Here is a 57,671-nt window from a genome sequence, read left to right on the forward strand (position 1 = left end):
TTGGTATTAAAGCAGCAAGAGAAGCTATGGAAGATGCTAAATTTGATGAAACTTTAAACAAAGAAGAATTTGGTGTAGTTTCAGCAGCTGGTATAGGTGGTTTACCAAATATAGAAAAAAATTCTGTTACTTGTGCACAACGTGGACCACGCAAAATAACTCCTTTTTTCATACCATCAGCTTTGGTTAATATGCTTGGTGGGATTATTTCAATCGAGCATGGATTGCAAGGACCAAATATCTCATGCGTAACTGCTTGTGCAGCAGGAACCCATGCTATAGGCGAAGCTTATAAAAGCATAGCTTTAGGCAATGCAGATAAAATGCTTGTAGTAGGCGCTGAAGCAGCTATTTGTGCTGTGGGTATAGGTGGCTTTGCTGCTATGAAAGCTCTTTCTACTAGAAATGATGATCCAGCTAAGGCTTCAAGACCATTTGACAAAGAAAGAGATGGTTTTGTAATGGGTGAGGGTGCTGGTGCTTTAGTGTTTGAAGAGTATGAGGCTGCTAAAAAGCGTGGAGCTAAAATTTATGCTGAGTTAGTAGGTTTTGGCGAAAGTGCGGACGCACATCATATCACTTCGCCTACTTTAGAAGGGCCATTGCGTGCTATGAAAAAAGCTTTAAAAATGGCAGGAAATCCAAAAGTAGATTATATTAATGCGCACGGAACTTCTACTCCGGTAAATGATAAAAATGAAACAGCAGCTATTAAAGAACTTTTTAAAGATCAAATTCCTTTAGTTAGTTCTACAAAAGGTCAAACAGGACATTGCTTAGGTGCTGCTGGTGCTATTGAAGCTGTTATTTCTTTAATGGCACTTGATCAAGGTATATTACCGCCAACTATCAATCAAATCGTAGCAGATGAAAACTGTGATCTTGACTATATACCAAATACTGCAAGAAAAAGCGAAGTTAATGTTGTAATGAGCAATTCTTTTGGTTTTGGTGGAACAAATGGTTGTGTGATTTTCAAAAAAGTAGATTAATATGGCTTCTTATTTAGATTTTGAAAAAAATATTCAGCAAATTGATGAGGATTTAGCAAATGCTAAAATCAAAGGCGATGATGAAGCAGTAAAAATTTTAGAAAAAAATCTTGAAAAAGAAACTCAAAAAGTTTATAAAAATTTAAGCGATTACCAACGCTTACAGCTTGCAAGACATCCTGATCGTCCTTATGCACTTGATTATATTCAAGCTATATTAAGTGATGCTTATGAAATTCATGGCGATCGTGCTTTTAGAGATGATCCTGCTATTGTGTGTTATGCGGGCTATATAGGTGGTAAAAAAGTTATTGTTATAGGTGAGCAAAAAGGTAGAGGTACTAAAGACAAGCTTCATAGAAATTTTGGTATGCCTCATCCTGAAGGTTATAGAAAAGCTCTAAGAGTGGCAAAAATGGCTGAAAAATTTGACATACCGGTGTTATTTTTGGTAGATACCCCGGGTGCTTACCCAGGAGTGGGTGCTGAAGAGCGTGGTCAAAGTGAAGCTATAGCTAGAAATTTATATGAGTTAAGCGCTCTTAAAACAATCACTATAGCAGTGGTTATAGGCGAAGGTGGAAGTGGTGGTGCTTTGGCTATAGGAGTAGCTGATAAACTTGCTATGATGAAAAATTCAGTTTTTTCTGTGATTTCACCTGAGGGTTGTGCTGCTATTTTATGGAATGATCCATCAAAAAGTGAAGCTGCTACTAAGGCGATGAAAGTAACTGCTGATGATTTAAAAACTCAAGGTTTGATTGATGATGTTATCGAAGAGCCAATGAGTGGAGCTCATAGAGATAAAGAAAATGCGATTAAAAATTTAAGTGATTATGTCTTAAAAGCTATAGAAGAATTAGAACAATACGATAAACGCGAATTAGCTGCATTAAGAATGCAAAAAATCTTTAAATTTGGAGCTTTTGCTGAATGATTTGCATTTTTATGCAAATTTCAACTTTTTTTAAAAAAACTATTGTATAATTACAACTTCAATTCAGTGGTTGGATAGCTCAGTCGGTAGAGCAGCAGACTGAAAATCTGCGTGTCGGCAGTTCGATTCTGCCTCTAACCACCATTTTATTCTTTATTATAAAATTCATCTAACTCTTGAAGTTCATTTTCGTTAAATCCTGCTTGTATTCTAGCTGTTTTATTATATACTTTTCCTAAAAGACTAAATTCTTTATATTTAGCACAAAGATCAATATAATTATCATTTTCGTTTTTTGCATAATTCCACCAAAAATCCCCTTTATTTACATGTTTAATCTCATCATTTAGTATAATAGTAAAAATTTCGTCAAATAAGCTTTTTATAGGATGATTAGTTGTGTTTAATTTTTCTAAAACAAAAGGATTAGCATCGAGTCCTTTTGCTTCAAGTCCTCTATGAACTATGCCCATTCTGTGAGCAAGATTATCTTTGGTTAAAAACAAGGCTTTTTCAAGATTATCATGAGCATGGAAATCTCCATATTTAAAACCAAGTTCATTTAAAGTTTTTTCTAAAAGTAAAAAATGCTTAATTTCCTCATCTGCTACTTCAAGCCAATCTTGATAAAATTTCAATGGCAAGTTTTTAAATCTATAACTAGCATCTAAAGCCAAATTTATAGCACTATATTCTATATGCGCAACTGAATGTAAGATTTTAGCTAAAGATAAAGTGCTATTTGCCTCTTTTGGACGTCTTATTTTCATAGGATGAAGGATTTTAACTTGTGAGTTTTCACAAATGATCGCTTTATGGGAATGATTAAAATAATACAAATTAGTTTTAAAATTTTCATAAAATTCATTAAATAATTCAATCTTTTTAAAAATATCTTTATGATATAAAATTTTTTCTAATTCCCCAAAGAAATTTCTTTTCATTTTTAAACCTTGTTAAATATTATATAAGATAAAAAAGTATAATATAAAAATTTTGAAAATTTAAAAAGGTTTGCTAAAAATATGTTTAATGTCATACATGCTCTTTTTTTTAGAGAGTTAAAGACAAGATTTGGTATTAATAAATATTTGGGCTATTTTTGGGTGATCGGTGAGCCTATGATGGTGGTTTTGGTAATCACTTCTATTATAGCAGCTATAAGAGAATTTCATCATCAAATCATGCCCGAGGGTGTTTCTATTTTTTTATTTTTAGCAGTAGGGATTATACCTTTTTTTATGTTTAGAAGTATTATTACTCAGCTTTTGAATGGTATAGGTGCAAATTTGGCGCTATATGCCTACAAACCAGTAAGACCTATACATGTTTTTATTGCAAGAGCACTGCTTGAGTTTTGCATTTATTTTACTATTTTTATTTGTGTGATGTTTTTAGCTGGATGGTTTTTGCATATGCAAGTTATACCTAAGCATTTTTTAGAAGTGATGTTTTCGATTTTTTTGCTTGTGGTGTTTGGCTTTGCTATGGGAATGTGTTTTGCTATAGTAGGACATTTTGCAGAACCTTTAAAAATGGCATTAGGTTATTTAAATGCTATTTTATATTGGACTTCTCTAGTAGTGCTTCCTGTGTGGATAGCCCCAAAACCTATTTTAGACATTTTATATTATAATCCACTTTTGCATATCATGGAGCTTTTAAAATATAATTTTTTTCAAAATTATCCGTTGCTTGATGATTATAATTACTACTATCCTATTGCATGTTTGAGTGTGATTTTGTTTTTGGGTTTATTTTTTTATTATTTTACTAGAGAAAAGTTGATAGCGGCACGATGATAAAATTAGTTAATTTAACCAAATCTTTTCCTTTGCGTAATGGTGGAAGGCATTATGTTTTTAAAAACTTAAGCTTTGAATTCCCTGAAAATTGCAGTATAGGCTTAATGGGACGCAATGGTGCTGGAAAATCAACCTTAATGAAACTTTTAAGCGGTTCCTTGCTTCCTGATAGAGGTAAGATTATAACCAATAAAAAACTCTCTTGGCCTCTAGGCTTAGCAGGTGCATTTCAACATAGACTTTCAGCAAGGGACAATGCGCGCTTTGTGGCTAGAGTATATGGTTATAAAGGAAAGGCTTTAGAAGAAAAGATTAAATTTGTGGAAGATTTTGCTGAGCTGGGTAAATTTTTTGATGAGCCTATGAATACTTACTCAGCAGGTATGAGTGCTAGGATATCTTTTGGTTTAAGCATGGCATTTGATTTTGATTATTATTTAATTGATGAAGCAGGTGCTGTGGGGGATCCTAAATTTAAAGAGAAGAGCTCTAAAGTCTATAAAGAAAAACTAAGCCAGTCAAAAGTTATCATGGTTTCGCATAATGTAGCTGAAATTAAACAATGGTGTGATAAAATTATATTCATGCAAGATGGACAAGCTACTATATATGATGATGTAGATGAGGGTATAGCGGTGTATCAAGGAAAAATAAATGCAAAATGATTTATTGAAAAAGTTTAAAAAATTAGAAATATTTAATTCTTTTAAAATAGTGTTGATTTTAACAGCATTTGTTGTATTTTATTATGTTTTTATAGCAGCAAGTCGCTATGTGAGTGAAAGTGTTTTAAGCGTGAAATCAACTACATCAGACAGCAGTGCGGCAGTGAGCGGATTAGCTGCATTGTTAACAAATAATTCTTTTTCTACAGAAGATATAACTTTTTTAAAATCTTACATCCATTCTTTAGATATGCTAAATATCTTAGAAGAAAAAATTCAAATTCGTGAGTTATATCAAAAACAAAAACTTGATTTTTTTTACAGTATTTCCCCATCAGCTGACCAAGAAGAGTTTTTAAAGTATTATCAAAACCGTGTTAAGATTATTCAAGAAAACTCAGCTAATGGGCTTTTGCGTGTAGAAGTTGAAGGTTTTGACCCACAAAGTGCACATTTAATAGCTTCAACTATAGTTAAAGAAAGTGAAAAATTTATCAATGAAATTTCACACAAAGCTGCAAGAGATCAAATGCAATTTGCTGAAGAAGAGCTTTTACAGTTTAAAAAAAGATATCAAAATGCTAAAGATGAGCTTTTAGCTTTTCAAAATAAATACGGAGTATTTGATCCACTTAAGCAAGCAGAAGGCACTCTAAAACTCATAGCCGAACTTGAATCAAAAATAGCAGCCAAAGAAGCTGAGCTTTTGATGATGCAAAGTTACATAAATGATAATGCACCGCAAATTGTCACTATAAAAAGTGAAATCACAGCTTTAAAAAAACAACTTCAAAAAGAAAAATCTAAGGTTTCATCGCCAAAATCCTCTCAAAAGCTTAACGATCTTGCAGCTAAATTTCAAGATCTAACCATAGAAGCAGGTTTTGCAGAAAGTGCTTATACAGCTGCATTAAAAGCATATGAGAGTGCTAGGATAGAGGCTTTAAGAAAGATAAAACAAGTGGTTATAGTACAAAGTCCAAGTTTGCCTCAAAGTGCTAAATATCCAGAAGCTTTGTATAATATATTCACAGCTTTTATGATTTTATCTTTGATTTATGGAATTGTTAAATTTATTAAAATGATTATAGAGGAGCATAGATACTAATGAAAAAGATATTTTTATTTTTACTTTTACCTTTGTTTTTATTTTCAGCGGTAGATGTTTCTCAAATTGCAAAAACACAAGCAGATAGTATAAGGCAAATTCAAGATAAAGAATTGTTACAAAATGATTTAAATAAAACAACAATTATAAATGCTAAAGTATTTGGTGCGCATTTGTTTAATGGTAATTTTACTAAATTTACCCAACATGTTTACAATCCTGATTATAAATTAGCAGTAGGCGATAGGATTAATGTAAAAATTTGGGGTGCAGTAGAATTTATACAAACTTTAACAGTAGATTCTCAAGGAAATATTTTTATACCAAAAGTAGGTGCGATTAATCTTTTGGGCGTAAAAAATAGTGCTTTGGTTCAAGTCATTACAAAAGCTATTAATAAAATTTATAAAAGCAATGTCTATGTATATGCGGATATGGATATTTATCAAAATGTATCGGTATTTGTTACGGGAAATGTAAATCAACCTGGTCTTTATCAAGGACTAAGTTCAGATTCTATTATACAGTATTTAGATAAAGCAAGCGGTATTAATCTAGAATATGGTAGTTTTAGAGATATTCAAATTTTAAGAGATAATAAAGTTATTAAAAAGGTAGATTTATATGACTTTTTACTTAAAGGTCAGCTTGATCTTTTTCCTTTTAGAATGGGTGATGTGATCTTAGTGGGTAGTGTACAAAAGTATGTTTTTGTAGAAGGAGATGTGCAAAAGCCTTTTAGATTTGAGTTAAGTAATGATATTTTAAATTTAGAAGATATAGCAAGGGTTGCAGGAGCTAAGCCTATAGTAACTAATGCAGTGGTAAAAAGCTATAGAGATGATCATAAATTACATGTGGATGCTTACAGCAAAAAGCAGTTTTTAGGTGTGAAATTATATAATGGTGATGAGATAGAATTTAGACCTGATTATACTGCACAAAATATTAGCATTAGCATAGAAGGTGAGCATAGTGGTTTGCACTCGGTGGTGATAAAAAAAGGCACAACCTTAGCTGAACTTGCTAAAATGATTACAGTTAATGACCAATCAAACATTAATGCCTTGCAAGTTTTTAGAAAAAGCGTAGCAGCTACTCAAAAACAACTTATTGAAGCTCAGCTTAAAGAGCTTGAAACGCTAGCTCTAACAAGCTCTTCGGTCAATGCTGAGCAAGCTAGCATTAGAGCTACTCAAGCTAAGACGATTTTAGAATTTATTGCGCGTGCAAAACAAGCTCAGCCAAAAGGACAAATCGTTATAGACAATGTTAAAGCGTATAATTCTATAGTATTAGAAGAAGGTGATGTGGTAAATGTACCTAGTAAAAATAATCTTGTTTTGGTTCAAGGTGAAGTTTCTATACCAGGTGCATTTGTGTATATGGATAAAGAAAAATTAAGATATTATATCAACCTAGCAGGTGGCTTTAGCGATAGGGCTGATATATCAAGAGTTTTAGTAATCAATGCTAATGGTAAGGCAACTAAATACAGCGGTAGAAGTTCAGCAGATATCAAAGCGGGAGATTCTATTTTAGTTTTACCAAAAGTAGATAGTCAAAATCTCCAAATTTTTAGCATGCTAACACAAATTTTATACCAAATAGCTATTGCAACTAATGTAGTGCTAAATATATAGGAATTTAGATGAGCCAAATAGAAGCGATTAAAATAGCCAAAGAAGTTTTTGAGATAGAATCAAAAACGATTTTAGATTTATGTGATAACTTAGATGAAGGTTTTAATAAAGTCATTGATCTGATTTTATCTATCAAAGGCAGATGTGTAGTAAGTGGCATGGGTAAGTCAGGCCATATAGGAGCTAAGATAGCTGCAACCTTGGCTAGTACAGGCACTCCAAGCTTTTTTATGCATCCGGGTGAAGCTTTGCATGGAGATCTTGGTATGCTCACAAGCGAGGATGTGCTTTTGGCTATTTCAAATTCAGGAGAAACTGAAGAGGTTTTAAAACTCATACCAGTGATTAAAAAAAGAAAAATTCCTTTAATTGTCATGGCGGGAAATCAATACTCTACTTTAGCTAAACAAGCAGATATTTTTATAAACATAGCAGTAAAAAAAGAAGCTTGCCCGCTTCAATTAGCTCCAACTTCTTCTACCACGGCTACTTTAGCTATGGGTGATGCTATAGCAGTAGCTTTAATGAGGGCAAGGAATTTTAGACCTGATGATTTTGCTTTGTTTCATCCAGGGGGAAGTTTGGGTAGAAAGCTTCTAACTAGAGTAGGTGATTTGATGGTGTCAAATAATCTACCTATAGTAAGCCCTGAGAGTGAATTTAATGAGTTAGTTGATGTGATGACTAGTGGTAAATTAGGACTTTGTATAGTACTTGAAAATGAAAAGCTAGTTGGGATCATCACAGATGGTGATTTAAGAAGAGCTTTAAGGGCAAATGATAAGCCAAGATTTGATTTTAAAGCTAAAGAAATCATGAGCGATAGTCCAAAAACCATAGAAGCAAGCGCTATGGCAAGTGAAGCAGAAGAGCTTATGCTAAAACATAAAATCAAAGAGATAGTTGTCACTCAAGATGAAAAAATAGTAGGCATTATCCAACTTTATGCGATAGGGAAAATTTAATATTTTTTTATGATATAATTATAAATAAATTTAAAATATAAGGTTGTGATTAGATGAAAAAAATTCTAGTTGTATTTGGAACTAGGCCAGAAGCTATAAAAATGGCTCCATTAGTTAAAATAATGGAAAGTAGAAATGATGTAGATTTTAAAATTTGTGTGACCGCACAGCATAGGCAAATGTTGGATCAAATTCTAGATGTTTTTGACATTAAGCCAGATTATGATTTAAACATCATGAGTGAAAATCAAGATTTATATGATATTACTTTTAAAATTCTTTGTGGTATGAAAAATATATTGAATGATTATAGACCAGATGTTGTTTTGGTGCATGGAGATACAACTACCGCAAGTGCTACAGCATTGGCAGCTTTTTATCAAAAAATAAAAGTAGCACATGTTGAAGCAGGGCTAAGGACTTATAATCTTTATAATCCTTGGCCAGAGGAGGCAAATAGACAAATTGTCGGTGTTTTATCAGATATTCATTTTACTCCAACAAGTAAGAGTGCTGAAAATCTTATAAAAGAAGGAAAGGATGAAAAGAATATTCTTGTGACTGGTAATACTGTTGTTGATGCATTATTTTATATGGTAGAAAAAATAAAAAATAATATAGTATTTAAGACAAAAATTTTATCTTTTATCGAAAATGATTATAAAATAAGTGATAATAGAAAATTTATTCTGGTTACAGGACATCGTAGAGAAAATTTTGGTGAAGGTTTTTTGCAAATTTGTGAAGCATTAAAAACTATAGCAATTAATAATCCAAATATTGACATAATCTATCCTGTTCATTTAAATCCTAATGTTCAAAAACCCGTAAAATCAATTCTTTCAGATATAGCTAATATTTATCTTATAAATCCTCTTAGGTATGAGGAGTTTGTATATCTTATGTCAAATTGTTATTTTATTATTACAGATTCTGGTGGTATACAGGAAGAAGCACCTAGCCTTGGAAAACCTGTATTAGTAATGCGTGAAACAACAGAAAGACCAGAAGCAGTAGAAGCTGAAACAGTGAAGTTAGTGGGTACTTGTAAAAGTAGTATTGTCAAAGCAGCTCAAGAGTTGATTGATGATGAAGATGAATATAATAAAATGAGTAAAGCAAGTAATCCTTATGGAGATGGTAAAGCATGTGAGAAAATTATAGAGGTATTAATAAAAAAAGGAGATTGTTGTGCTTAATCATTTTAATAAAGTGTGTGTAATGGGTCTTGGATATATAGGGCTTCCTACAGCGGCTGTTTTTGCTAGTAGAAAAGTTAAAGTTTTGGGTGTAGACATAAATCAGCAAGCAGTAGATACTATAAATCAAGGTAAAATTCATATTGTAGAACCTGAATTAGATATTTTGGTACATGCTGTTGTAAAAGATGGTTATCTTAAAGCAGCAACACTGCCAGATGAAGCAGATGCTTTTATCATTGCAGTACCAACTCCTTTTAAAGGGGAAGATCATGAGCCCAATTTGGATTACATTAAGGCAGCATCAAAATCAGTAGCAAAAGTTTTAAAAAAAGGGAATTTAGTGATTTTAGAGTCAACATCCCCAGTTGGAGCAACAGAACAAATGGCCAAATGGCTTGCAGATGAAAGACCTGATTTGACTTTTCCTCATCAGATCGGTGAAGAATCTGATATTAAAATAGCTCATTGCCCAGAAAGGGTTTTGCCTGGGCAGGTTATAAGAGAACTTGTTGAGAACGATAGAATTATTGGTGGTATGACGCAAAAATGCACAGAATATGCAACAAATTTGTATAAAATTTTTGTTCAAGGTGAATGCATTAAAACAAATGCTAGGACAGCGGAAATGGCAAAACTTACAGAAAATTCGTTTAGAGATGTAAATATAGCTTTTGCTAATGAATTATCTATTTTGTGTGATAAATTAGATATAAATGTATGGGAGCTTATAAAACTTGCTAACCGTCATCCTAGAGTAAATATCTTACAACCCGGTTGTGGAGTTGGTGGTCATTGTATCGCAGTAGACCCGTGGTTCATAGTGCATCAAAATCCAAATGAAGCTAAAATGATAAAAACAGCTAGAGAGGTCAACGATAATAAACCAAATTTTGTTATACAAAAAATTAAAGAAAGAGTAAAAGGTATATCACAACCTAAAATTGCTTGTTTAGGTTTAGCGTTTAAACCAGATATTGATGATTTAAGAGAATCTCCAGCTTTAGATATAGTTATTAAGCTTGCAAATGAACGCAATAATCAAATATTGGCTGTAGAGCCAAATATAAAACAACTTCCATTAAAACTACAAGATAAAGCAAATATAGAATTGGTTTCTTTGACACAAGCTTTAGATGAAGCAGATGTTGTTGTGATATTAGTTAAGCATAAGGAGTTTATTGGTATACAATCTGATAAACTTATAGATTTTGTTAATATTTAAGGTTTATCCATGAAAGAAATAGATTCTGATGTTGTTTTATTAAAATGTGATCAAGTAAATTACAAAATTTATCTTCCAGGTAAGGATGTAGATTATATACAGAAAAAAATTTACAACGAATTGATTCCTTATGAATATGAAATGTTGCAGGGTATATTAGAGAGAGCAAAAAAGGATACCATTATAGTTGATATAGGGTCTAATATAGGCAATCATTCTTTATATCTTGCAGCACATGGTTTTGATATATATGCTTTTGAGGCTAATCAAGAACTTTGTGATATCTTTAAGATGAGTATAGAATTAAATGGATTCAAAAAAATAAAACTGCATGAATTTGGATTATCAGATAAAAAAGAAACAGCAATTTTAGATAATCTAAATCCAGAAAATTTAGGAGGTCAATCTTTAAAAATTAAAGATTCTGGTAATATTGTTTTATATCCTCTTGATGATATAAAATTTGAAAAAGATATTTCTGTATTAAAAATAGATGTAGAGGGAATGGAAGTTAAAGTTTTAAATGGTGCAATCAATACTATAAAAAAACATAGACCATTTTTATATATAGAAGCTATTAGTAATGTTGAATTTAGAAAAATTAATGTTATACTAGAAAAATTAGATTATGTTTATTGGAATACTTTTAATGCAACCCCAACACACTTGTATTATCCAAAAGAGCAGCTAAAGGATAAAGATATATTATCCAATATATCTTATCATAAAACCTTAGAATCATATAGGATTACTCAGTCTTTAAATTACAGTAAAAGAATATCTTCAGAAATTTCTAAAATTGCTGAAATTGTTTCCAAAAATAGCACTGATCTATATGCAAAAATAAATGCTCTAGAATCTCAAAAAGAGAAATGGAATGAAATAGAATTGGAGCAAATTAAAGAAATTAGTCAACTCCAATCACAAAAAGATAAGCTTGAACAAGATTTGCAATTTCATAAAGAGAAACTAGATACAACATTGGTAAATTATGCAGGTATGATGGCAAGATTTAAAAAACAAGAAATCTTGCAGAAAAAACTTTTAGTAGATAATAAAATTTACCAAAGAAAAGCAAACGAAGCTTTGAGTAACTTTAAAGACATGAGTGCAAGGAGTGAAAAATATCGTCAAGAAATAATTTTTAAAGATAATGAAATAAAAAGACTAGAAAATACTTTATCTTATAGAATAGGTAATCGTATTGTAAATGCTAAAAACATAAAAAATGTTATCTTACTACCTTATCATTTATATATGGAGTATAAAAGTTTTAAATCAAGGCGAAAGAATAAAAATACATTAAAACAAACTAATAAAATAAGAAAAACAATAGCAAATAGCCCAAATGCTATAAAACAACAATTTATCAATAAATTTGATGATATAAAAAATATGAAAATTGCTTGCATAATGGATGAATTCACATACACTTCTTTTAAATATGAGTGTGATTTGTTACAGTTAAGTCCAGATAATTGGAGAAACGAAGTTATCGCTTTTAAACCTGATTTATTATTTATAGAATCAGCTTGGCAAGGAAAAGATTCTTTGTGGAAGTTAAAAATCTCAGGATTTTCCACAGAGCTCCAAGAACTTATAAAATATTGTAGAGAAAATGGTATCGCTACTGTATTTTGGAGCAAAGAAGATCCGGTTCATTTTAATACTTTTCTATCTATAGCTCGCTCTGTTGATTTTGTTTTTACAACTGATATTGATTGTATTCCAAAGTACAAATTTTATGTCGGACATGAAGATGTATATTGTTTACCTTTTGCAGCTCAAACAAAAATACATAATCCCATAGAAGAATTTGATCGTAAAGATGAATTTAATTTTGCAGGGTCGTATTATTTACGATATCCTCAAAGACAATTAGATTTTGAAAATCTTATAAGTGCAATAAAGTTATATAAAAATATTAGTATTTATGATAGAAATTTCAATAATTTTCATCCTCATTACTCTTTTCCAGATTGCTATAAAGATATGATTATAGGAAATTTACCTTTTAATGAGATTATAAAAGCATACAAAGGTTATAAATTTGGGATAACAATGAACACTGTCAAGCAATCTCAAACAATGTTTGCCAGAAGAGCTTTTGAGCTTATAGCATGCAATACTTTTGTTGTGAGTAATTTCTCTAGAGCTTTAAGAAATTTTTTTGGTGATTTAGTGATATCATCAGATGATACGAATGAGTTAAAAAATAAATTAAAGCTAGCATGTGAAGATGAGATGTATTATAAGAAAATAAAATTAAATGCTTTGAGAAAAGTGATGAAAGAGCATACATATACAGATAGATTAAATTTTATAGCTTCTGTTGTTTACAAAGAACAATTTGAATCCAAGCATAAATTTTATATATTAATACATGTAAATTCACAAGAGGAATATATAAAGGCATTGGATATTTTTTATTCTCAAAAAGAAAACCAAGGACTTCAATTATTAATTTATAATGATAAAAAATTGAAATTTCAACCCAATGATCAATGTATATATTTTTCAGAATTAGAAGAATTATTTAAATATATAAAAAATGATAAACAAGCTTATTTTGGAATGATGGATATTAAAGATTATTATAATGAAAATTATTTACTAGATTTAACTTTAACCTTGAAATATTCTAACTTTAATGCTTTTGGAAAATATAGTTTTTATAGTTTCAATGATGGAGAGGTATACTTAGAAAATAAGGATCGCGAATATAAAAAAGTAAAACAACTTTTTATTACTTCATCTTTTGTAAAAGTAGAATATATAAATAAAGGGTTATTGTCAGCTTTTCTTAATAAAGAATTTTCATATCAAATCGAAAATATGTTTGCTACCGATTGTTTTAATTATTGTAAAAATGGTATTTCACTTACCAAAAATCAACAAGAATATGTGTCTAGTATGGATAAAGTATATTCTGGAATAAGTATTAAAGATCTTAACATATCATCAAATTTTAAAGGTGTATTGAAGGAAGCTTATGAAACTCCTGATTTGATTAAAATGGATGCTAAATTTATATATGATAATATAGAAAAACCGATAAGTTCTAAAGTCAAATTTTCATTTGATGATAAAAGTAAATTTATAATTGAATCAAAATTATCCAGTGAAGCACATAAATATTTTTATTTTAAAAATTCTTTTACAAGAGAAACTTTTAATATGGTAAAAAATTCTCAATTTTTACTCCAAGGTATTTTCTCAAACGAAGATTTTAAAACAGTCTTTGAATTTCAAGATAAAAATTATCAAAAAATTTCTCATAGTATTAACAAAGCTGGAGATATTCAAACTTTAGCCATACCTAAAGAATGTAAATTTATCCGATTTGGTTTGCGCATTCAAGGTGTTGGTAAATTTCAAATAGACAATCTGGTTTTAGATTTTCTAACCCCCCAGCCTTTTGCACTTCTTTCTAGAAGTAAAAAATTGGTATTAACTAAACAGTATCCTTCTTATGATGATTTATATAAATACGGCTTTTTGCACTCAAGAATAAAGGCATATAAAGAAAAGGGTGTTTTGGTTGATGTATTTAGACTTAGCAATACACAAAGGTATGAATGTAGAGAATTTGAAGATATTGATGTAATGACAGCCTCTAATGATGTTTTAGAAGAAACTTTGGCAAGTGGACAATATGACCATATTTTGATTCATTTTTTAGATAAAAATATGTGGAATGTTCTAGAGAAATTTGTAGATAAAATCAAAATTACTGTTTGGATTCATGGTGCTGAAATTCAAATTTGGCAAAGAAGAGAATTTGAATTCGAAAGATATAGCGAAATGGAAATTCAAAGACAAAAAAAACTTTCTGATCAAAGAGTGAAATTTTGGACAAAAATTTTCAATGCAAATTATAAAAATATGCATTTTATTTTTGTAAGTGAGTATTTTAAAAATGAAAGTTTAAGTGATTTGAGAGTAGTGTTAAAGCCCAATCAATACACTATTATACATAATCCTATAGATACTTCAATGTTTGATTATTTGCCTAAATCTCCAAATGATAGAAAAAAAATTCTTTCTATCCGCCCTTTTACCTCGAGAAAATATGCAAATGATTTAAGTATCGAGGCTATTTTTGAGCTTAGCAAAAGAGATTTTTTTAAAGATTTGGAATTTTTTATAGCTGGTGATGGGGTCTTGTTTGATGAGTTAACTAGCAAATTAAATTCTTTTAAAAATATTATCATATATAGAGGTTTTTTAACCCAAAAAGAAATATCAAATTTACATAAACAATATGGTATATTTTTAAATCCTACAAGAATGGATGCTCAAGGTGTCTCTAGAGATGAGGCTATGTCGAGTGGTTTAGTTCCGATCACCAATAACATCGCAGCAGTTCCAGAATTTGTAGATAATGAATGTGGAATTTTAGTAGAGCCTGAAAATGCAAAAGCATTAGCTGATGTAATCGAGTTTTTATATAAAAACCCAGATGAATTTATGAAATTATCTACAAATGCTGCAAAAAGAGTTAGAAAACAATGTGATAAAGATATGATTGTATCTAAAGAATTGGATATAATATTATGAAAAAAATTTGTATTTTTGGATCTTGTGTTAGTAGGGATATATTTGAGTATGATAAGCAAAAAAACTTTGAATTAATTGGTTATTATGCTAGAAGTTCTTTTGCTTCTTTATCTTCTAATGCTATGATAGAGCAAGATGTTCTTGATAATATACAATCGTCTTTTCAAAGACGCATGGTATTGCAAGATATGAATAAATCTTTTATTGATAATATAAAAAGAAGTGATTTCGATTTTCTACTGATTGATTTTATCGACGATCGATTTCATTTCTATAAAATATCAAAAAATAATGTAGTTACAGTTTCAAATGAATATAAAAAAGCAAAAGGAAAGTTGTATAGTTCTAATATGATTTATTCCCAAAGTCAAGAACATATTGATTTGTGGAGGAAAGGTATTGAAAAAATATATGATGATTTATATATTATTCAAGATAAAATTATTTTAAATAAAGTATATTGGTCGGATGTTTTTTATAATGGAGATAAATTTTTAATTAATCAAGAAGAATTGATTAGTAATAATAATTTTTTAAAAGAACGATATGATGATTTTGTTAAATTCTTTCCTAAAATTAAATGCATAGAATATCCTAAAGATATGTTAGTTTTAGATCATGAACATAAATGGGGGGGGGCTCCTATGCATTATCATAGTGATGTTTATAAATATGCACTTAAAAAAATAGATTGGTTAAAAAGGGAAATTAATGACAAACTATAAGGGTGTTTTTAAACAGATTGATTTAAAAAAAATTGATCATTATGATATAAAAAAAGATAAAGAAAGTTTTATTATAAATTTAAACAACATTTTTCATATAGAATTTGTCGAATTTGAAATTCTCAATATGTTTGATATAAAGATATATTTTAGTGTAGATAAAGCAACTTGGATAGAATTTAAAAAAGAAGAATGTTTATTAATAAATGCCAATAAATATTCTTTAACATGTAGTGATAGGGAAAAATATCAATATATAAAAATTAATACTAAATTAAACAATATAAAAAATAAAAAAATTAATATATTTGTAAGAAAATTTCCTGGTTTAATGGTGGCGGCAAGAAGCGATGGTTTTGGTGCTAGATTAATGCCAATACTTAATGCAATGTATTTAGCTGAGTATACAGGCTTTAAATTTGGTTTTGTGTGGAAAAGAAATGATAGGGATACTATTTTATCTGATGGTAATCAACACCAAGAAGTTGCTAAAACCCATCTCTTAGGTGAAAGCGATATCTTCTCTAGTGATTTTATTAAGCAATATTCATATACAGATAAGCTGGGTGTATGCATTAGAACTAAAACAAGTGTTGCTATTGAAGATTGGATGAATGAATTAAGTTGTGTTTGGGGTGAATATGTTAATTATGATACAGCTAGAAGAATTTTTGGAACTAAACCAATAAGACATTATCCAAAGCTTTGGAAAAAAATAAAATTTTCAGATTATATTCAAAAGGCTATTGATAAGGCGAATAATATAGTAAAAATTAATTTTCCAAATAAATTTATTGCTATTCATATACGAAGTGGAGATATTGTTTATGATGAAAGAATAAAAAAGCTTGGTGTTGGTTTTGGTAAAGCAATGCCATTAGAAATTGCAATAGAGCTAATAGAAGAAAATTTAAATAAAAATGAAAAAATAGTTTTATTCGGTGATGATTTCACGAGTTTGAGAGAATTAAAAAATCAATATAATATCAATATAATCGAAGATTATATTGATGAACAATTTACAAATATTCAAAGAATGTTATTTGAAATAGTTTTTATGTCTAATGCAAAGGATATTTTTTCTGGACATAGTAGTTTTTCTAGAGTTGCAAGTTATATTGGTTTAGGTAGGGAACCATCGTTTTATTTCCATATTTTTAATACAAATCAACAACTCAAAATACTGCAAAAACATACTTTATCTTGTTTTAGTAATTTACAAAAAGCGCATTCGTTATACCATTCTGCTATGTTGCATATTACAACAAAAACAAATTTTTCTAGCGCTATTACTTTTTTAGAAAAAGCATCAAAAATAGACAGAAACAATTGTCTTTATATTTTATTGATGCTTTTTGTTTATTTGAAAATATTTGCTTTTGAAAAAGCAGAGAAAATTTTAAGTGAGAGTTTTTTTACTTATGAAGATTTTATAGAAAATTTACAATGTGGTATTTTATGTCTTGAAATAAAAAAAGAAATAGCAAAATTAAGAAAAATTGAGCATTTTACAAAATTATCTGATTTTGCTTCTAATATCAAAAAGTATTTTGAGCAAAATTTTGAACAAATAGAAAAAGAAATAGTTAATGATTTGATTGATGAATTAAAGCTGTTAAATCAAAATATAAATGATAAGAATAAAGAATATGCAATATTAAAACTAGAATTTCAAGAACAATCAGAAGAAAAGTGTTTATTAAAAAAGGATCTATTTAAAACGCAAGATTTATATAACTTTTTTGCTAGATACGGCTCAGCCAAAGCAAGAATTCAAAATCAACTCTCCTATAAACTAGGTCAAGCTATGATAGTAAATTCTAAATCTATACTAGGTTATATAAGAATGCCTTTTGTATTATCTTATATAAAAGATAAACACAAACAAGAACAAAAAAACTATCAAGAAAAAATAAAAAAAAATCCTTCTTTAAAGCTACCTCCATTAGAAGATTATCCTGATTATCAAGAAGCCTTAAAAGAAAAAGAATGTTTAACTTATAAACTTGGTCAAGCTCTTATACAAGCTAACAAAAATTGGTATGGGGGGGGGTATATCAAGTTGCTGTTTAGTATAAAAAAATTAATATCTCAATTTTCTAAATTTACATTAATAAACTATAAGGGTGTTTTTAAACAGATTGATTTAAAAAAAATTGATCATTATGATATAAAAAAAGATAAAGAAAGTTTTATTATAAATTTAAACAACATTTTTCATATAGAATTTGTCGAATTTGAAATTCTCAATATGTTTGATATAAAGATATATTTTAGTGTAGATAAAGCAACTTGGATAGAATTTAAAAAAGAAGAATGTTTATTAATAAATGCCAATAAATATTCTTTAACATGTAGTGATAGGGAAAAATATCAATATATAAAAATTAATACTAAATTAAACAATATAAAAAATAAAAAAATTAATATATTTGTAAGAAAATTTCCTGGTTTAATGGTGGCGGCAAGAAGCGATGGTTTTGGTGCTAGATTAATGCCAATACTTAATGCAATGTATTTAGCTGAGTATACAGGCTTTAAATTTGGTTTTGTGTGGAAAAGAAATGATAGGGATACTATTTTATCTGATGGTAATCAACACCAAGAAGTTGCTAAAACCCATCTCTTAGGTGAAAGCGATATCTTCTCTAGTGATTTTATTAAGCAATATTCATATACAGATAAGCTGGGTGTATGCATTAGAACTAAAACAAGTGTTGCTATTGAAGATTGGATGAATGAATTAAGTTGTGTTTGGGGTGAATATGTTAATTATGATACAGCTAGAAGAATTTTTGGAACTAAACCAATAAGACATTATCCAAAGCTTTGGAAAAAAATAAAATTTTCAGATTATATTCAAAAGGCTATTGATAAGGCGAATAATATAGTAAAAATTAATTTTCCAAATAAATTTATTGCTATTCATATACGAAGTGGAGATATTGTTTATGATGAAAGAATAAAAAAGCTTGGTGTTGGTTTTGGTAAAGCAATGCCATTAGAAATTGCAATAGAGCTAATAGAAGAAAATTTAAATAAAAATGAAAAAATAGTTTTATTCGGTGATGATTTCACGAGTTTGAGAGAATTAAAAAATCAATATAATATCAATATAATCGAAGATTATATTGATGAACAATTTACAAATATTCAAAGAATGTTATTTGAAATAGTTTTTATGTCTAATGCAAAGGATATTTTTTCTGGACATAGTAGTTTTTCTAGAGTTGCAAGTTATATTGGTTTAGGTAGGGAGCCATCGTTTTATTATAAATATTATAGTAGATATAAAATGTATAACATAGTAAAACAAAAAATACAATGTCATACGATGCATAGTTTACAGAAATCGTTTTCGTATTATTTTTTATTTCGTTTAGGTTATGCTTTGGAAAGAAAACAAACGGAGTTATTTCAATGGATTTTTAATGCCTGGAATTGTAATCAAAATAATGATTTATATAGGATCGGATTAGTTTTATTGGGTGTATTGTGCAATAAACATCAACAAGTGGAAAAAATTCTATCGCAGAAATTTATTAGTGATAATTTTTGGAATAACTATTATAAAAAAAGTTTTTTTAGAGAAATTTTTTTAGAGAAAATTAATGTGCAAAAAAATAATCAAAATACATTTCCAAATATTTGTAATGTAATAAAAAAAATGGTATAATTTAAATGTAGTTAAGTATAGAGGAAAGTATGAAAAACATTATTCTTTGCGGTGGTAGTGGCACAAGACTTTGGCCACTTAGTAGAACACTAATGCCAAAACAATTTTTAAAATTATTTGATGGTAAATCTTTATTTGAGCTGACTGTACAAAGAAATTCCAAATTTTGCTCTAATACTTTAATAGTATGCAACGAAGAGCAGTATTTTCTAGCTCTTGATCAAATTTCAAACACAAGTAAAACTAGGTTTATTTTAGAACCACTAGCAAAAAATACTGCAGCAGCTATCACTTTAGCATGTTTATCTTTGCCTAAAGAAGAAATAGTTTTAATTACACCAAGCGATCACTTAATCAAAAATGAAAAAGCATATCAAGAAGCAATAGCTAAAGCTTTAGAATTTGCAAATGATAACTATCTTGTAACCTTTGGTATAAAACCTGATAATCCACATACTGGATATGGCTATATTAAATCCAAAAACACTTATGATGTTGAAGCTTTTATAGAAAAACCAAATTTTAAAAAAGCTAAAGAATTTTTAGAAGATGGAAGTTATTTATGGAATTCTGGTATGTTTATGTTTAAAGTTGGTTTTTTCTTAGAGCAAATGCAAGCTTATTCAAAAGAAATATATGATTTTTGTTTAAAAGCGCATAAAAATGCTTTAATACAAAATGATTTTATCAAAATCAAATCAACAGACATGGAAAAAATTCCAGAACTAAGCATAGATTATGCCTTGATGGAAAAATCAAACAAAGTAAAAGTGATACCTAGTAACATTTCTTGGAGTGATGTAGGAAGCTTTGAAAGCTTAGCTAAAGAGTTTAATAATGGTAATAATTATTCTAATGTTAATACCAAATTTTTAGATTCTAATAATATCTTTTGCTATGCAAGCGATCAAAAGAAATTTATAGCCACAATTGATCTTGATGATATATTTATCATAGATACTCAAGATGCACTTTTAATTAGTAAAAAATCATCCTCTCAAAAAGTAAAGCAAATTTATGAAACTATTCAAGAAAATGAAAATCTAAGTAAAAATCATCTTTGCACGCATAGACCTTGGGGAAGTTTTACTATACTTGAAGATGAAAAAGGATATAAAATTAAACGTATAGAAGTTAAACCTGGTAAAAGACTTTCTTTACAAAAACATTTTCACAGAAACGAACATTGGATAGTTTTAAGTGGTACGGCAACTGTAGAAATAGATGGAATGGAAAATTTAGTAAGACCTAATGAGTCAATCTATATAAAAATGGGGCAAAAACATCGTTTAAGTAATTATGGCAAAATTCCTGTTGTGATTATAGAAGCTCAAGTGGGTGAATACACAGGTGAAGATGATATAGTAAGATTAGAAGATGATTATAAAAGGATATAAATGAAAAAAGTGGCATTAATAACTGGAGTTACTGGACAAGATGGGGCGTATTTGTCTGAATTTTTGCTCAATAAGGGCTATGAAGTACATGGTATAAAAAGAAGATCTTCTTTATTTAACACAGATAGAATAGATCATTTATTTGAAGGTCATCATGGCAAAAAAAATGATTTTTATTTACACTATGGTGATATGACTGATTCTATGAATTTAACTAGAATAATAGCTGAGATTAAACCTGATGAGATTTACAATCTTGCTGCTATGAGTCATGTGCATGTTAGCTTTGAAACACCAGAATATACAGCAAATGCTGATGGTATAGGTACACTTAGAATACTTGATGCGGTGAGATTTTTAAATCTAACTCAAAAAACTAAAATTTATCAAGCCTCTACTTCAGAGCTTTTTGGAAAAGTACAAGAAACTCCACAAAGTGAAAAAACTCCATTTTATCCAAGAAGTCCTTATGCGGTAGCAAAAATGTATGCATATTGGATTACGGTAAATTACAGAGAAGCTTATAATATGTTTGCATGTAATGGAATTTTATTTAATCATGAAAGTCCCGTTAGAGGAGAAACATTTGTAACTAGAAAAATCACCCGCGCGGCTGCAAAAATAGCTTTAAATTTAGATGATATACTTTATCTTGGTAATTTAGATGCTAAAAGAGATTGGGGTCATGCAAAAGATTATGTAAAAATGATGTGGATGATACTTCAGCATGAAAAGGCCGATGATTGGGTTATAGCTACTGGAAAAACTACTACAGTAAGAGACTTTGTGAAGCTTGCCTTTGAATACTGTGGGATAAAATTAAATTTTAAAGGAAGCGGAGTGGATGAAGAAGGTTTTATAGAAGATTTTGACCAACAAAGAGCTAAAGAGCTTTCTTTAAATTTTAACCATCTTCAAAAAGGTCAAGTGGTAGTAAAAGTAAATCCTAGATATTTTAGACCTACTGAAGTTGATTTGCTTTTGGGCGATCCTTCTAAAGCTGAAAAAGAACTAGGCTGGAATAGAGAATATGATCTTAAAAATTTAGTTGATGATATGATGGAAAGCGATTTAAAACTTATGAATAAAGATGTCTATCTTAAACAAGGTGGATATAAAATAATGAGGTATTACGAGTAATGGCTATAGAATTTAATATAGAAGAATCCAAAAAAATTAAAGGGGTTTATATTATAACTCCAAATATTTCAACTGATTTGAGAGGAAATATTTGGACTTCTTTTTTAAAAGATGAAATAGAAAAATTACTACCCAAAGGATTATATTTTAAACATGATAAATTTTCAAAATCATGTCAAAATGTATTAAGAGGTATACATGGAGATTATAAGTCTTGGAAATATGTAACTTGTGTTTATGGAGATATTTTTCAAGTGGTGGTAGATTGCAGAAAAAATTCTTCTACCTATCTTAAATGGGAAAGTTTTGATATCAATAAAGATAATCAAAGAATGATTTTAATCCCACCTAATATGGGTAATGCATATTATGCTAAAAGCAAAGAAGTGATATATCATTATAAATTAGCGTATGATGGAGAATACCTAGATGCTAAAGAACAATTTACTTTTGCTTGGAATGATGATAAAATCAACATAAATTGGCCTACAAATAATCCTATTTTATCAGATAGAGATATGTTAAGTGAAAATTAAGGGAGATAATGATGAAAGAGATAGTCAAAGACGGAATTATTTTAGCAAAACATATTCAAGCTTCAGAATGGGAGCAAGGACTCAAATTTTATTCCAATGATGATGAATTTATACAAGTTGGTACTTGGAATTATGATGCAAATAAAGAATTGCTAGCACATACTCATAATGAAGTGGAAAGAAAAGTATATTGGACTCAAGAAGTTTTATATATAAAACAAGGCTCTATAAGTGCGAAAATTTATGATATAAATGATAATTTTATAGAAGAATTAATTGCAAAAGACGGTGATGTTTTAATTCTACTTAGAGGTGGACATGGTTACACTATACTTGAAGATAATACTCAAGTTTTAGAAATAAAAAATGGCCCTTATGTGGGTGCGGATAATGATAGAAGAAGATTATGATGGCTTTTGATTTGGAAGAAATGTTTTATACAAGAGAAGAACTTGAAAATATGAATTTTAAAAGTTTAGGTGAAAATGTTTTGATTGATCGTTTAACCCAAATTTATAAACCAGAAAAAATCTCCCTGGGAAATAATGTGCGTATAGGAAGTTACTGTATATTATCAGGAGATATTAACATAGGTAATTATGTTCATATAGCCTCATATAGCTTTTTAAATGGTAATAGTGGAATTGATATTGGAGATTTTGTAGGGATTGCAAGTTATGCAAGAGTTATCACAGAGTCTTCAGATTTTTCTGGTGAGAGTATTGCAGTTCCTACTGTAGATATTTCTTACAGAAAAGATATAAAGAAAAAAATACATCTAAAAAAGCACAGCTTATTGGGAACAGGGTCTGTTATTTTACCGGGTGGAAATTTAGAAGAAGGAGTTGCTGTTGGTGCAATGAGTATGATTTGTAGACCAACAAAAGCTTTTGGTATTTATTTTGGTATACCAGCAAAAAGAATACAAGAGAGAAGTAGAAATATGGTAAAATTGGAACAAGATATTTTAAAAGGAGAAATAAATGCAAGAGAAAATTAAAAATATGATTGTTATGTCATTAAAAAATTTGGCTGATGAATTAGAAAATGACAATTTAAGAAATCCTAGCGTAGAAACAAAAATTTATGGTATAGGTGGAAATTTAGATTCTTTAGCCTTGGTAAATTTAGTTTCTGATTTGGAGGAAGCTTTAAGCGGAGAGTTTCAAAAAGAAATTGTATTAGCCAATGATAGAACAATGAGTGCTAGAAATTCTCCATTTAAAGATGTTGAAAGCTTGACTGATTATATAGTTAAAAAACTCCAAGAGCAAGAATAATGCAAAAAATCATCATTATCACAGGAACTAGAAAAGGCATAGGTAAAGAACTGAGTGAATATTATTTAGTAAAAAATCATATAGTTTGTGGTTGCTCAAGAGGTAAAGCAAGTATAGATCATAAAAACTACAGACATTTTGAATTAGATGTTTGCGATGAAAAAGATGTAGTTTCTATGGTAAGAAGCGTAAAGAAAGAATTTGGAAAAATTGATATTTTAATTAATAATGCTGGTGTAGCAGCTATGAATCATATATTAACAACTCCATTTAAAAGTTTAGATAATATTTTTAAAACTAATGTCTATGGTAGTTTTTTGTTTATAAGAGAAGTTTCAAAGATTATGAGTCAAACTTATAAAAAAGAACAAGTTGCTATGCCTTATAGGATTGTAAATTTTTCTACTGTTGCGGTTGCTTTAAGGTTAGAAGGGGAAGCTATATATGCTGCATCAAAAGCAGCTATTTGTAATTTAACTCAAGTTTGTGCTAAAGAATTAAGTTCATTTGGTGTTACTTGTAATGCCATAGGACCTACTCCAATTCCTACTGATTTAATTAAAAATGTCCCAAAAGATAAAATACAAGATTTACTTAATAAGCAAGCTATAAAAAGATTTGGTAATTTTCAAGATGTTGTTAATGTGGTTGATTTTTTTATTAATGAAAAAAGTGATTTTATAACAGGACAAGTAATATACTTAGGCGGAGTAAATGGATAAGTTTAAAAATGTCTTTTTAAATAAAATTTTTAGTGAAAATCAAGAGCAATATGCTTTAATCTATGAAGAACAAAAATATACTTACAATGATTTATGCAATAATGTGATTAATAAAATCAGCTTATTAGCAGATCTTAAAAATATAGACATTGTAGGTATTGTAGGTGATTATGATTTTGAAAGTATAAGTTTATTTTTAGCATGTATTGAGCTTAATAAAATAATTATTCCATTTATTAATGAAAGTGAGATTGATAACAAACTTACCGAAGTTAATTGCGATATTTTATTTAAAAATAATCAATATAAGCTACAGGAAAAACATTATAACAATCATGATTTAATTCAAAAACTTATAAATGATAATAAACCTGGTTTGATTTTATTTTCAAGTGGTAGCACAGGTAAACCTAAAGCTATGATACATGATCTTGATAAGATTTTAAATACTTATCTTAGTAAAAAACCAAAAAAACTTAATATTTTATTATTTTTAATGTTTGATCATATAGGTGGTTTAAATACTTTGTTTAACTGTCTTAGTATGAATGCTTGCGCAATTGCTATAAAGGAAAGAAAAAATATTGAAGCTCTAGCTCAAACCATAGAAAAATATCAAATTTCACTCTTGCCTGCTTCACCTTCTTTACTTAGTTTAATGTTGGTAACAAATGTAGTTGAAAAATATAATTTAAACTCTTTAAAGCTTATTAGTTATGGCACAGAAAGAATGTCAGAAACTTTACTTGCAAAATTAAAACAAAGTTTTCCAAAGGTTAAATTTCATCAAACCTTTGGCACAAGTGAAGTAGGTATTGCTCAAACAAAAAGTTTTGGAAACTATTTTAAATTAGAAAACATAGCATATAAAATTATCAATAATGAGCTATTTTTAAAAAGCAATATGCAAAGTTTGGGTTATTTAAATGCCGATAACTCTGTTTTTACAGATGATGGATACTTTGCTACTGGGGATTTAGTTGAAGTGATCAATGAAAATGGTGAAGAATATATTAAAATTATCGGAAGAAATAAAGAAGTTATTAATGTTGGTGGAGAAAAAGTATTACCCCAAGAAGTAGAAGGTGTATTAATGCAAATACCATTTATACAAGATTGTTTAGTCTATGGACAAAATAACCCTCTAACAGGCCAAAGTGTTTGTGTAAAGATTGTGTTAGAACAAAATGAAAATTTTAGCACATTAGAAGCTAAAAAAAAGATAAGAATGTTTTGTAAAGATAAACTAGCTAATTATAAAATACCAACTAAAGTGGAAATCGTTCAAAGATTGGAAATTAGTGAGAGGTTTAAGAAGATTAGAATATAAGAAGGATAAAAAATGAAATTTATAATGCAAATGAAGCCATGGTTTGGTAAGGAAGAAAAAGAAGCTATATGCTCTTATATGGATGAAGACGGTTTTATAACAGAATTTAAAAGAACTACTTTGCTAGAAGAAATGATAGCTAAATATACTAATGCAAGGCATTGTATAATTGTAAATAATGGAACTATAAGTTTAACTTTAGCAGCTCTTGCTTTAGATATAGACTATAATGATGAAGTGATAGTTCCCAACTATACTATGATAGCTACTCCAAATTCTGTCAAAATGATAGGTGCAAAACCTGTTTTTGTTGATGTAGAAAAAGAAACTTTATGTATGAATATAGAAAAAGCTAAATCAGCTATTACTTCAAAAACCAAGGCTATTATTTTAGTCAGCGCAAATGGTAGATATCCCAAATCAGGTATAGAAGCATTTGAAAAATTATGCAAAGAAAAAAACATATATCTTATAGAAGATGCTGCACAATCTCTAGGCTCTTTTTACCCTGATAAAAGACATATTGGAACCGCAGGATGTATAGGCAGTTTTTCTTTTTCAGCACCAAAGATTATTTCCACTGGTCAAGGTGGAGCGTTAATAACAAATGATGATACTTTGGCTACAAAACTTAGAAAACTAAAAGATTTTGGTAGAAGTGGTGGTGGAAATGATTTCCATGATAGTATAGGATATAATTTTAAATTTACCGAACTTCAAGCTTGCATAGGTATAGAGCAAATGAAAAAACTTGATTTTAGAGTAAAAAGAAAAAAAGAAATTTACATAATGTATAAAGAACTATTGCAAGATATAAAAGAAGTAAAATTATTTGAGCAAGATATTATAAACACTACTCCATGGTTTTATGATATTTTGGCTGAAAATAGAGATGAGCTTCAAAATTATTTAAAGGATAAAAATATAGGAACAAGATTAATGTATGGGCCAATCAATAAACAAATAGCTTATCAAATTCCTGGTGAACATGAAGTTTCAAATTTAATTGGAAAAAAAGGACTTTGGTTGCCTTCATTTACACAAATTAGTGATGAAGAAATAGGATATATTTGTAAAATGATTAGAAAATTTTACGACAAATCATGACAGCTTATGTGCATATAGGAATACTTAAAACGGGAACAACAAGTATTCAGAATTTTTTACATTACAATAATGAAGCTTTAGCAAAGCAAAATGTTATATATTCACAGAGTGTTGTCTTTGAAAATAAAACAGAAAATGAATATTAGCATTGGTTTTTTGTATCAGTTGTAGATAGTATACTAAAAAATAACAATGAATATTTAGTTATATTAAGTGATGAAATAAAAATTGCAAATTATTTAACTGGATATTTAGCGGTAAAATGGAAATGATTACAGGATGAAATTAAAAAACATTGATGTAGTTTTTAATTTCATCAGAGGGAATTTTATTGAGAATAAGTAATTATCAAAATGAATACATAGTGTAAATATTCAATAAAATTTTTATTGAGCTAGGTTTTAAGAAAGTTAAATATGTATATATTATACCTTAGATCTCAAGCTGATATGAAAACTAGTTGGAATTCTACAGTCCTGTATACGGGTGAAAAATAGATAGAAATTACTTTATAAATTTTGCACAAGATATGAAACATTAAAATCACTTGATTATCAAAAAATGACTTCTTGTTTTAATAAAACTCAATTAATAGTAAGACTCTTTGATAAAAACAAATTCTATCAGGGAGATTTACTAAAAGATTTTATACATAGAGCATAGGTTTAAAATGGGATGATAATTTTACAATACCTTTAAAACAGAATGAAAGTTAAGATTTAATAGGTTTTGAGTTGAGAATAAGATTAGATTAAATGATTTATAAATCTAGGGAAGAATTCGTGCTATCTAAAATTATTTGTGTTCTAGGGATCATTGTGTAAAATATGCACCTCCTAAAAGAAATTATTAATCTTATATAGATTATTTTGAAGAATCAAATGAATGGGTAAGAAAAGAATTTTTTTCCATATAAAGAAAAATTATTTCCCAAGAAAGATTTAGCTAATTATAAAGAAAATTATGAACTTAAAGAAATGAAATAAAATAGCTGAATTTATAGCTGATATGGTTAAACCTAAAAACCAAAGTATTGTAGATAAGCATCATATTATCCAAAACCTAAATAATACTCTTAATAAAACCATAAAAAAGACAATATTATAAATTTCAATATAAACCATATCAATCAATTGCAAAGTAATATACAAGAAAAATCAACTCAACTTAATCAAATCCAATCAAAACTATCTTTTCAAATTAAATATGATACAGCCAAATCTCGTATCCAAAACCAACTCTCCTGTAAAATAGGTCAAGTTATGATAGTAAGCTCAATCTTTCTTAGACTACTTAATAATTTCATACAAACAAGAACAAAAAAATTATCAAGAAAAAAATAAAAAGATTCTTCTTTAAAATTATCCCCCCCCCCGCTAGAATCTTATCTTGATTGTCAAGAAGCTTAAAACTTAAAAACCATCTTTCTTATAAACTAGGACAAACTCTTATACAAGCTAATAAAACTTGGTATAAGGGTTGGTATATCAAATTTGTATTTGAAGTCCGGAAATTAAGAAAATATAATATATAATTTATATTAAAAAATATTTTAGTGTGAGTAAGCATGTTAAAAATAGCCTTAATTACCGATGAATTAACCTATGCTTCTTTGGAAGCAGAGGATGGAGTAATTATAAAAAATATAACTCCATTGAATTATAAGTTTATATTTTATTTTTGGAAACCTGATTTTTTATTTGTTGAGTCAGCTTGGCATGGCTTTAAAAATAAATGGAAGTATAAAGTCGCTTCATACCCTGATTATCCAAGAAGAAATAATAGAAAATTACAAAAGCTTGTTAATTTTGCAAAAATGTTAGATATTCCTACGGTATTTTGGAATAAAGAAGATTATGTGCATTTTGATAGATTTATAGAAAGTGCGAAATTGTTTGATTTTATATTTACCGTTGATGAAAATTGTATATCAAAATATAAATCTTATGTAGGAGAAAAATCTTATGTGGATGTTTTGCCTTTTGCTGTTCAATCCAAATTTCATAATTTTACCGGATTTAATTTTATATCCACTAAGGCTAATTTTGTTGGAAGTTATTCAAAGCATATACACAAAAAAAGAAGATTTTATCAAGATATGATGTTTAAATTATCGTCCAAGATTAATCATCTTGATGTTTATGATAGAAATTCAAATAGAAAATCTATAAATTATAGATATCCAAATTTTAAAGGTATGCAAATTTATTCTTCGGTTGAGTATGAAAAAACTGCAGAAATATATAAAAAATATCTAATTTCTTTAAATGTTAATACTATAGAAAATTCCCCCACTATGTTTTCAAGAAGACTTATAGAGATTATAGCTTGTGGAGGTGTAGCTATTACTAATCATACACTAGCTGTTGAAAAATATTTCAAAGACTATTGCTATTCATTTCAAACCGAGGAAGAATTAAAAGATTTGCTGTATAGGTTTAAAAAAGATGGTTTGAATGAAGATGATAAGATAAGGTTAAAAAAAGGAGCAGAATTTATCGCAAAAAATCATACGTGGAAGCAAAGATTGGAACAAATTATAGATACTATAGGTATAAAAAAATGCTAAATGGTTATTGTTTTTATATAAACAATTTTATTCAAATATTTTACAAAAAAAACTTCATAGGATGGGGAAGAAAACGTACTGGCAGATGGGCTTCTTTTTTATATAAAAAATTTAATGGTTCTTTGATTTTGCTAGAAGATGGCTTTTTGCGCTCATTAAATTTAGGTGTAGAAAATAGTCCAAGTTTTTCTATCGTCAAAGACGATATAGGAATTTATTACGATGCGAATGCACCATCTAAACTTGAAAAGATTTTAAATACTTATGAGTTTAGCTCTGAAGAGCTAGAGCAAGCAAAAAAAGCTATAGAGCTTATAAAAACAGAAAAACTTAGCAAGTATAATAATAATCTTTGCGTGCCAAAAGAGCTTTTTAACACTAACGAAGAACGCGTATTGATCATCACTCAAGTAGCAAATGATGCTTCATTAAAATTTGGCTTAGCTGATAATTTCTCAACTCAAGATATTATAAATGAAGCTATCAAAGAAAATCCAAATGCTAAAATATATATTAAAATTCATCCTGATGTATTAAGCGGTAAAAAACAAAGTGATTTTGATGTACAAGATTTACCAAGCAAATGTGTAGTTATAAAAGAAAATTATAATCCCATAGAATTGCTAAGTCATTTTAAGAAAGTCTATACTAAAACTTCTGGCATGGGTTTTGAAGCTTTGATGTTAGGATGTGAATGCGTGTGCTATGGTATGCCATTTTATGCAGGCTGGGGTTTAACTCAAGACAAGCAAGCATGTAAAAGAAGGCTTAAAAAAAGAACCCTAGAAGAGGTTTTTTATGCTACTTATATTTTATATAGTGAGTATTTTAATCCTTATTTAAATCAAAAAAGTGATATTTTTGATACTATTCATACCCTAGCAAAGTATAAAAAGATAGAACAAGCTAATTCAAATACTTTGTATTTTTTAGGTTTTTCTAAATGGAAAAGAGAGTTTATAAAACCATTTTTTAAAGCAAAAAGCAATAAGATTATTTTTTTAAATTCACTTGATGAACTTTATAAAGTAAATTTAAATTCTGAAGATAAAATTTTCATTTGGGGTAAAAAATATGATAAAACTTTACTAGCTAAAGATTTTAGCAATGAAATTTTCTTAGTAGAAGATGGCTTTTTACGCTCAGTTTTTTTGGGTTCAGATCTTACACGCCCTTTTTCTTTAATAGTAGATAGCAAAGGTTTGTATGTTGATCCAAGCAAGCCAAGCGATTTAGAAGATATTTTGCAAAATCACATTTTTGATGAGAGTTTAAAACAAAGAGCCAAAAAATTAATTACTACCATCACGCAAAATAAATTTTCAAAGTATAATGGCTTAAAACATGAAAAATTAAATTTTAATACAAGTAAAAAAATCATCTTAATCCCTGCTCAAGTAGAAGATGATGCTTCTATGATCTTAGGTGGTGCAGGTTATGATACCTTAAAACTTTTACAAAGTGTAAGAAAGGCCAATGAAAACGCCTTCTTAGTTTTTAAACCTCACCCTGATGTTTTAAGCGGTAATCGTAAGGGTTTAAAAGATAAAAGCATTATTTTAAAATACTGTGATGAAATTATAGAAAATGTTAGTATAGATAGTGCTATCAATGCGAGTGATGAAGTACATACTATAACCTCTACAAGTGGTTTTGACGCTCTTTTGCGTGGTAAAAAAGTAGTGGTGTATGGCAAGCCTTTTTATGCAGGTTGGGGTTTGACAAGTGATTTACATGAAATTCCAAGACGCACAAGAATGCTTAGTTTAGAAGAGCTTGTTGCTGGCGTTTTGATCCTTTATCCAAGATACATCCATCCAAAAAGTAAAAATTTATGTGAAGTTGAGCTTGCATTAGATATAATGTTAAAAATGCAAAAAGATTATTTTTCTAAATTTTATTTGCGTTGGTTTATGGATATAAGAATTTATATATTAAGAAAAATAAGAAGATTAATAGAATTTATTTTAATTAGATGAATTTAAGTAAAAAGTTAAAAAAATTTTCTGGTAAAAATGTTTTATTGCTCCAAGGACCTGTGGGAGGATTTTTTCGTAAAATTGCTACAAAAATTCCAAAAGCTAAGGTTTATAAAGTAAATTTTAATGGTGGAGATTTTTTCTTTTATCCTTTTAAGAGTATTAATTATACTAAAAGTTTAGCCAAGCTTGAAGACTTTTATAAAAAGCTTTTTGAAGAAAAACAAATTCAAGTTATCTTAATGTATAATGATTGTAGAAAAGTACATGAAATAGCCATTAATGTAGCTAAACAAATGGGTATTGAAGTATGGATTTTTGAAGAAGGTTACATAAGACCAAATTTTATTACTTTTGAAAAAGATGGAGTGAATGCAAACTCAACTCTACCAAGAGAAAAAGAATTTTATCTAAGTCAGAAAAAATTTGATAAAGATTTTAAATTTAAAACTTTCTCAAGCACTTTTAGAAATATGGCCTTTTCTTCATTTTTATACTGGCTTTTTGCTTTTTTATTTTCTTGGTATTTTAATAATTCTTTACATCATAGAAGTTTAAAATTATTTGACTTTTTACCTTGGCTTTGTTCAGTATATAGAAAAAACAAATACAAAATCACAGAAAAGAGTTTAAATGAAAAAATTCTTTCCCTAAAACAAAAGTATTTTTTAGCTATTTTACAAGTGCATAATGATACTCAACTATCTCATCATTATAAAAAAACTACAGAAAAATTTATAGAAGAGGTAATCATCTCTTTTGCTAATCATGCTAAAGCAAAGTCTTATCTAGTTTTTAAGCACCATCCTATGGATCGTGGCTATAGGGACTATGCTAAACTTATAGAAGATTTGAGCTTAAAATACAATGTCGAGGGTAGAATTTTATATGTACATGACTTACACTTACCTACGCTCTTAATCAATACAAGAGGTACTATAGTCATAAATAGCACAGTAGGACTTTCTGCTTTATATCACAATAGTCCTTTAAAGGTTATGGGAAAAGCTTTTTATGATATAGAAGGTTTGACTTATCAAAAAAGCTTGCATGCTTTTTGGAAAGAATGCAGAGCATATAAACCTGATGCAGTTTTACATGCTAAATTTAGAAATTATGTGATATATAAAACCCAAGTCAATGGGAATTTTTTCAAAAATACTAGTTTAGATTAAATTTTCTTTTTATAGTTTTTTGCAATTTTTTTCAGTTTAAAAGGCAAGCTTAAATAGCCTATTTTAAAAGGAGTTCTTGAAGCTTGTAAAAGTGCATTACCTAAAAGATAAGGCAAGTGTGTTTTGGCTATTTGAGCGTGTTTATAGTCTGCATAAGCTTTTAGTGGTGGTAAGTTTTTTTGATCTTTTTGATTTTTAAAATGCTCTTTTTTGATTTTTTTTAGTTCAAAAGGTATTTTAAAATACCCTAGACAACTTTTGCTATTTTTCATGATAGCTTCCCCAAGTTTATAGCTTAGTCTTTCTTTTATCCTTAAGCTAGCTCCATAAAGTTTATTGTTTTGATGGATAAATATCTCATATTCGTTTTTTAAGCCTTTGTGATTTAAAAAACGCAAAAGATTATGATTTTGACTTTGTAAAAATGTTTGCATATCAAGTTTTTTTAGTTCATGGTATTCTAGCACTAATTCTTTATAAAATGCTATAGGTGGTATCAAAAGCTCATAAGCATTTGTAAGTTGAATTTTACATTCAATTTTTTTATTATTATCATTTTCTAAAAGTAAAATTCCTATTAAGTCCACATAATCAAGTCTTGGTGTTTTTTCATTTGCTATGCTTAAGCCCGAACTTTCCTCGCTTTGCTTGATAATTTGTGTATTAACATACAAAAAGGTTTGCTCATCACAAATTGCTTTTTCATTTTGTATATCTTGAAAAGTATTGATAAGTCCAAAATTTTTTACTAATTTAAAAGATGAGTTTTCAATGCTTATAGATGATATAGCATGAGTTGATGAGTTAGTGTGATTCCAAGTGTGTATACCTAAGATTTGATAGTTTTTTAACTCTTTTGGAAAAATGATTTTTTCATTAGCTTTAATCTTTGTAGTTTTTTCACAAAAAAATGAGTTTTTATGCTCTATTTTAGTTGAACTTGAGGGCGCAAAGATGTGAAATTTTCTTTTTGAGCAAATGATCTTTTCTTTGGATTTTTTAAAGTTATGTAAATTTTTAATGATGTTTTTACCAAGCTCTTGCATAGCTAGTGGCATAGGGTGGAATTTATAGTTTTGATCAAAATCATAAAGATTATTTTTTTGATAGTAAAAGTCTACATCGATTAGATTAAAACCATAATAAGCACAATTTTTCCTATGAGCTTCATTGATAGCTTTTGATTTGTCATTGTAAGCTGGTATGGGGAGTATAAGCACTATGATAATTTTGTTTGCTTTGTAAAGTTCTTCGTAAAAATAATCAATATTTCTAAGTATAATATTTAAACTCATAGGGCTTAAATAATCATTGATATTTGATTCACTGACGAGAAAATCACTTTTGTTTATAGTTTTTTCATGGCGTATTAATTCATAAAGATTTTGTAAAGAAGTGCTAAGTCCCAAAGCGTAATTATGTAGTGTAATGTCTTTATTTTCAAGACCTATTCTAAGACCATTTTTAACTACACTATTGCTGCCACCTAGTAAGATTATATTCATAAGTTCTTTCTTGATTTTATAATTTTTTATTTATTTTATAAAATATTTTTTAATGAATAATTTCAGAGTAAAAACACCTCATTTTGCCTTTAAATAAGCATTTGACAAAGATAACAACTTTAGCTATATTTTTAAATTCATTTTGAGTTTATTTGGGATTTTAATGGATAAATTGTGTCAAAAAAGAGATGTTTTTTATATAGCTGGTTATGATCCTAGAGGATATAGGCATTATTATGCTATGTTTAAAAAAAATTTAGCTGAGCAAAATACACTTTTAAATTATGATTATACTTTATCAAAAGCTCAAGTTAATGCTTATCCTTCTTGGCAAATTCAAACCCCATATACAAACACCACTTATACTTTTTTAGGTTGGAATGATATAGTCAAAAAAAACTGGTCAGAGGGTATAAAAGATGCTTTGAGTGATTGTTATAGTTTTTTTAGAATTTATACCATCACAGGGCTTTTTTTAAAATTCGGTAAAGAATCCCCGCACCAACTTATCACAGGTTATTATCCATTTTTTTATGTACTTTTGAGTTTGATTTTTACTTTATTTTGTGCTTTTGGAAGTTTGTTATATTTGCAAAATTTTCATATTGTTTTGGGAATTTTAGCTTTTATTTTATCATTAGTATTTTTACCAAAAATGCTTTATAAATTAGGCAAGAAATTAGCTGTTTTTTGGATAGCTAGAATTTGTTCTTTTTGTGCAAACTGGGAGAAAAATTCTCAAGGTGAGCTTGAGTTAAGAATAGATGATTTTGCTAGAGTTATTTTTGAAAAATTAAAAGAAAATGTAAATGATAAAAACTATGAGATCATCTTAAGCGCACATAGCGTAGGAACGGTGCTTTGCATAAATGTTTTAGCAAAAGTACTTAGAAAATGCGAAAAAGAAAATGTTTCTTTTAAAAATTTAAAGGTTTTAACTTTAGGTGAATGTATACCTTTAGTAAGCTATCAAAAAAGATCTTTTAGGTTTAGAAAAGATTTAGAGTATTTAGGAAGTAAAAATTTAATATGGTATGATTTTACTTCTATTATTGATGGAGCTTGTTTTGCACAAGTTGATTTCATACGTACAAGCGGGGTAAAAGCACAATTTAGCCCAAAATACCTTTCGGCTAAATTTCATACCTTATATAAAAGCAAAGATTATAAAAAAATCAAAAAAGACAAATATAAAGCACATTTTTTATATTTATTTGCTACACAAATTCAAGGGGTATATGACTTTTTTGAATTTATCATAGGTAAAAATAAATTAGAAGAAAAAATCAAATAGGAGAAAAACATGGGTCAGTGTCCCTTTCATCCAAAGCCTTATAAAAATAAAGCTTCTACATTAACCACTTTTTTACTAAAAAGAAGATCATGGCTTGATGGGCTTTATGAGCGAAGCTATAAGATGATGATGGGCAGAGTAAAAATGCCTGGATTTGATCTATATGTGGTAAATGATCCAAAAGAAGTTAGACGCATTATGATAGATGAGGTTAGAGAATACCCAAAAAGCCAACTTTTACATGAGCTTTTAGAGCCACTTTTGGGCATAAGCATTTTTACAACTAACGACAGAGTATGGGAAAAGCAAAGAGAGCTTTTAAGACCTTCTTTTGAAATGACAAGGATTTCTAAGGTTTTTAATTTAATGAGTGAAGCAGCTTCTGATATGATGGCAAGATTTGCAAAGTATGAAGATAAAGCGATTATAGAAGTAGATGAAGCTATGACTTTTGTAACTGCAGATGTGATTTTTAGAACTATCATGTCATCAAAACTTGATGAGCAAAAAGGCAAACTTGTTTTAGATGCTTTTGTAACTGTGCAAGAAGAAACAGTTAAAACAGCTATGCGAAGAATGTTTCGCTTCCCAACTTGGCTTTCAAATCTTTTGGGCGAGAGAAAAAGACTTAAAGCAGGCACTACTATACGCAAGGTTTTATCAGATATTATAAAACCAAGATATGACAATGCTCTAAATGATCAAGGAAAATATGAAGATATTTTATCATCATTGCTTATGGTAGTCGATGCAGATACTAATGAGAGATTTTCTTTTAATGAAATTTTAGACCAAGTTGCCATGCTTTTTTTAGCAGGTCATGAAACCACTGCAAGCTCACTAACTTGGACGCTATATATTTTAAGTATTTCTCCAAAAGAACAACAAAAAGCCTATGAAGAAATCATACAAGTTGTAGGTGATGAAGAGTTTAAAATAGAACATATTAGAGCGATGAAATATCTTACAAATGTGTTTAAAGAAAGTTTAAGACTTTATCCACCAGTTGGCTTTTTTGCTAGAGAAGCAAGAAATGATAACAAAATGAGAGATAAACTTATCAAAAAAGGTTCAGGTGTAGTGGTAGCTCCATGGCTTATCCATAGACATGATAGTTTTTGGGAAAATCCGCATGAGTTTGATCCAAGTCGCCATGAAGATAAAAGCAAGATTAAAAAAGACACTTATATGCCTTTTGGTATGGGAGAGCGTGTGTGTATAGGGCAGGGCTTTGCTATGCAAGAGGCTGTTTTGATTTTAGCTAATATTTTAAGGACTTATAAGTTAGAATTAGAAGAAAATTTTGTACCTGATATAGTAGGAAGACTGACTATAAGATCAGCAAATGGTATGAATATAAGATTTATAAAAAGGCAAAAATGAAAGAAAAATTAGCAGGAACCATACTACTTTGTGCTATCGTTCCTTTAGCGGTGATTAGTTATCTTTTTATTGTTATAGTGGGTACTTTTGGCAATCCTGCTAGGGTTAGACAAGGTGTGAGAGCGCTTGATCATTTTGTCAATGCTACTTTATTTAATGGTTATGCTTGGGAGTCTTTATCATCTCATGCTTGGAGAGAACGCGATAAAAGATGGGCTAAAATAGTTATTAAAATTACAGATTTTTTTGACAAAAATCACTGCCAAAAGGCAAATAAAAGAGAACAACCTATAGTAGATTTAGTTTTAGAAAGAAAACTTACCGAACAAACTGTCGGTAAGCAGCTTTAATTTTCTCCAAATAAAGCTTTAAGATTTTTAAATGCTTCTTCTTGGTTATTAGTTTTATCTTCATTGTTTACTTCATTAAGCTCTATCTCATATCCAAGAAGCATGCTAGCTAAGCGTATATTAATACCACTTTTTCCTATGGCTTTGCTTTTTTGCTCACTATTTAGTGTTACAATAGCTTTTTTATCTTCAATAATAACTGAGTTTATAATGGCTGGAGCTAAGCTTCTAGTGATTAAAATTGCCATTTCATTAGAATACTCAATGCAGTCAATGTTTTCATTTTTTAATTCTTTGCTTACAGCATTGATTCTAACTCCTTTTATACCCACAGTTGCTCCTACTGCATCAACACTTGGGCTATTAGCTTGTAAGATGATTTTTGCTCTCTCGCCTGGAATTCTTGCACTTGCATAAATATTTATAAAACCATCTTTGATTTCAGGAACTTCAGCTTTTAATAAAGCTTCTAAAAATTTAGGACTAGTTCTGCTAAGCTCCATTCTCATACCTGATTTATCAATATATACATGTCTAATAACAGCTTTAATCACATCGCCAACTTTAAATTTTTCACCTTTGATACGATTTTTTCTAGGTAAATATGCACGAAACTCATCAATTTCTACATAAGTATTTTCTTCACTATCTACTCTTACTACGCTACCAAAAACCATATGTCCTACCATTTTTTGGTATTTTTCATAGATTTTTTCTTCTAAGAGTTTTTGTATATTGTATTCTAATTCTTTATGTAAGATATTTACAGCAGTGCGGCCTAAATTTTCTAAAGAGCATTCATAAGTTAGCTCATCGCCAATTTCTACATCTTTAGCTTCTGCTCTTGCTTTACTTAAAGCGATAAAATGCTCATTTTCATTTTCTAATCTTTCATCATTATCAGCTACTACGATGATTTTTTGATAAAGTTGTAAATTTTTACCTGAATCAACAAAAAATTCATATTTATCACCATAAATTTTCTTAGCAGTATTAATAAGTGCTTTTTTAACTCTTTCTCTTACATCTTCTATTTGTAAATTTTTCTCATTAGCAATGGATTCAATTATATCTGTGATTTTTTCCATAATGACAATACAACCTTAATTTTGGATTTTAAAAGTTCGAAGAATAAAATTATATCTTTAATAAGTTTAATTAAAAGTAAAATTTGCTATAATTTCAGATTAAAAAAACTTGAGGATGATGATATGGATTTAAAAATAGCAAGAACCTCTGTTGATGAAAAGCCAAAAAGTATAAGTTTAGAAAGTATTGAAAAGGCTGTAGATAAAGAAGGTCAAAAATTTTTCTATTTTGATAAAGACAATGCACATAAGCAATTAATCGCTTTAGTAGAGCATTTTGAAAAAAAAGGAAAATGTGTTTATCATAGAACAATCAAATATGGTTTAGATGATACAGATTTTATGTATGAGGTACACATTCTTTGAGTAAAAAACTTTTTATACAAACTTTAGGTTGTGCTATGAATGTGCGTGATTCAGAGCATATGATAGCTGAACTTAAAGAAAAAGAAAATTATGAATTAACTCAAGATGCAAAAGAAGCAGATTTGATTTTAATCAATACTTGTTCAGTGCGTGAAAAGCCTGTACATAAGCTTTTTTCAGAAGTTGGAAGTTTTGAAAAAATCAAAAAAAATGGAGCTAAAATAGGAGTTTGTGGTTGCACTGCTTCACATTTAGGAGATGAGATTTTTAAGCGTGCTCCTAATGTGGATTTTGTTTTGGGTGCTAGAAATGTTTCTAAAATCACAAAGGCTGTAAATACTCCAAAATTTTTAGGTAATGATATAGATTTTGATGAGAGTAACTATGCTTTTGCAGATTTTAGAAATAGCCTTTATAAAACCTATATTAATATCTCCATAGGTTGTGATAAACATTGTACTTATTGTATAGTGCCTCATACAAGAGGAGATGAGATTTCCATACCTTTTGAGATTATTAAAAATGAAGCATTAAAAGCTGTTTCCAAAGGTGCTAAAGAGATTTTTTTGCTAGGACAAAATGTTAATAATTATGGCAAAAGATTTTCTAATGCACATGAAAAGATTAATTTTTCAGATCTTTTAGAAAGACTAAGTGAAATTGAAGGTTTAGAGCGTATCCGTTTTACAAGTCCACATCCATTGCATATGGATGATAGATTTTTAGAGGTTTTTTCTAAAAATCCTAAAGTTTGTAAGTCTATGCATATGCCTTTACAAAGTGGTTCGAGTGAAATTTTAAAGGCTATGAAACGCGGTTATACTAAAGAGTGGTATTTAGATAGAGCATTGAAACTTCGTTCTATGTGTAAAGATGTGAGCATTTCTACTGATGTGATTGTAGCTTTTCCAGGTGAGAGTGATAAAGATTTTGAAGATACTATGGATGTACTTGAAAAAGTGCGTTTTGAGCAAATGTTTTCTTTTAAATACTCTAAAAGACCACTAACTAAAGCTGCAACTATGCCAAATCAAATTCCTGATGATATAGCTTCAAAACGCTTGAGTATTTTACAAGCAAGACATACAGAAATTTTAGATGAAATTGTTGCAAAACAAAAAGATAAAGAATTTGAAGTTTTATTTGAAGAATTAAGAAGTGAAGGTTTTGTAGCAGGTAGAAGTGATAATAACTTTTTGATTCAAGTTAAAGGCAGTGAAGAGTTATTAGGACAAATGAAAAAAGTAAAAATCACCAATCCTAGGCGTATGGTGTTAAATGGCGAAATCCTTTAAGATTAATCTTTTAGCTTTTGGAATTTTTTTATTACAATGGCTGATTTTTTTAACTTGTAGAAAGGTTTATTTAGGGCAAAATCTTCCAAAAAGATCATGTGTGATACTTTTTTGGCATGGGCGTCTTGCTCTAATGCCTTTTGCCTATCGTAAAATGGGTATTAAAGGAAAAAAGGCTTATGTGATGATTTCACACCATAAAGATGGAGAAATCATTGCTAGAAATATTGCCTTTTTTGGTTTGGATACTTTAAGAGGTAGTACAAGTAAAGGTGCTTTGGCTTTATTAAAACAATCTTTTAAAATTTTAGATCAAGGCGATGATGTGATTATCACTCCAGATGGGCCAAGAGGACCTTATCATAGTGTTTCAGATGGTTCTGTGATGATAGCTTTGAAAAAAAATGCTCCACTTTTTTTGCTAAATTATGAAGCAAGTTCTTTTTGGGAATTTAAAAGCTGGGATAAAATGATCTTACCTAAACCTTTTTCTAAGATTACCTATAGACTAAGTGAAGAAATCAAAATACAAAATTTAAATTTAGAAGAAGCTAAAGTATTGATAAAAGAAAAATTTGATATGATAAGTCAAATAGACAAAGGATAAACACTATGTTATCTTTTTTTAGAAAGTATATTTTACAACTTTTAGTTTGTATTTGCTATGATGAAAAACAATACATTATAAGATGTCATACTTGGAAAAAATCTCAAGCTGTGGATACTTTTGAAAAAAGCTTTGAAGACAAAGAAAAAGCTATAGAATATGTAAAAAATTTAACTAAAGATTTTCAAATTTATTATATATGTACTTTTTTTACTCCTATTGCCCAAGGCGTTGTGCCAAGCTCAAATTTTAAAGATCTTTCCAATTTTGGTGTCGATGCAAGTAGTGTTAAGTGCATTTCTTTTAACAATGGCTTATTGTATGCATCTAATCATTCTTTAAGCTCATATGAGCAAGATTATGAGGCTTTTGGCGGTTTAGATCTACTTTATTCGCCTTTTTCTTTGCTTTATCATTGTATGACAAATAGAGGTTTTGAAGAAAAAATAGGCCTTTATGTGTATAGATACCATGATTTTGTTGCGATGTTAATTTGTAAAAATGAAGCTATATTGTTTGGAAGTTATTTTAATATAGCTAATCAAAATTATGATGAAGATGATTTTTTTGATGATATTAAAGAAGAATTTGATTTACAAATTGATGATGAAAATCAAGAAGAAGAAAATGAGCAAAATTATGATTTAAAAAGTTTAGAAGAAATGAGTCAAGAGCTTGATAAACTTGAGGAATTAGATGAAGAAAAAGAAGAACTTCCTATTGAGTCTTTAGAAAATTTTAGCTCAGATATGAAAATGATAGAATACATCATTTCAAGTGTAAAAGAATTTTATCAAAATCCTTTGTATGATAATAGCTTTTTGGAAGAAATTGTGATTTTTGATGAGGAAAGTTTTAGTCCGACCTCGCTTGATTATTTAGAAAATGAGCTTTTTATAAAACCTAAAGTAGAACTTGTAGATACTTTAAATTTGATGAATGAACTTATGGTGAAGGACTTAAAATTATGAGATATAGTCTAATCAAACCTAAGATAAAACCTGTTTTTAATCTTTTTACTAGAATTTGGATTTATTTTACTAGTATTAGTGTTGCTTTGATTTTTGTAGTATTTATTGTGGTTGTTTTTAAAAGTTATTATGCGTCTGTGCAACTTGATAATAAAAAAGAAGAATTAGCTCAAATTATCGCACAAATTAATGCTAATAAGCTTAAATATCAAGAATTAGTAAGACAAAATGATAAAGCAGAGTTGATTTTGGGAGATTTAGAGCAAGAGCAAGAAAATGGTAAAAATAAAGTTTTATTAAAAAGTATTCAAAATCTTTTTACTTTAGTGCCTAAAAACATATCTTTAGATGAGGTTTTAATGGAAGATAGATCACTTATTTTAAGAGGTATTACACCTACTAAAGAAATGTTTGCGTTATTATTAGAGGCTCCATTAAGAAGTATTTTTTCCAATTCTCAAACAAGTTATTATCAATTAGAAAATGGGTGGTATCGCTTTGTAAGTGTAAATATCACTATACCAGAGGAAATGTATGAGCAAAAACGATAAGAGCTTAGAAGAAGCTGATGTATTAAAAATCTTGATTTATTCTTTTTCATTTGTAGCGCTTTGTGCGATTTTGATTTTATTTTTAATCGTGCCTTTTTTGAAAGATTATAAAATCGAGCATTCAAGATTAGCAACCCAGCAAATTCAAAACACTAAAGCAATAAATGAGTTGCAAGCTTTAGAAAAAGTTATTGATGAGTTTCAAAAGGTGAATGCGCAAAATTTAGCTCAAATCAATGCAGAATTTTCACAAAAAGAATTATTAGAATTTATGAAAAATTACTTTGATGATGTTAAAATCAATCTCATTCCTATTAAAAAAGAGCAAGAGTATTTAAAATACCAATTTGGAGCTAATGTAAAGATGAAAAATCCTCAAGCTTTTTACTCTTTTTTAAATGATTTGCAAAGATATAAAAATTTAATAGAAATTAGCACTCCTGTAGAGTTTAAATCCGAAGAAAAACACATCAATCTTAAATTTAAGATCAAAGTGTTTTACGCACAAGCTATTCAAAAATGATTACTTCATTATTTTGATAAGGAGTAGCTTTTTCTTCTTTTTTATCATCTTGTTTTGCATCTTGAACTTCTGAGTTTTCTTGTGTTTTTGGTTTTTCTTTGATTTCTTTTATACTCGTTTTTAAACTAGATGCGATTTCTTTATAAAAAGCAACAAAAACTTTATCAATTTCTAAAGCACTTGCTGCAAGACTTTCATTAACTTGGGTTGGAACAGCACTGTATACCTCTCTAAAGCTTTCTATGCTTGCTTGTCCTTTTATAGGATAATTTAAAATAATAGGATCGTTTAATTTTGCTGAGCTTGTTGTACTTTGGAAAGTATCTTCTTGGTGCAAATTGTTTAAATGACTTTGAGCTTCTAAAATAATCATAAAAGAAGATTCCACACTATCGCCTCCAAGACTTGAATTTCTTGTAACCTTATCTTCATATAAACTAGCATTGATAACTATATTAAAAGCATAATCAGGATTTTCATTATCTATAATATATCCTTTACTTTGAAGCAATGCTTTGCTATCTTCTAAAAGTTGTTTTTTGAGTAATTCTAAGCTTTTATTAATTCTTTGATTTAGGGTAGATTGCTCAAAATATGAACTATAAAAAGTATTTTTTATAATTTCTACATCATTGATTTTGACTTTAGGACTATTAGCATTTGTGTTGTTGTGTTCTTCAAAAGTACTTTTAAAATTTGGCATAGAAATATAATAAGTTTTTTGATTACCAGTGCAAGCACTTAAAAATAAAATTATGCTAAAAAATAATAATATTTTTTTCATTTTCTCTCCTTTTGATTTTTATAATTATAACAATTTTTTGCTATATTATATGTTTTATAATAAGGGTTTTTTATGGAATTTTGGCAAAATATTTATGCAAATTTTGATGTGGTAGCTTTTGAAATTTTTGGTTTAAAAGTGCATTGGTATGGCATTATGTATGTGTTAGCTTTGCTTGTTGCTTTAATGGTTGCAAAATACTATGCGATTAAAGACAATATGGGAATTTCTAAAGCTATGCTTGATAGCTATTTTATATGGGTAGAAATAGGGGTGATTTTAGGTGCAAGATTGGGTTATATTTTAATTTATGATGCGCATACTTTATGGTATCTTACTCACCCTTGGCAAATTTTTAATCCCTTTTATAATGGAGAATTTGTAGGGATTAGGGGTATGAGTTACCATGGAGCTGTTGTTGGATTTTTAATAGCAACTTATGCTTTTTGTAAAAAAAATAAGCAAAATTTATGGAAATATTTAGATTTAGTTGCTATTAGTGTACCATGTGGATATATTTTTGGTCGTATTGGAAATTTTTTAAATCAAGAGTTATTCGGTAGAGCTACGGAAGTACCTTGGGGTATTTATGTAGATGGGATATTGCGTCACCCATCGCAGCTTTATGAGGCATTTTTAGAAGGTTTTGTAGTTTTTGCTATTTTATTACTAATAAAAAAATATAAAAAATACAATGGAGAATTGATTGCTTATTATACGATTTTGTATGCTCTAGCGCGCTTTGTATGTGAGTTTTTTAGAGAGCCTGATTTTGGCATAGGCTTTGTTGCTTTTGGTATGAGCATGGGTCAGATATTAAGTTTATTAATGTTTTTATTAGGACTATTTTTATCTTTTTATTTAAGAAATATTAAAAAAAATTTATAAATTTTTATTTATTTTAAGAATAAAAGTTCTATAATTGCTCCGATATTAAAACTTATCAACTTTTAAAAGGAGTAAATATGAGCCAACTCATTGAAGGTTTTTTAGGCAAGAGTATTGATGGCAAAAAAAGCAAAATGCCAGCAAAACTTGACTATATTCAAAGTGCGACAGGCTTAATTTTAGGCTTGTTTATGTGGGCACATATGTTGTTCGTTTCTACCATTTTGGTTAGTGATGATTTTTTTGATTCAGTGGTTCACTTTTTAGAACTAAAATTTATCATTAATAGCCCTATGATGAGCTACATCACTTCTTTCTTGGCTGCCTGTGTTTTGGTTATTTTCTTTGTGCATGCGGGTCTTGCAATGAGAAAATTTCCTATTAATTTCAGACAATACCAACTTTGTAGAACACACTTAAAATATATGAATCATGGTGATTCTTCTTTATGGTGGGTTCAAGCTGCAACTGGTTTTGTAATGTTTTTCTTGGGTTCTGCGCACTTAATTTTTATCATTACTAATGCAGATAAAATCAGTGCTGATATGTCAGGTGATAGAGTAGTGAGCCATTTTATGTGGTTATTTTACATTGCCTTATTAATCTGTGTTGAGTTGCATGGTAGTATTGGTCTTTATAGATTATGTGTAAAATGGGGTTGGTTTGAAGGTAAAGATGCAAAAGAAAGTCGTAAAAAACTTAAAAAAGCAAAATGGTTTATTAGTATTTTCTTCTTAGTTTTGGGTGTATTAAGCTTAGCTGCTTTTGCAAAAATAGGCTTTAATAATTACCAAAACAACTCTGTAGCGCAAATAGTAAAAACTTATGATGGAGCTAAATATGAACATACAATATAGTGATGCTTTAGTTATTGGTGGCGGTCTTGCAGGTTTAAGAGCTGCTATTGAAGTTGCAAAAAGTGGTCAAAGTGTAACTTTATTAAGTATTTGTCCAGTTAAAAGATCTCACTCAGCTGCTGTACAAGGTGGTATGCAAGCGAGTTTAGGAAATAGCGTTAAAGGTGAGGGAGATAATGAAGATGTGCATTTTGCTGATACAGTAAAAGGATCTGACTGGGGCTGTGATCAAGAAGTTGCAAGAATGTTTGCACAAACTGCTCCAAAAGCTGTGCGTGAGCTTGCTGCTTGGGGTGTGCCTTGGACTAGGGTTACAAAAGGACCTAGAACTGTTGTTATAAACGCTCAAAAAACTACTATTGAAGAAAAAGAAGAAGCACATGGTCTTATAAATGCAAGAGACTTTGGTGGTACTAAAAAATGGAGAACATGTTATATCGCTGATGCAACAGGACACTGTATGCTATATGGTGTGGCAAATGAAGCGATTAAACATCAAGTTAAAATCATCGATAGAATGGAAGCAGTGAGAATTATCCATGATGGTAAAAAATGTTTAGGGGCTATTGCTAGAGATTTAACTAATGGGGAATTAATCGCTTATGTTGCTAGAGGAACTATGATTGCAACAGGTGGTTATGGTAGAATTTATAAACAAACTACAAATGCTGTTATTTGTGAAGGTACAGGAGCTGCTATTGCTTTAGAAACTGGACTTTGTAGACTTTCAAATATGGAAGCAGTACAATTTCACCCAACTCCAATCGTACCAAGCGGTATCTTACTAACTGAAGGTTGTAGAGGTGATGGTGGTATCTTAAGAGATGTTGATGGTTACCGCTTTATGCCTGATTATGAGCCTGAGAAAAAAGAACTTGCAAGTAGGGACGTTGTAAGTCGTAGAATGATGGAGCACATTAGAAAAGGTAAAGGTGTAAAAAGCCCTTATGGAGATCATTTATGGCTTGATATTTCTATCCTCGGTCGTGCTCATGTTGAAAAAAATCTTCGCGATGTTCAAGATATTTGTAAAACATTTAATGGTATTGATCCTGCTGATGAGGGTCCAAAAGGCTGGGCACCAGTTTTACCTATGCAACATTACTCAATGGGTGGTATTAGAACTAAACCAACCGGCGAAAGCCAATGGTTAAATGGTCTTTTTGCGTGTGGTGAAGCAGCTTGCTGGGATATGCACGGATTTAACCGCTTGGGTGGAAATTCATGTTCAGAAACTGTTGTTGCAGGTATGATCGTAGGGGATTATTTTGCGCAATATTGTAAAGAAAATGGTAATGATATTGATACAAATATCGTTAAGTCTTTTCTTTCTAAAGAGTATGATTACTTAAAATCTCTTGTTAGCAAAGAAGGAAAACATGATGTATTTGAAATCAAAAATAGAATGAAAGACATTATGTGGGAAAAAGTAGCTATCTTTAGAACAGGTCAGGGTCTTGAAGAAGCGGTTAAAGAGCTTGAAGAGTTATACCAAAAATCACTTGATCTAAAAGTACATGATAAAGAATTAAAATGTGCAAATCCAGAGCTTGAAGAAGCTTATAGGGTTCCAAGAATGTTAAAAATTGCTTTATGTGTTGCTTATGGTGCGCTTTTAAGAACAGAAAGCCGCGGGGCTCATTATAGAGAAGATTATCCAAAAAGAGATGATTTAAATTGGATGAAAAGAACAAATACTTACTGGGTAGAAGGTGAAAGTATGCCTAGAGTTGAGTATGAAGATCTTGACATTATGAAAATGGAAATCCCACCTGCATTTAGAGGTTATGGTGCTAAAGGAAATATCATTGAAAATCCATTAAGCGAAAAACGTCAAGCTGAAGTTGATGCAATCCGTGAAAAAATGGAAGCAGAAGGCAAAGGTAGATATGAAATTCAACATGCTTTAATGCCTTATGAATTACAAGCTAAATTTAAAGCACCAAATCAAAGAATAGGAGTTGATTATGAGTAGAAAATTAACAATAAGAGCATTTAAATATAATCCATTAAGTAAAATTTCTAAGCCTCATTTTGTTACTTATGAGCTTGAAGAAACTCCATTTATGACGATTTTTGTGTGCTTAACTCAAATCAGAGAAAAAATGGATGCGGATTTGAGTTTTGACTTTGTATGTAGAGCAGGGATTTGCGGAAGCTGTGCTATGATGATCAATGGTAAGCCAAAACTTGCTTGTAAAACATTGACAAAAGACTATCCAGATGGTGTTATAGAACTTATGCCTTTACCTGCATTTAGACACATTAAGGACTTAAGTGTTAATACAGGTGAGTGGTTTGATGGTATGTGCAAACGCGTTGAAAGCTGGGTGCATAATGAAAAAGAAACAGATATTTCTAAACTTGAAGAACGTATTGAACCAGAAGTTGCTGATGAGACTTTTGAGCTTGATCGTTGTATAGAGTGTGGAATTTGTGTTGCTTCTTGTGCAACTAAGTTAATGAGACCTGACTTTATCGCAGCTACTGGGCTTTTAAGAACAGCTAGATATTTACAAGATCCACATGATCACAGAACCATAGAAGATTTTTATGAATTAGTGGGTGATGATGATGGTGTGTTTGGATGTATGTCTTTACTTGCATGTGAAGATAATTGTCCAAAAGAACTACCTTTACAAAGCAAAATCGCTTATATGAGAAGACAGCTTGTCGCTCAAAGAAACAAATAATCCTAGCCCCCAAGAAAAGGGGGCTCTTAAAACCTTACTAAAACAAATTTGGCAAAATCATAGCGTTTATCTTGACACAAATACACTTTTTGATGAAAGTTTGATTGATACTCAAAAAGCAGCAATTCTTTTAAGTACTAATCTTGATAATTATGAAAGATTTAGCGCTTTGAATGAATTTAAAAATTTGATGAAAAGTTTAAATTTACGCTTAGATCTTTATGGTATTCAGTATGCACAGGTTTGTTTTATTAATGCTTTAAATTTAGGAATTTTAGACAAAAATGAGCTTTTAAAAGCCTTGGAAAAACTTCAAAAAATCACTGATAATACTTTAATATATGCTTTTGTATCTAGGCAAAAAATTATTCAAAAAGATTACAAGCAAGAAGTTAAAAACTCACATCAAACATTAGATTTTATTAACCAAAACTTACAAGAGCTTTGCGAGGATGAAAAAGCTCAAAAACTCTTACAAGAAGCTTTGGTTAAATTTAGCAATATTGATTTTTCTATCGCAGTAACAGGTGTGGTAAATGCAGGTAAATCAAGCATGCTAAATGCGCTTTTAAAAAAAGATTTTTTAGGTGTATCTAATGTGCCTGAAACTGCAAATTTGAGTGTTTTAAAATACGGCAAAGAACAAAAGGCTAAGATGTATTTTTGGAGTGAAGAAGAATGGCAAGATATTTTAAAAAGTTCTAAAGATAATCAAGATATGCAAGAACTTATAAAACAATTAGAACAAAATTTTAATCTAAATGAATATATCAAAAAAGAAAATAAAAATATAGAAATAAAAATTGAAGAATTAAAAAATTACACTAGTGCAAAAAACAAAATCTCAGCACTTATTAAAAAAATAGAGCTTTTTTCATCGCTTGATTTTTTAAAAGATAATGTTTGCATAGTTGATACTCCAGGACTTGATGATGTGATCATCCAAAGAGAGCTTTTAACAAAAGCGTATATAAGCAAGGCTGACTTTTTAATCCACCTTATGAATGCTTCTCAAAGTCTTAGCCAAAAAGATTGTGATTTTATTATAGAATGTTTGGTAACTTCAAGGGTAAGTAAGCTTTTGATTGTGCTTACCAAGGCTGACTTGCTTAGTCAAAAAGACTTGCAAGAAGTAATTAACTATACTAAAAATAAGCTCAAAGAAAATTTAGCACAAAAGCAGCTTAGCCAAGAATTATTAGATAATGTAGATTTTGTGTGTATTTCTTCAAAACTAGCTAATGATTTTTATCAAAAAAAAGGTGGAAATTTAGAACAAAGTAATATTTTAACACTAGAAGAACTTATAGCTAAAAGCTTATATGATAAAAACAAAATCGCTCTAAGTGCTTATAAAAAAGAATTATTATTGCATTTAGAAAAAATAGAAGAAAAAATTAAATTTTCTAATAAAATGCTAAATTATGAAAGCTTTGAGTTTGATAAACAAAATCAAACTATTATCAATGATTTTAAAGCAAAAAAAGAAAAATTAATGCAAGTAAAAGCAGAGCTAAGTGCTATTTTTAGCACAAAAGATGAAAATACTCAAGAAATTTTAACGCTTTTGCATTTGCTAGCTAAGAAATTAAAAGAAAAACTTATAGATGAGCTAAAATATAATCAAAATAATAAAATCAAAAACAACACTCAAAGATTAAACACTATCATTGATACGACTTTAAAAGATGGAATTTTTGATCTTTTAAGAGAGTTAAAACAGCAAAGTGAGTATAAGGTCAATGAGTTTAAAAACACTCTAAGTGTGAAATATGATTTTTTAAAAGCTATTTTAGAGCAAAATTGTGATGATTTTAAAAGTAAGGTTGAAACAAAAATAGAAAGCATTTTCACTAATGATCTTTTTATGACATTAAAAGCGGAGCTTTTAAAAAATTTAGAATCAACTCAAGATATTTATAAACTAGAAAGCTCTTTAGAAAATCAAATTTTAGAAAAATTACAAACATTTAATATAGAAAAAATTGCCTTAGATTTAAAAAATAATCAAGAATTTTTTACTAATTTAGAGCTTAGTTTAAATTTATACGAAAAAGAACAAGAAGAACAAATCAAAGACTTAAAAGACTTGATTTTACAAATAGAGCAAAATGAACAAAACTCCAAAGAGCTTTTAGAAAAAAACAATACAAAATTACAAAGTTTAAAGACTTTAAAAACGGAGCTTTTAAATGCAAAATGATTTGATTAATGATTTTTTAAAAGCTTATGAAAATGCTTATTGTAAAAGTTTTGATGATAGTTTTGAAGGAAAGATTTTAGCAATAAAAAATGCATTTTTAGAACCGAGTTTGCATTTAAATGATGTCTTTTTAAAAGATCTTGAGATGATCATAGCTAGCTATAAAAGAGCCATTAATGTGGCCATTATAGGGCAATTTTCTAGCGGTAAATCCACGCTTTTAAATTTAATTTTACAAAAAGAATGCCTGCCAACAGGTGTGGTGCCAGTGACTTTTAAGCCTACTTTTTTACGTTATGCTAAGGAGTATTTTTTAAGAGTTGAATATGAAGATGGTAGTGATGAGATTGTTGATATAGATGAGCTTTCTAAATTTAGCGATCAAAGAAATGAGCTAAAAGAAACTAAAAGTTTGCATCTTTTTGCACCTATTGAGCTTTTAAAGAATATCACGCTTATAGATACCCCAGGTTTAAATGCAAACACCACCGACACGCTAACTACTTTTAAAGAGCTTTCTTTTATGCATAGTGCTATTTGGCTTAGTTTGATTGATAATGCAGGTAAAAAAAGTGAAGAAGATGCTATAAAAGCAAATACTAAGCTTTTAGAGCGTGGTGGGATTTGCGTGCTAAATCAAAAAGATAAGCTAAGTCAAGATGAGCTAGAAAATGTTTTAAATTATGCGCATTTGGTTTTTGATAAGTATTTTGAAAAAATCATCGCAATTTCATGTAAAGAAGCAAAATTTGATTTACAAAAGTCAAATTTGCCTTTACTTTATGAGTATTTAAAAGAACTTGATTATGAGTGTATTAAAAAAGATTTTATTAAAGAAAAACTTAGTAATCTATGCGAACTTTTGTCAAATCAATATGATTTATTTCAAGATGCGCTAGAACAATTAGAGCTTAAATTTAATACTATTTTGCAAACTTTCAAAGTAAGTAATCTAGAGCAAAAAATCAAAATTTTAAATCATAACTGTTTAGATAAATTAAAACTTGTTGGAGAAAAAATTTCTCAAGAAATTTTAAAATTTATCAAAGAAAAAGATAGTAGTTATTATAAAGAAGCTAAGGGTTTGTTTAAGAAAAATCTTTATGAAAAAGTTGCTTATAAAGCACCGTATCTTTCAAGTGATGATGCATTTTTGGCTATGTTTTATAACTCTGAAGCAATGAGTAAGGAATTTAAAAGATTAAAAAATGAAATCACTTTAGAATTTAGTCAAATCAAAGATGATTTTTCCTTATTTTTTACTCATTTAGAAGAGCAAATTTTGCTTTTTAAAGCTCAATTTTCAAATTTACAAAAAGAAAATGTCTTAGAAAGTGAAAAAGAATTTGCTAGCTTTAGAAGCTTTGCTAGTGCTAGCGAGGAGCTTTTTTTAAAAGATTTTAAGCAATTATTATTTAAAAGCCAACTTGAACTTGATTTATTTTTAGAAAAGCTTAATCTAAAAGCTTTAGCAAATTATGAAAGTGCTACTAAGCTTACTTTGGGATTTTTTAGCGCTAAAATGAATGCGAGTAAAGAATTTTATGAGCTTGATAGTACCGAGTTTAGCTTATATCATCCAAAAGCAAGTGAAGTGCATCAAAGGGTATTAACTGAGCTTAATGTATATGAATTTGAAGATTTGCTTTTAAATAAGCCTGTAGTTTTAAAAATTTATAAAAACTATATGCAAAGTTTTGTTGATTTTATTGAAGCTAAAAGACAGATTATTTTGAATTTAAAAAGTGAATTTGAGGCTAAAAAATCAATGATTTCTAGCATCAAATCCCAAATTTCTAAGCTTTAAAAATTGTTTCTAAGTGCGCCTTGTAGTTTGTAAAATATTCTTGTACTTGAGGATTTTTGATTACATCATTTGCTATGAAAGTAGGTAAAGCACTCATTCCTAAAAACTCATGTGCTTTGTGAAAGTGTAAATACACTCCATCAACCCCAGCTCCATTAAAGAATTCATTCTCATCATCAAAAGCTTGTATTGGAGCATTCCAAGTGAGTGAAAGCATATATTTTTTATTTTTTAAAAGCCCACCACTTCCGTATTTTTTACTTGCATCATCTCTACTTCTACCATCGTTTTTATAAAATACTCCATGTCCTGCTGTGAAAACATCGTCAATGTATTTTTTTACTATCCAAGGCTCACCCATCCACCAACCAGGCATTTGCCAAATCAAAACATCCGCATTTAGAATTTTTTCCATCTCATCGTTTATATCATAGCCTTGATCTATGTGTGTTTGTTGGGTTTGTGAACCAAGTTCTTGTAAAGTCTTAAGTGCAAGCTCATGCAAGCTCGTGTTTAGTCTTCCTTTAGAGTGTCCAAAGTCTTTTGCACCGTTTAATAATAATACTTTTTGCATATTTTATCCTTTTGCGTTTTTTTGAAATTATAATTTAACTATAATTTCATTTCAATACTGAAATTTATGTAAGATACTATACTATAAGAAAGTGTAAAACAAATATGTTACTTTTTATGATTGATTTTTTAAAAATAATACAAAAATTGTATTATTTTTTTTATTTAAGACTATATTAAAAAAGCAAGGAATAGAATGAATATAAGTTGATATTGTCAACAAAAAGGAGGAAAATATGCAAGATAATGTCATCGATCGTAGAAATTTTTTTAAATTAAGTCTTTTGGGTGGCGGTGTGGTTGCTGCTAGCGCTATGAGTGGTGGAGCTATATTGCATGCTGCAGAATTAACTCATGCACACAAGAAAACACAAGGAGGTTCAAATAAAATAAGAGGAAAAATGTTTTTTCAAGTGCAGACTGATTTTGATAATCTAAGTGCAGCATGTGAGAGAATTTATCCAAAAGATGAGCAAGGTGATGGTGCTATAGGCTTAGGCGTGCCTTATTTTATTGATAATCAATTAGCTTCAGCTTATGGTTATAATGATAGAGAATACCTACAAGGGCCATTTATAGAAGGAATTGCTGAGCAAGGTTATCAAACTCCAATGAAACGCAATGAGATTTTCTTAGAGGGTGTTAAAGCTTTGGAAATAATATCTCAAAAGCGTTATAAAAAAACTTTTTCATCTTTAAAAGGAGTTGAGCAAGATAAAATTTTAGTTGATTTAGAAAAAAATAAAATCGATTTCATAGGATTTAAATCTTCTGAATTTTTTACTCTTTTAAGGGATATGACAATAGCTGGAGTTTTATCTGATCCAATTTATGGTGGTAATGATAATAAAAATGGTTGGAGAATGATGCAATATCCTGGTGCTCAAATGAGTTATATTGACAAGATCACAAGTGATGAGTTTTTTGACATAGAGCCTATGAGCTTAGCTGACATGGAAGGATAAATTATGGCAGAAGTATTAAAAAAAGTAGATGTGGTAACAGTAGGAGCTGGTTGGACAGGTGGTATAGTTGCAGCAGAGCTTACCAAGGCTGGCTTGACTGTCTTGAGCTTAGAGCGTGGTATGATGCAAACTACGGAAAATTTTGCAATGATTCACGATGAGTGGAGATATGGTATTAACTATGGTTTAATGCAAGATTGCTCAAAAGATACAGTAACTTTTCGCCATAATGTTAATGGTTTAGCCTTGCCATATAGAAAAATGGGATCTTTTTTACTTGGAAGTAATGTTGGTGGTGCAGGGGTGCATTGGAATGGTTGGACCTTTAGATTTTTACCTTATGATTTTGAGATTAAAACAAAAAGTTTTGAAAGATATGGTAATAAATTAGGTAATGATTATACTTTGCAAGATTGGGGTTTAACCTATAAAGATATGGAACCTTATTATGATAAGTTTGAAAAAACCTGTGGAATTTGCGGAGAAGAAAACCCACTTGCTGAAAAAATGGGTTTGTTTAGATCAAGTCCTTATCCGCAAGAACCTTTAGAAAATACTAAAATGCTTAAACGCTTCGAAAAAGCTGCAAAAGAAATGAAATTACATCCATTTAGATTGCCTGCGGCTAATTCAAAAGGCGGTTATACTAATCCAGATGGTCAAGATCTAGCCCCATGTCAATATTGTGCTTATTGTGAGCGTTTTGGTTGTGAGTATGGTGCTAAGGCTAGTCCTATCAATACTGTCATACCTAAAGCTATGAGCACAGGAAAATATACTATAAGAACTCATAGTAATGTTATAGAAATACTAAAAAAAGATGGTAAAGCTACGGGAGTTAGGTTTGTAGATACAAGAACTATGAAAGAATATATTCAGCCAGCAGATATTGTGGTGCTTACAAGCTATATGTTTAATAATGCCAAGCTTTTAATGGTAAGTGATATAGGTGAGCAATATGATCCAAATACAGGCAAAGGAACTTTAGGTAAAAACTATTGTTATCAAATCAATATGGGAACAACAGCGTTTTTTGATGAGCAATTTAATACATATATGGGTTCAGGTGCTTTGGGTACAACTTGCGATGATTATAATGGGGATAATTTTGATCACTCAAAAGAGAAGTTTTTACACGGAGCTATGATTTATAGCGTGCAACTTGGAAATCGCCCTATCCAATCAGTTCCGCTGCCAAAAGGAACTCCAAGTTGGGGAGCTGAATTTAAAAAAGCTTTAAATTATAATTTTACAAGAGCTATTACAGTAGGAGGACAAGGCGCATCTTTACCACACAAAAGCAATTATTTGAGTTTGGATCCAACCTATAAAGATGCTTTTGGAATGCCACTTGTAAGACTTACTTATAATTTTACAGATCAAGATCGTGCTTTGCATAAATTTATAACAGATAAAACAGCTGAAGTAGCTAAAAAAATGCAAGGAGTGAGATCGATTAAAAAAGGAGCATACTTGAAAGATTATAGTATAGTGCCTTATCAATCTACACATAATACGGGTGGAACTACTATGGGTGCTGATCCTCAAACAAGTGTTGTTAATACTTATTTGCAACATTGGGATATGGATAATCTTTTTGTTGTTGGTGCGGGAAATTTTCAGCACAATAGTGGTTATAATCCTACTGATACAGTTGGAGCTTTGGCTTATCGTTGTGCAGAGGGTATTTTAAAATATCATAAAAATGATAGACAATTAGTATAGATATACGTGAAGCATTTTGCTTCACGTATTATTTTTCGCTACTATTTTTTTCTTTTTTCTTTTTCCATAAATGAAGCGCAGCCCCGCATGCACCACCAACAATAGCAGCAATGATAAGATTTGTGATGAAATCCATCGAAACCCTTTTTAATGTGTATTCATTTTGATAAAAAATGATTTTGGATTATAATATAAAAAAGCATAATACTATATTAAAGGAAAGTATATGGAAGAAAAGTGCGATTTTACAGAATGTGGGTTTAACTATACCTTATCTTTGATTTCAGGCAAATATAAGATGAGTGTTTTGTACTGTTTATTTCGCTATGAAGTAGTAAGATATAATGAACTTAAAAGATATCTTGGCAATATTTCTTTTAAGACTTTGACACATACTTTAAGAGAGCTTGAAAATGATGATTTAATCACGCGTAAAGAATACCCACAAATCCCTCCAAAAGTAGAATACCGCCTTGCTAAAAAAGGTCAAAGCTTGATCCCTATTTTACAAGCGATGTGTGATTGGGGTGAGGCAAATCAAAAGGAAGAAAAATGATAGAATTATTAGATGGTATAAATTTAGAAAAATACATGGGCACATGGTTAGAAATGGCTAGAAAACCTGCTTTTTTTCAAAAAACTTGCAAAAGTGCTAAAGCAGAATATGAGCTAGAGTATGAAGGCTCTACACCTATAATTAAAGTCAAAAATATATGCACTAAAGAAAATGGAGAAATCTCTCAAGCAAATGGCAAAGCTAGGGTAAAATCACCAAGAGCTTTGGCGGTTAAATTTAGTATTTTTATGAATATTTTTAACAAGCCAAATTATGAGATTATTTACATTGATACAAATTATCAAGTTTCTATCGTAGGTAGTCCTGATAAAAAATATCTTTGGATTTTATCAAGAGAGATTTTAGCAAAAGAGCAAATAAACTCTTTGCTTGAAATAGCCAAGCAAAGAGGTTTTGATACTAGCGATGTGATTTTTGATGAGTATTAATTTTCTGCACTCATATCGATTACATAGCGGAATTTGGCTTTTCCTGAAGTGAGATTTTCATAAGCTTTGTCAATCTCGCTTGGTTTGATGAGTTCAATTTCAGGATAAATTCCATGTTCTAAAGAAAAATCAAGCATTTCTTGAGTTTCTTTAATGCCTCCAATAAGTGAACCATATACTTTTTTACCTGCTTTAAATACAAAATGAATGATGTTAATGCTAGGGCTTACTTCATGCGGAGGTAATCCTACTATAGCCATCTCACCACCAAATTTTAACAAATCCATATAAGCTAGCGGATCATAAGGGGTTGGTATAGTAGAGATGATGAGGTCAAATCTTTCTTTTACCACGCTTTTGTCTGTACTAGTATAAAAATTACTCACACCCATAGCTAGAGCTTGCGCTTTTTTGTTTTCATTTCTTGCAAAAACACTTACTTTTGCACCCATTTTCACAGCATATTTAACTGCCATCATACCAAGTCCACCAAAACCTGCTATGGCTACACTTGAGCCTTCTTTGATATTTGAAAATTTAAGCGGTGAGTAGGTAGTGATACCCGCACAAAGTAAAGGCGCTACTTTGTCAAGTGGTGCATTTTGTGGCACATTGATAGCAAATTTTTCACTTACTACGATGTTGTTTGAGTAGCCTCCATAGGTGTTTTCATTATCATGAAATACATCTTTGCAGTTATAAGTGTAGATGGTTTTGCTATTTTCGCAAAATTGCTCTTGAGATTTTTTGCATGCTTCGCACTCTCCGCATGAGTTTACCATGCACCCAACCCCAGCATAATCGCCTACTTTAAATTTACTCACATTTTCACCCACTGCGATAACTTCTCCTGTTATTTCATGACCAGGTACGCAAGGGTAAGTTGCCTCGCCCCATTCGCTTCTTGCGGTATGTATGTCACTATGACAAATTCCTGCGTATTTGATAGCGATTAAGATGTCGTTTTTGCCTACTTTATGGCGTGTAAATTCAAAAGGCGTGAATTTAGAATCTTTGCTAAGCATAGCATAGCCTTTACTTTTAACACGACCATTTTCCAAAAAGATTTTTGAGTCCATTTTCTCTCCTTTGTGGTTTTTGAAATTATAATAAAGCTAGGTTTTTATTGCAATAGGGAAAATGAAGTAAGATACTATACTCAAGGTGTGTAGAATTAATATGTTAAAAATTTTTGATTTTTTTAACATATTTTTTTATAATGTTAAAAAATTTTATAAATTTTAACATATGGAAAAAATATGAAAGAGTTTATACCACCAAAACTACCTTTAGATATAAAATTAAACGCAAATATTTATAACCTTATCATCAAAGCTTCAAGAAAATTAGCCGAATTAAACGGACTTAGTAAAAGCATTCCAAACCCAAATATTTTAATCAATGCTTTAATTTTGCAAGAAGCTAAAGATTCAAGTGAGATAGAAAATATTATTACTACTCACGATGAGCTTTTTTTATCTAAAATTGATGAAAAGAAACTCA

Annotated in this window: 50 protein-coding genes and 1 tRNA gene (2 of these 51 only partly in view); 45 read left to right on the plus strand and 6 right to left on the minus strand. The window is 29.4% G+C overall.

Annotated features, from left to right (window positions below; all coding sequences use genetic code 11):
- The 3 genes from L8X36_RS04070 to L8X36_RS04080 form a co-directional block, all read left to right on the plus strand.
- Nucleotides 1–992, plus strand: the 3' portion of a protein-coding gene (locus L8X36_RS04070; protein ID WP_039627924.1) for a beta-ketoacyl-ACP synthase II. Its footprint begins 223 nt before the window's first position; 992 of the gene's 1,215 nt are visible here — the last part of the coding sequence; the start codon falls outside the window, past its left edge; it ends in the stop codon at nucleotides 990–992.
- Between the two features lies 1 nt (nucleotide 993).
- On the plus strand, nucleotides 994–1,929 hold the full coding sequence (locus L8X36_RS04075; RefSeq protein ID WP_173787044.1) for an acetyl-CoA carboxylase carboxyltransferase subunit alpha: 936 nt from the start codon (nucleotides 994–996) through the stop codon (nucleotides 1,927–1,929).
- Nucleotides 1,930–1,997: 68 nt separating this feature from the next.
- Nucleotides 1,998–2,073: transfer RNA gene (locus tag L8X36_RS04080), tRNA-Phe, on the plus strand.
- Nucleotides 2,074–2,075: 2 nt separating this feature from the next.
- Here L8X36_RS04080 and L8X36_RS04085 read toward each other — a convergent pair.
- Nucleotides 2,076–2,873: a ferritin-like domain-containing protein gene (locus L8X36_RS04085; RefSeq protein WP_263682654.1), complete on the minus strand. Its 798-nt coding sequence runs from the start codon at nucleotides 2,871–2,873 to the stop codon at nucleotides 2,076–2,078.
- Nucleotides 2,874–2,954: 81 nt separating this feature from the next.
- Here L8X36_RS04085 and L8X36_RS04090 point away from each other — a divergent pair, with 81 nt between their 5' ends.
- The 22 genes from L8X36_RS04090 (at nucleotide 2,955) to L8X36_RS04195 (ending at nucleotide 32,735) form a co-directional block, all read left to right on the plus strand.
- Nucleotides 2,955–3,731, plus strand: coding sequence for an ABC transporter permease (locus tag L8X36_RS04090; RefSeq protein WP_263682656.1), 777 nt, complete (start codon nucleotides 2,955–2,957; stop codon nucleotides 3,729–3,731).
- Complete coding sequence (locus tag L8X36_RS04095) at nucleotides 3,728–4,399, plus strand: ABC transporter ATP-binding protein (protein WP_263673835.1); 672 nt, start codon at nucleotides 3,728–3,730, stop codon at nucleotides 4,397–4,399. The genes L8X36_RS04090 and L8X36_RS04095 overlap by 4 nt, the downstream gene beginning before the upstream one ends.
- Nucleotides 4,389–5,507 (plus strand): capsule biosynthesis protein, encoded by a 1,119-nt coding sequence (locus tag L8X36_RS04100; RefSeq protein WP_263682658.1) that lies wholly within the window; start codon nucleotides 4,389–4,391, stop codon nucleotides 5,505–5,507. The genes L8X36_RS04095 and L8X36_RS04100 overlap by 11 nt, the downstream gene beginning before the upstream one ends.
- A complete protein-coding gene (locus tag L8X36_RS04105) occupies nucleotides 5,507–7,150 on the plus strand; it encodes a polysaccharide biosynthesis/export family protein (RefSeq protein ID WP_263682659.1) in 1,644 nt (547 codons plus the stop codon). The genes L8X36_RS04100 and L8X36_RS04105 overlap by 1 nt, the downstream gene beginning before the upstream one ends.
- A gap of 8 nt (nucleotides 7,151–7,158) precedes the next feature.
- On the plus strand, nucleotides 7,159–8,115 hold the full coding sequence (locus L8X36_RS04110) for a KpsF/GutQ family sugar-phosphate isomerase (RefSeq protein WP_412175671.1): 957 nt from the start codon (nucleotides 7,159–7,161) through the stop codon (nucleotides 8,113–8,115).
- Between the two features lie 53 nt (nucleotides 8,116–8,168).
- The gene (gene wecB, locus L8X36_RS04115; RefSeq protein WP_263673829.1) at nucleotides 8,169–9,314 is read left to right on the plus strand and encodes a non-hydrolyzing UDP-N-acetylglucosamine 2-epimerase; all 1,146 of its coding nucleotides are present in this window, start codon (nucleotides 8,169–8,171) and stop codon (nucleotides 9,312–9,314) included.
- Nucleotides 9,307–10,539, plus strand: a complete 1,233-nt coding sequence (wecC, locus tag L8X36_RS04120; RefSeq protein ID WP_263673827.1) for a UDP-N-acetyl-D-mannosamine dehydrogenase — start codon at nucleotides 9,307–9,309, stop codon at nucleotides 10,537–10,539. The genes wecB and wecC overlap by 8 nt, the downstream gene beginning before the upstream one ends.
- A gap of 9 nt (nucleotides 10,540–10,548) precedes the next feature.
- A complete protein-coding gene (locus L8X36_RS04125) occupies nucleotides 10,549–15,099 on the plus strand; it encodes an FkbM family methyltransferase (protein ID WP_263682661.1) in 4,551 nt (1,516 codons plus the stop codon).
- Nucleotides 15,096–15,824, plus strand: coding sequence for a DUF6270 domain-containing protein (locus tag L8X36_RS04130; RefSeq protein WP_263682662.1), 729 nt, complete (start codon nucleotides 15,096–15,098; stop codon nucleotides 15,822–15,824). The genes L8X36_RS04125 and L8X36_RS04130 overlap by 4 nt, the downstream gene beginning before the upstream one ends.
- Nucleotides 15,811–19,500, plus strand: a complete 3,690-nt coding sequence (locus tag L8X36_RS04135; protein ID WP_263682663.1) for a hypothetical protein — start codon at nucleotides 15,811–15,813, stop codon at nucleotides 19,498–19,500. Before L8X36_RS04130 ends, L8X36_RS04135 begins: the two co-directional genes overlap by 14 nt.
- Before the next feature lie 29 nt (nucleotides 19,501–19,529).
- A complete protein-coding gene (locus L8X36_RS04140; RefSeq protein WP_263682665.1) occupies nucleotides 19,530–20,897 on the plus strand; it encodes a mannose-1-phosphate guanylyltransferase/mannose-6-phosphate isomerase in 1,368 nt (455 codons plus the stop codon).
- Nucleotides 20,898–22,037: a GDP-mannose 4,6-dehydratase gene (gmd, locus tag L8X36_RS04145; protein WP_263673817.1), complete on the plus strand. Its 1,140-nt coding sequence runs from the start codon at nucleotides 20,898–20,900 to the stop codon at nucleotides 22,035–22,037. It begins immediately after the preceding gene.
- Nucleotides 22,037–22,573 (plus strand): dTDP-4-dehydrorhamnose 3,5-epimerase family protein, encoded by a 537-nt coding sequence (locus L8X36_RS04150; protein ID WP_263673816.1) that lies wholly within the window; start codon nucleotides 22,037–22,039, stop codon nucleotides 22,571–22,573. Before gmd ends, L8X36_RS04150 begins: the two co-directional genes overlap by 1 nt.
- Nucleotides 22,574–22,584: 11 nt before the next feature.
- Nucleotides 22,585–22,983, plus strand: a complete 399-nt coding sequence (locus L8X36_RS04155) for a hypothetical protein (protein ID WP_263673814.1) — start codon at nucleotides 22,585–22,587, stop codon at nucleotides 22,981–22,983.
- Entirely contained in the window at nucleotides 22,983–23,573 is a 591-nt protein-coding gene (locus L8X36_RS04160) for an acyltransferase (RefSeq protein WP_263673812.1), read from the plus strand. The genes L8X36_RS04155 and L8X36_RS04160 overlap by 1 nt, the downstream gene beginning before the upstream one ends.
- Nucleotides 23,557–23,853, plus strand: coding sequence for a hypothetical protein (locus tag L8X36_RS04165; protein ID WP_263673810.1), 297 nt, complete (start codon nucleotides 23,557–23,559; stop codon nucleotides 23,851–23,853). The genes L8X36_RS04160 and L8X36_RS04165 overlap by 17 nt, the downstream gene beginning before the upstream one ends.
- Entirely contained in the window at nucleotides 23,853–24,575 is a 723-nt protein-coding gene (locus L8X36_RS04170) for an SDR family NAD(P)-dependent oxidoreductase (protein WP_263682667.1), read from the plus strand. The genes L8X36_RS04165 and L8X36_RS04170 overlap by 1 nt, the downstream gene beginning before the upstream one ends.
- Nucleotides 24,568–25,905, plus strand: a complete 1,338-nt coding sequence (locus tag L8X36_RS04175) for an ANL family adenylate-forming protein (protein ID WP_263682668.1) — start codon at nucleotides 24,568–24,570, stop codon at nucleotides 25,903–25,905. Before L8X36_RS04170 ends, L8X36_RS04175 begins: the two co-directional genes overlap by 8 nt.
- Before the next feature lie 12 nt (nucleotides 25,906–25,917).
- Nucleotides 25,918–27,012 (plus strand): DegT/DnrJ/EryC1/StrS family aminotransferase, encoded by a 1,095-nt coding sequence (locus L8X36_RS04180; RefSeq protein WP_263682669.1) that lies wholly within the window; start codon nucleotides 25,918–25,920, stop codon nucleotides 27,010–27,012.
- Nucleotides 27,013–28,579: 1,567 nt separating this feature from the next.
- Nucleotides 28,580–29,581 (plus strand): glycosyltransferase, encoded by a 1,002-nt coding sequence (locus L8X36_RS04185; protein ID WP_263673803.1) that lies wholly within the window; start codon nucleotides 28,580–28,582, stop codon nucleotides 29,579–29,581.
- Nucleotides 29,575–31,560 carry a capsular polysaccharide biosynthesis protein gene (locus tag L8X36_RS04190; RefSeq protein ID WP_263682671.1) on the plus strand — a complete coding sequence of 662 codons (1,986 nt, stop codon included), beginning with the start codon at nucleotides 29,575–29,577 and terminating at the stop codon, nucleotides 31,558–31,560. Before L8X36_RS04185 ends, L8X36_RS04190 begins: the two co-directional genes overlap by 7 nt.
- Nucleotides 31,557–32,735: a capsule biosynthesis protein gene (locus tag L8X36_RS04195; protein ID WP_263682673.1), complete on the plus strand. Its 1,179-nt coding sequence runs from the start codon at nucleotides 31,557–31,559 to the stop codon at nucleotides 32,733–32,735. The genes L8X36_RS04190 and L8X36_RS04195 overlap by 4 nt, the downstream gene beginning before the upstream one ends.
- Here L8X36_RS04195 and L8X36_RS04200 read toward each other — a convergent pair.
- Complete coding sequence (locus tag L8X36_RS04200; RefSeq protein ID WP_263682675.1) at nucleotides 32,732–34,240, minus strand: hypothetical protein; 1,509 nt, start codon at nucleotides 34,238–34,240, stop codon at nucleotides 32,732–32,734. The two genes, L8X36_RS04195 and L8X36_RS04200, sit on opposite strands and share 4 nt — an antisense overlap.
- Nucleotides 34,241–34,403: 163 nt before the next feature.
- Between L8X36_RS04200 and L8X36_RS04205 the strand changes: the two genes are divergently transcribed.
- Genes L8X36_RS04205 through L8X36_RS04215 form a run of 3 tightly spaced genes read left to right on the plus strand, consistent with a single transcriptional unit; the run spans nucleotide 34,404 to nucleotide 37,267 of the window.
- A complete protein-coding gene (locus L8X36_RS04205; RefSeq protein ID WP_263682676.1) occupies nucleotides 34,404–35,534 on the plus strand; it encodes a DUF829 domain-containing protein in 1,131 nt (376 codons plus the stop codon).
- Nucleotides 35,535–35,543: 9 nt separating this feature from the next.
- Nucleotides 35,544–36,917 (plus strand): cytochrome P450, encoded by a 1,374-nt coding sequence (locus tag L8X36_RS04210; RefSeq protein WP_263682678.1) that lies wholly within the window; start codon nucleotides 35,544–35,546, stop codon nucleotides 36,915–36,917.
- Entirely contained in the window at nucleotides 36,914–37,267 is a 354-nt protein-coding gene (locus L8X36_RS04215; RefSeq protein WP_039627957.1) for a membrane protein, read from the plus strand. The genes L8X36_RS04210 and L8X36_RS04215 overlap by 4 nt, the downstream gene beginning before the upstream one ends.
- On the opposite strand, the gene nusA is transcribed toward L8X36_RS04215, so the two are convergent.
- Nucleotides 37,264–38,355, minus strand: a complete 1,092-nt coding sequence (nusA, locus tag L8X36_RS04220; protein ID WP_263682679.1) for a transcription termination factor NusA — start codon at nucleotides 38,353–38,355, stop codon at nucleotides 37,264–37,266. The genes L8X36_RS04215 and nusA overlap by 4 nt on opposite strands.
- Nucleotides 38,356–38,478: 123 nt before the next feature.
- On the opposite strand from nusA, the gene L8X36_RS04225 reads away from it, so the two are divergent.
- Genes L8X36_RS04225 through L8X36_RS04250 form a run of 6 tightly spaced genes read left to right on the plus strand, consistent with a single transcriptional unit; the run spans nucleotide 38,479 to nucleotide 42,668 of the window.
- Nucleotides 38,479–38,721: an HP0268 family nuclease gene (locus L8X36_RS04225; protein ID WP_039617566.1), complete on the plus strand. Its 243-nt coding sequence runs from the start codon at nucleotides 38,479–38,481 to the stop codon at nucleotides 38,719–38,721.
- On the plus strand, nucleotides 38,718–40,016 hold the full coding sequence (miaB, locus tag L8X36_RS04230) for a tRNA (N6-isopentenyl adenosine(37)-C2)-methylthiotransferase MiaB (protein WP_039617568.1): 1,299 nt from the start codon (nucleotides 38,718–38,720) through the stop codon (nucleotides 40,014–40,016). Before L8X36_RS04225 ends, miaB begins: the two co-directional genes overlap by 4 nt.
- On the plus strand, nucleotides 40,000–40,623 hold the full coding sequence (locus L8X36_RS04235; RefSeq protein WP_263682680.1) for a lysophospholipid acyltransferase family protein: 624 nt from the start codon (nucleotides 40,000–40,002) through the stop codon (nucleotides 40,621–40,623). Before miaB ends, L8X36_RS04235 begins: the two co-directional genes overlap by 17 nt.
- Before the next feature lie 5 nt (nucleotides 40,624–40,628).
- Nucleotides 40,629–41,594, plus strand: coding sequence for a hypothetical protein (locus L8X36_RS04240; protein ID WP_263682681.1), 966 nt, complete (start codon nucleotides 40,629–40,631; stop codon nucleotides 41,592–41,594).
- Nucleotides 41,591–42,145: a hypothetical protein gene (locus L8X36_RS04245; protein ID WP_039627963.1), complete on the plus strand. Its 555-nt coding sequence runs from the start codon at nucleotides 41,591–41,593 to the stop codon at nucleotides 42,143–42,145. Before L8X36_RS04240 ends, L8X36_RS04245 begins: the two co-directional genes overlap by 4 nt.
- Complete coding sequence (locus L8X36_RS04250; RefSeq protein WP_263682682.1) at nucleotides 42,129–42,668, plus strand: hypothetical protein; 540 nt, start codon at nucleotides 42,129–42,131, stop codon at nucleotides 42,666–42,668. Before L8X36_RS04245 ends, L8X36_RS04250 begins: the two co-directional genes overlap by 17 nt.
- On the opposite strand, the gene L8X36_RS04255 is transcribed toward L8X36_RS04250, so the two are convergent.
- On the minus strand, nucleotides 42,655–43,452 hold the full coding sequence (locus tag L8X36_RS04255; RefSeq protein ID WP_263682684.1) for a membrane lipoprotein lipid attachment site-containing protein: 798 nt from the start codon (nucleotides 43,450–43,452) through the stop codon (nucleotides 42,655–42,657). The two genes, L8X36_RS04250 and L8X36_RS04255, sit on opposite strands and share 14 nt — an antisense overlap.
- A gap of 72 nt (nucleotides 43,453–43,524) precedes the next feature.
- On the opposite strand from L8X36_RS04255, the gene lgt reads away from it, so the two are divergent.
- The 6 genes from lgt (at nucleotide 43,525) to L8X36_RS04285 (ending at nucleotide 51,900) form a co-directional block, all read left to right on the plus strand.
- Complete coding sequence (gene lgt, locus L8X36_RS04260) at nucleotides 43,525–44,340, plus strand: prolipoprotein diacylglyceryl transferase (RefSeq protein WP_257928651.1); 816 nt, start codon at nucleotides 43,525–43,527, stop codon at nucleotides 44,338–44,340.
- 77 nt (nucleotides 44,341–44,417) lie between these two features.
- Nucleotides 44,418–45,197: a fumarate reductase cytochrome b subunit gene (locus L8X36_RS04265; protein WP_012661076.1), complete on the plus strand. Its 780-nt coding sequence runs from the start codon at nucleotides 44,418–44,420 to the stop codon at nucleotides 45,195–45,197.
- A complete protein-coding gene (locus tag L8X36_RS04270; RefSeq protein ID WP_066007209.1) occupies nucleotides 45,181–47,172 on the plus strand; it encodes a fumarate reductase flavoprotein subunit in 1,992 nt (663 codons plus the stop codon). The genes L8X36_RS04265 and L8X36_RS04270 overlap by 17 nt, the downstream gene beginning before the upstream one ends.
- Entirely contained in the window at nucleotides 47,165–47,890 is a 726-nt protein-coding gene (locus L8X36_RS04275; RefSeq protein WP_012661078.1) for a fumarate reductase iron-sulfur subunit, read from the plus strand. Before L8X36_RS04270 ends, L8X36_RS04275 begins: the two co-directional genes overlap by 8 nt.
- On the plus strand, nucleotides 47,868–50,093 hold the full coding sequence (locus L8X36_RS04280) for a dynamin family protein (RefSeq protein ID WP_263682685.1): 2,226 nt from the start codon (nucleotides 47,868–47,870) through the stop codon (nucleotides 50,091–50,093). The genes L8X36_RS04275 and L8X36_RS04280 overlap by 23 nt, the downstream gene beginning before the upstream one ends.
- On the plus strand, nucleotides 50,083–51,900 hold the full coding sequence (locus L8X36_RS04285) for a dynamin family protein (protein WP_263682686.1): 1,818 nt from the start codon (nucleotides 50,083–50,085) through the stop codon (nucleotides 51,898–51,900). Before L8X36_RS04280 ends, L8X36_RS04285 begins: the two co-directional genes overlap by 11 nt.
- Here the strand turns inward: L8X36_RS04285 and L8X36_RS04290 are convergent.
- Nucleotides 51,890–52,474 carry an NAD(P)H-dependent oxidoreductase gene (locus L8X36_RS04290; protein ID WP_263682687.1) on the minus strand — a complete coding sequence of 195 codons (585 nt, stop codon included), beginning with the start codon at nucleotides 52,472–52,474 and terminating at the stop codon, nucleotides 51,890–51,892. The two genes, L8X36_RS04285 and L8X36_RS04290, sit on opposite strands and share 11 nt — an antisense overlap.
- Nucleotides 52,475–52,709: 235 nt before the next feature.
- Here L8X36_RS04290 and L8X36_RS04295 point away from each other — a divergent pair, with 235 nt between their 5' ends.
- From L8X36_RS04295 to L8X36_RS04310, 4 genes are all read left to right on the plus strand, one after another.
- Nucleotides 52,710–53,438, plus strand: coding sequence for a gluconate 2-dehydrogenase subunit 3 family protein (locus L8X36_RS04295; protein WP_263682688.1), 729 nt, complete (start codon nucleotides 52,710–52,712; stop codon nucleotides 53,436–53,438).
- Nucleotides 53,439–53,441: 3 nt separating this feature from the next.
- A complete protein-coding gene (locus L8X36_RS04300) occupies nucleotides 53,442–55,163 on the plus strand; it encodes a GMC family oxidoreductase (RefSeq protein ID WP_263682689.1) in 1,722 nt (573 codons plus the stop codon).
- Nucleotides 55,164–55,389: 226 nt separating this feature from the next.
- Nucleotides 55,390–55,719, plus strand: a complete 330-nt coding sequence (gene rrpA / locus L8X36_RS04305) for a MarR family transcription factor RrpA (protein WP_087700365.1) — start codon at nucleotides 55,390–55,392, stop codon at nucleotides 55,717–55,719.
- Entirely contained in the window at nucleotides 55,716–56,168 is a 453-nt protein-coding gene (locus L8X36_RS04310; protein ID WP_214116454.1) for a lipocalin family protein, read from the plus strand. Before rrpA ends, L8X36_RS04310 begins: the two co-directional genes overlap by 4 nt.
- Here the strand turns inward: L8X36_RS04310 and L8X36_RS04315 are convergent.
- Nucleotides 56,165–57,247, minus strand: coding sequence for an NAD(P)-dependent alcohol dehydrogenase (locus L8X36_RS04315; RefSeq protein WP_263682696.1), 1,083 nt, complete (start codon nucleotides 57,245–57,247; stop codon nucleotides 56,165–56,167). The two genes, L8X36_RS04310 and L8X36_RS04315, sit on opposite strands and share 4 nt — an antisense overlap.
- Before the next feature lie 180 nt (nucleotides 57,248–57,427).
- Between L8X36_RS04315 and L8X36_RS04320 the strand changes: the two genes are divergently transcribed.
- Nucleotides 57,428–57,671 carry the 5' end (the start) of a Fic family protein gene (locus L8X36_RS04320; protein ID WP_263682698.1) on the plus strand. The gene runs 827 nt beyond the window's last position, so only the first 244 of its 1,071 coding nucleotides appear in the window; it begins with the start codon at nucleotides 57,428–57,430; the stop codon falls past the right edge of the window.

It is taken from the genome of Campylobacter sp. CNRCH_2014_0184h (assembly GCF_025772985.1).
Lineage (GTDB): Bacteria > Campylobacterota > Campylobacteria > Campylobacterales > Campylobacteraceae > Campylobacter_D.

What these genes read in the sequence shown, in the direction of transcription:
- L8X36_RS04295 (WP_263682688.1), top strand. Translation starts at nt 52,710, where the DNA reads ATGCAAGATAATGTCATCGATCGTAGAAATTTTTTTAAATTAAGTCTT.
- L8X36_RS04125 (WP_263682661.1), top strand. Translation starts at nt 10,549, where the DNA reads ATGAAAGAAATAGATTCTGATGTTGTTTTATTAAAATGTGATCAAGTA.
- L8X36_RS04225 (WP_039617566.1), top strand. Translation starts at nt 38,479, where the DNA reads ATGGATTTAAAAATAGCAAGAACCTCTGTTGATGAAAAGCCAAAAAGT.
- L8X36_RS04090 (WP_263682656.1), top strand. Translation starts at nt 2,955, where the DNA reads ATGTTTAATGTCATACATGCTCTTTTTTTTAGAGAGTTAAAGACAAGA.
- nusA (WP_263682679.1), bottom strand. Translation starts at nt 38,355, where the DNA reads ATGGAAAAAATCACAGATATAATTGAATCCATTGCTAATGAGAAAAAT.
- L8X36_RS04200 (WP_263682675.1), bottom strand. Translation starts at nt 34,240, where the DNA reads ATGAATATAATCTTACTAGGTGGCAGCAATAGTGTAGTTAAAAATGGT.
- L8X36_RS04155 (WP_263673814.1), top strand. Translation starts at nt 22,585, where the DNA reads ATGAAAGAGATAGTCAAAGACGGAATTATTTTAGCAAAACATATTCAA.
- gmd (WP_263673817.1), top strand. Translation starts at nt 20,898, where the DNA reads ATGAAAAAAGTGGCATTAATAACTGGAGTTACTGGACAAGATGGGGCG.
- L8X36_RS04150 (WP_263673816.1), top strand. Translation starts at nt 22,037, where the DNA reads ATGGCTATAGAATTTAATATAGAAGAATCCAAAAAAATTAAAGGGGTT.
- L8X36_RS04190 (WP_263682671.1), top strand. Translation starts at nt 29,575, where the DNA reads ATGCTAAATGGTTATTGTTTTTATATAAACAATTTTATTCAAATATTT.
- L8X36_RS04095 (WP_263673835.1), top strand. Translation starts at nt 3,728, where the DNA reads ATGATAAAATTAGTTAATTTAACCAAATCTTTTCCTTTGCGTAATGGT.
- L8X36_RS04165 (WP_263673810.1), top strand. Translation starts at nt 23,557, where the DNA reads ATGCAAGAGAAAATTAAAAATATGATTGTTATGTCATTAAAAAATTTG.
- L8X36_RS04105 (WP_263682659.1), top strand. Translation starts at nt 5,507, where the DNA reads ATGAAAAAGATATTTTTATTTTTACTTTTACCTTTGTTTTTATTTTCA.
- L8X36_RS04235 (WP_263682680.1), top strand. Translation starts at nt 40,000, where the DNA reads ATGGCGAAATCCTTTAAGATTAATCTTTTAGCTTTTGGAATTTTTTTA.
- L8X36_RS04170 (WP_263682667.1), top strand. Translation starts at nt 23,853, where the DNA reads ATGCAAAAAATCATCATTATCACAGGAACTAGAAAAGGCATAGGTAAA.
- L8X36_RS04085 (WP_263682654.1), bottom strand. Translation starts at nt 2,873, where the DNA reads ATGAAAAGAAATTTCTTTGGGGAATTAGAAAAAATTTTATATCATAAA.
- L8X36_RS04310 (WP_214116454.1), top strand. Translation starts at nt 55,716, where the DNA reads ATGATAGAATTATTAGATGGTATAAATTTAGAAAAATACATGGGCACA.
- L8X36_RS04250 (WP_263682682.1), top strand. Translation starts at nt 42,129, where the DNA reads ATGAGCAAAAACGATAAGAGCTTAGAAGAAGCTGATGTATTAAAAATC.
- L8X36_RS04135 (WP_263682663.1), top strand. Translation starts at nt 15,811, where the DNA reads ATGACAAACTATAAGGGTGTTTTTAAACAGATTGATTTAAAAAAAATT.
- L8X36_RS04210 (WP_263682678.1), top strand. Translation starts at nt 35,544, where the DNA reads ATGGGTCAGTGTCCCTTTCATCCAAAGCCTTATAAAAATAAAGCTTCT.
- L8X36_RS04130 (WP_263682662.1), top strand. Translation starts at nt 15,096, where the DNA reads ATGAAAAAAATTTGTATTTTTGGATCTTGTGTTAGTAGGGATATATTT.
- wecB (WP_263673829.1), top strand. Translation starts at nt 8,169, where the DNA reads ATGAAAAAAATTCTAGTTGTATTTGGAACTAGGCCAGAAGCTATAAAA.
- L8X36_RS04180 (WP_263682669.1), top strand. Translation starts at nt 25,918, where the DNA reads ATGAAATTTATAATGCAAATGAAGCCATGGTTTGGTAAGGAAGAAAAA.
- L8X36_RS04185 (WP_263673803.1), top strand. Translation starts at nt 28,580, where the DNA reads ATGTTAAAAATAGCCTTAATTACCGATGAATTAACCTATGCTTCTTTG.
- L8X36_RS04270 (WP_066007209.1), top strand. Translation starts at nt 45,181, where the DNA reads ATGAACATACAATATAGTGATGCTTTAGTTATTGGTGGCGGTCTTGCA.
- L8X36_RS04215 (WP_039627957.1), top strand. Translation starts at nt 36,914, where the DNA reads ATGAAAGAAAAATTAGCAGGAACCATACTACTTTGTGCTATCGTTCCT.
- L8X36_RS04255 (WP_263682684.1), bottom strand. Translation starts at nt 43,452, where the DNA reads ATGAAAAAAATATTATTATTTTTTAGCATAATTTTATTTTTAAGTGCT.
- L8X36_RS04240 (WP_263682681.1), top strand. Translation starts at nt 40,629, where the DNA reads ATGTTATCTTTTTTTAGAAAGTATATTTTACAACTTTTAGTTTGTATT.
- L8X36_RS04110 (WP_412175671.1), top strand. Translation starts at nt 7,159, where the DNA reads ATGAGCCAAATAGAAGCGATTAAAATAGCCAAAGAAGTTTTTGAGATA.
- L8X36_RS04100 (WP_263682658.1), top strand. Translation starts at nt 4,389, where the DNA reads ATGCAAAATGATTTATTGAAAAAGTTTAAAAAATTAGAAATATTTAAT.
- L8X36_RS04300 (WP_263682689.1), top strand. Translation starts at nt 53,442, where the DNA reads ATGGCAGAAGTATTAAAAAAAGTAGATGTGGTAACAGTAGGAGCTGGT.
- L8X36_RS04290 (WP_263682687.1), bottom strand. Translation starts at nt 52,474, where the DNA reads ATGCAAAAAGTATTATTATTAAACGGTGCAAAAGACTTTGGACACTCT.
- L8X36_RS04205 (WP_263682676.1), top strand. Translation starts at nt 34,404, where the DNA reads ATGGATAAATTGTGTCAAAAAAGAGATGTTTTTTATATAGCTGGTTAT.
- L8X36_RS04285 (WP_263682686.1), top strand. Translation starts at nt 50,083, where the DNA reads ATGCAAAATGATTTGATTAATGATTTTTTAAAAGCTTATGAAAATGCT.
- L8X36_RS04195 (WP_263682673.1), top strand. Translation starts at nt 31,557, where the DNA reads ATGAATTTAAGTAAAAAGTTAAAAAAATTTTCTGGTAAAAATGTTTTA.
- L8X36_RS04245 (WP_039627963.1), top strand. Translation starts at nt 41,591, where the DNA reads ATGAGATATAGTCTAATCAAACCTAAGATAAAACCTGTTTTTAATCTT.
- lgt (WP_257928651.1), top strand. Translation starts at nt 43,525, where the DNA reads ATGGAATTTTGGCAAAATATTTATGCAAATTTTGATGTGGTAGCTTTT.
- L8X36_RS04140 (WP_263682665.1), top strand. Translation starts at nt 19,530, where the DNA reads ATGAAAAACATTATTCTTTGCGGTGGTAGTGGCACAAGACTTTGGCCA.
- L8X36_RS04315 (WP_263682696.1), bottom strand. Translation starts at nt 57,247, where the DNA reads ATGGACTCAAAAATCTTTTTGGAAAATGGTCGTGTTAAAAGTAAAGGC.
- L8X36_RS04075 (WP_173787044.1), top strand. Translation starts at nt 994, where the DNA reads ATGGCTTCTTATTTAGATTTTGAAAAAAATATTCAGCAAATTGATGAG.
- L8X36_RS04175 (WP_263682668.1), top strand. Translation starts at nt 24,568, where the DNA reads ATGGATAAGTTTAAAAATGTCTTTTTAAATAAAATTTTTAGTGAAAAT.
- L8X36_RS04265 (WP_012661076.1), top strand. Translation starts at nt 44,418, where the DNA reads ATGAGCCAACTCATTGAAGGTTTTTTAGGCAAGAGTATTGATGGCAAA.
- rrpA (WP_087700365.1), top strand. Translation starts at nt 55,390, where the DNA reads ATGGAAGAAAAGTGCGATTTTACAGAATGTGGGTTTAACTATACCTTA.
- L8X36_RS04160 (WP_263673812.1), top strand. Translation starts at nt 22,983, where the DNA reads ATGGCTTTTGATTTGGAAGAAATGTTTTATACAAGAGAAGAACTTGAA.
- L8X36_RS04275 (WP_012661078.1), top strand. Translation starts at nt 47,165, where the DNA reads ATGAGTAGAAAATTAACAATAAGAGCATTTAAATATAATCCATTAAGT.